47 protein-coding genes, 1 tRNA gene and 7 pseudogenes are annotated in these 57671 nt (G+C 40.4%); 33 read left to right on the top strand and 22 right to left on the bottom strand.

Annotated features, from left to right (window positions below):
• Window positions 1-65 precede the first annotated feature (65 nt).
• Window positions 66-677 carry a peroxiredoxin gene (locus ACX27_RS16500; RefSeq protein WP_062294438.1) on the bottom strand — a complete coding sequence of 204 codons (612 nt, stop codon included), beginning with the start codon at window positions 675-677 and terminating at the stop codon, window positions 66-68.
• Window positions 678-819: 142 nt separating this feature from the next.
• Between ACX27_RS16500 and ACX27_RS16495 the strand changes: the two genes are divergently transcribed.
• The 3 genes and pseudogenes from ACX27_RS16495 to rnhA all read left to right on the top strand — a co-directional run bounded on the left by ACX27_RS16495 (window position 820) and on the right by rnhA (window position 5860).
• Entirely contained in the window at window positions 820-2922 is a 2103-nt protein-coding gene (locus ACX27_RS16495; protein WP_062294436.1) for an amylo-alpha-1,6-glucosidase, read from the top strand.
• 261 nt (window positions 2923-3183) lie between these two features.
• Window positions 3184-4735 (top strand): annotated as a pseudogene (locus ACX27_RS16490) (YcjF family protein).
• Window positions 4736-4951: 216 nt separating this feature from the next.
• Window positions 4952-5860, top strand: coding sequence for a ribonuclease HI (rnhA, locus tag ACX27_RS16485; RefSeq protein ID WP_062294434.1), 909 nt, complete (start codon window positions 4952-4954; stop codon window positions 5858-5860).
• A gap of 179 nt (window positions 5861-6039) precedes the next feature.
• On the opposite strand, the gene cruG is transcribed toward rnhA, so the two are convergent.
• On the bottom strand, window positions 6040-7227 hold the full coding sequence (cruG, locus tag ACX27_RS16480; protein WP_062294433.1) for a 2'-O-glycosyltransferase CruG: 1188 nt from the start codon (window positions 7225-7227) through the stop codon (window positions 6040-6042).
• A 208-nt stretch (window positions 7228-7435) separates the two neighbouring features.
• Between cruG and pstS the strand changes: the two genes are divergently transcribed.
• From pstS to pstB, 4 genes are all read left to right on the top strand, one after another.
• Window positions 7436-8620 (top strand): phosphate ABC transporter substrate-binding protein PstS, encoded by a 1185-nt coding sequence (gene pstS, locus ACX27_RS16475; protein WP_062294430.1) that lies wholly within the window; start codon window positions 7436-7438, stop codon window positions 8618-8620.
• Window positions 8621-8800: 180 nt separating this feature from the next.
• Window positions 8801-9751, top strand: a complete 951-nt coding sequence (gene pstC, locus ACX27_RS16470; protein ID WP_062294428.1) for a phosphate ABC transporter permease subunit PstC — start codon at window positions 8801-8803, stop codon at window positions 9749-9751.
• Between the two features lie 9 nt (window positions 9752-9760).
• The gene (pstA, locus tag ACX27_RS16465) at window positions 9761-10642 is read left to right on the top strand and encodes a phosphate ABC transporter permease PstA (protein ID WP_062294427.1); all 882 of its coding nucleotides are present in this window, start codon (window positions 9761-9763) and stop codon (window positions 10640-10642) included.
• Window positions 10643-10705: 63 nt separating this feature from the next.
• Window positions 10706-11512, top strand: coding sequence for a phosphate ABC transporter ATP-binding protein PstB (gene pstB / locus ACX27_RS16460; RefSeq protein ID WP_062294424.1), 807 nt, complete (start codon window positions 10706-10708; stop codon window positions 11510-11512).
• A gap of 1105 nt (window positions 11513-12617) precedes the next feature.
• On the opposite strand, the gene nagA is transcribed toward pstB, so the two are convergent.
• Window positions 12618-13787 carry an N-acetylglucosamine-6-phosphate deacetylase gene (gene nagA, locus ACX27_RS16455; protein WP_062294422.1) on the bottom strand — a complete coding sequence of 390 codons (1170 nt, stop codon included), beginning with the start codon at window positions 13785-13787 and terminating at the stop codon, window positions 12618-12620.
• Window positions 13788-13885: 98 nt separating this feature from the next.
• On the opposite strand from nagA, the gene purE reads away from it, so the two are divergent.
• The 6 genes and pseudogenes from purE (at window position 13886) to ACX27_RS16425 (ending at window position 21465) form a co-directional block, all read left to right on the top strand.
• On the top strand, window positions 13886-14404 hold the full coding sequence (purE, locus tag ACX27_RS16450) for a 5-(carboxyamino)imidazole ribonucleotide mutase (protein WP_062294421.1): 519 nt from the start codon (window positions 13886-13888) through the stop codon (window positions 14402-14404).
• Window positions 14405-15275: 871 nt separating this feature from the next.
• A complete protein-coding gene (locus tag ACX27_RS16445) occupies window positions 15276-16877 on the top strand; it encodes an ammonium transporter (protein ID WP_062294419.1) in 1602 nt (533 codons plus the stop codon).
• A 203-nt stretch (window positions 16878-17080) separates the two neighbouring features.
• A complete protein-coding gene (locus ACX27_RS16440) occupies window positions 17081-17404 on the top strand; it encodes a YnfA family protein (protein WP_062294417.1) in 324 nt (107 codons plus the stop codon).
• Window positions 17405-17757: 353 nt separating this feature from the next.
• Window positions 17758-19117: pseudogene (locus tag ACX27_RS16435) on the top strand (ammonium transporter).
• Between the two features lie 206 nt (window positions 19118-19323).
• The gene (locus ACX27_RS16430; protein WP_062294415.1) at window positions 19324-20136 is read left to right on the top strand and encodes an SGNH/GDSL hydrolase family protein; all 813 of its coding nucleotides are present in this window, start codon (window positions 19324-19326) and stop codon (window positions 20134-20136) included.
• 134 nt (window positions 20137-20270) lie between these two features.
• A pseudogene (locus tag ACX27_RS16425) lies at window positions 20271-21465 on the top strand (4-hydroxy-3-methylbut-2-enyl diphosphate reductase).
• Window positions 21466-21544: 79 nt separating this feature from the next.
• Here the strand turns inward: ACX27_RS16425 and ACX27_RS16420 are convergent.
• The 5 genes and pseudogenes from ACX27_RS16420 to ACX27_RS16400 form a co-directional block, all read right to left on the bottom strand.
• Window positions 21545-21907 (bottom strand): hypothetical protein, encoded by a 363-nt coding sequence (locus tag ACX27_RS16420; RefSeq protein WP_062298383.1) that lies wholly within the window; start codon window positions 21905-21907, stop codon window positions 21545-21547.
• A gap of 253 nt (window positions 21908-22160) precedes the next feature.
• Window positions 22161-24347 carry a DEAD/DEAH box helicase gene (locus ACX27_RS16415; RefSeq protein WP_062294412.1) on the bottom strand — a complete coding sequence of 729 codons (2187 nt, stop codon included), beginning with the start codon at window positions 24345-24347 and terminating at the stop codon, window positions 22161-22163.
• A gap of 170 nt (window positions 24348-24517) precedes the next feature.
• Window positions 24518-25846, bottom strand: a complete 1329-nt coding sequence (locus ACX27_RS16410; RefSeq protein WP_062294410.1) for an ATP-binding protein — start codon at window positions 25844-25846, stop codon at window positions 24518-24520.
• 55 nt (window positions 25847-25901) lie between these two features.
• Window positions 25902-27176 (bottom strand): annotated as a pseudogene (locus tag ACX27_RS16405) (tellurite resistance TerB C-terminal domain-containing protein).
• A gap of 21 nt (window positions 27177-27197) precedes the next feature.
• Window positions 27198-28550: an ATP-binding protein gene (locus ACX27_RS16400; protein WP_200929811.1), complete on the bottom strand. Its 1353-nt coding sequence runs from the start codon at window positions 28548-28550 to the stop codon at window positions 27198-27200.
• 87 nt (window positions 28551-28637) lie between these two features.
• Between ACX27_RS16400 and ACX27_RS16395 the strand changes: the two genes are divergently transcribed.
• From ACX27_RS16395 to ACX27_RS16375, 5 genes and pseudogenes are all read left to right on the top strand, one after another.
• Window positions 28638-28970, top strand: a complete 333-nt coding sequence (locus tag ACX27_RS16395; RefSeq protein ID WP_062294408.1) for a TMEM14 family protein — start codon at window positions 28638-28640, stop codon at window positions 28968-28970.
• Window positions 28952-29335, top strand: a pseudogene (locus tag ACX27_RS16390) (DUF4351 domain-containing protein); the annotation flags it as partial. The gene ACX27_RS16395 and the pseudogene ACX27_RS16390, both read left to right, overlap by 19 nt.
• 1009 nt (window positions 29336-30344) lie before the next feature.
• Window positions 30345-31583 (top strand): phosphotransferase family protein, encoded by a 1239-nt coding sequence (locus ACX27_RS16385; protein ID WP_062294406.1) that lies wholly within the window; start codon window positions 30345-30347, stop codon window positions 31581-31583.
• 67 nt (window positions 31584-31650) lie between these two features.
• On the top strand, window positions 31651-32736 hold the full coding sequence (locus ACX27_RS16380; RefSeq protein ID WP_062294404.1) for a T3SS effector HopA1 family protein: 1086 nt from the start codon (window positions 31651-31653) through the stop codon (window positions 32734-32736).
• Window positions 32737-32820: 84 nt separating this feature from the next.
• Window positions 32821-33268 (top strand): annotated as a pseudogene (locus ACX27_RS16375) (acyl-CoA thioesterase).
• 90 nt (window positions 33269-33358) lie between these two features.
• Here the strand turns inward: ACX27_RS16375 and ACX27_RS16370 are convergent.
• The 3 genes from ACX27_RS16370 to ACX27_RS16360 form a co-directional block, all read right to left on the bottom strand.
• Complete coding sequence (locus ACX27_RS16370; RefSeq protein ID WP_062294402.1) at window positions 33359-35395, bottom strand: carotenoid oxygenase family protein; 2037 nt, start codon at window positions 35393-35395, stop codon at window positions 33359-33361.
• Window positions 35396-35419: 24 nt separating this feature from the next.
• Window positions 35420-36778, bottom strand: coding sequence for an AAA-like domain-containing protein (locus ACX27_RS16365; RefSeq protein ID WP_062294400.1), 1359 nt, complete (start codon window positions 36776-36778; stop codon window positions 35420-35422).
• Between the two features lie 820 nt (window positions 36779-37598).
• Window positions 37599-38219: a tetratricopeptide repeat protein gene (locus ACX27_RS16360; RefSeq protein WP_062294398.1), complete on the bottom strand. Its 621-nt coding sequence runs from the start codon at window positions 38217-38219 to the stop codon at window positions 37599-37601.
• A gap of 140 nt (window positions 38220-38359) precedes the next feature.
• Here ACX27_RS16360 and ACX27_RS16355 point away from each other — a divergent pair, with 140 nt between their 5' ends.
• The 4 genes from ACX27_RS16355 to ACX27_RS16340 all read left to right on the top strand — a co-directional run bounded on the left by ACX27_RS16355 (window position 38360) and on the right by ACX27_RS16340 (window position 40677).
• Entirely contained in the window at window positions 38360-38845 is a 486-nt protein-coding gene (locus ACX27_RS16355) for an MEKHLA domain-containing protein (protein ID WP_062294396.1), read from the top strand.
• A gap of 202 nt (window positions 38846-39047) precedes the next feature.
• A complete protein-coding gene (locus tag ACX27_RS16350; protein ID WP_062298379.1) occupies window positions 39048-39767 on the top strand; it encodes a rhomboid family intramembrane serine protease in 720 nt (239 codons plus the stop codon).
• A 173-nt stretch (window positions 39768-39940) separates the two neighbouring features.
• A complete protein-coding gene (locus ACX27_RS16345) occupies window positions 39941-40198 on the top strand; it encodes a DUF4351 domain-containing protein (RefSeq protein WP_083468911.1) in 258 nt (85 codons plus the stop codon).
• A gap of 215 nt (window positions 40199-40413) precedes the next feature.
• Entirely contained in the window at window positions 40414-40677 is a 264-nt protein-coding gene (locus tag ACX27_RS16340; protein WP_062294391.1) for a hypothetical protein, read from the top strand.
• Window positions 40678-40716: 39 nt separating this feature from the next.
• On the opposite strand, the gene ACX27_RS16335 is transcribed toward ACX27_RS16340, so the two are convergent.
• Window positions 40717-40908, bottom strand: coding sequence for a helix-turn-helix domain-containing protein (locus ACX27_RS16335; RefSeq protein ID WP_062294389.1), 192 nt, complete (start codon window positions 40906-40908; stop codon window positions 40717-40719).
• Between the two features lie 615 nt (window positions 40909-41523).
• On the opposite strand from ACX27_RS16335, the gene ACX27_RS16330 reads away from it, so the two are divergent.
• Both ACX27_RS16330 and ACX27_RS16325 read left to right on the top strand, forming a co-directional pair.
• Entirely contained in the window at window positions 41524-42675 is a 1152-nt protein-coding gene (locus tag ACX27_RS16330) for a histidine decarboxylase (RefSeq protein WP_062294387.1), read from the top strand.
• Window positions 42676-42762: 87 nt separating this feature from the next.
• Window positions 42763-43527, top strand: a complete 765-nt coding sequence (locus ACX27_RS16325; protein WP_062294386.1) for an SDR family NAD(P)-dependent oxidoreductase — start codon at window positions 42763-42765, stop codon at window positions 43525-43527.
• 122 nt (window positions 43528-43649) lie between these two features.
• On the opposite strand, the gene ACX27_RS16320 is transcribed toward ACX27_RS16325, so the two are convergent.
• The gene (locus ACX27_RS16320; protein WP_062298377.1) at window positions 43650-45377 is read right to left on the bottom strand and encodes a hypothetical protein; all 1728 of its coding nucleotides are present in this window, start codon (window positions 45375-45377) and stop codon (window positions 43650-43652) included.
• Between the two features lie 663 nt (window positions 45378-46040).
• Here ACX27_RS16320 and ACX27_RS16315 point away from each other — a divergent pair.
• Window positions 46041-46484 (top strand): hypothetical protein, encoded by a 444-nt coding sequence (locus ACX27_RS16315; RefSeq protein ID WP_062294384.1) that lies wholly within the window; start codon window positions 46041-46043, stop codon window positions 46482-46484.
• 164 nt (window positions 46485-46648) lie between these two features.
• Here ACX27_RS16315 and ACX27_RS16310 read toward each other — a convergent pair whose 3' ends face one another.
• The 3 genes from ACX27_RS16310 to ACX27_RS16300 all read right to left on the bottom strand — a co-directional run bounded on the left by ACX27_RS16310 (window position 46649) and on the right by ACX27_RS16300 (window position 47848).
• The gene (locus tag ACX27_RS16310) at window positions 46649-46978 is read right to left on the bottom strand and encodes a low molecular weight protein tyrosine phosphatase family protein (protein WP_062294382.1); all 330 of its coding nucleotides are present in this window, start codon (window positions 46976-46978) and stop codon (window positions 46649-46651) included.
• A 197-nt stretch (window positions 46979-47175) separates the two neighbouring features.
• On the bottom strand, window positions 47176-47529 hold the full coding sequence (locus ACX27_RS35770; protein ID WP_418006839.1) for a DUF1877 family protein: 354 nt from the start codon (window positions 47527-47529) through the stop codon (window positions 47176-47178).
• Window positions 47507-47848 carry a hypothetical protein gene (locus ACX27_RS16300; protein ID WP_062294377.1) on the bottom strand — a complete coding sequence of 114 codons (342 nt, stop codon included), beginning with the start codon at window positions 47846-47848 and terminating at the stop codon, window positions 47507-47509. Before ACX27_RS16300 ends, ACX27_RS35770 begins: the two co-directional genes overlap by 23 nt.
• 508 nt (window positions 47849-48356) lie before the next feature.
• Between ACX27_RS16300 and lgt the strand changes: the two genes are divergently transcribed.
• Together lgt and cobM are read left to right on the top strand one after the other, a co-directional pair.
• Window positions 48357-49238 (top strand): prolipoprotein diacylglyceryl transferase, encoded by an 882-nt coding sequence (gene lgt, locus ACX27_RS16295; RefSeq protein ID WP_062294375.1) that lies wholly within the window; start codon window positions 48357-48359, stop codon window positions 49236-49238.
• Between the two features lie 358 nt (window positions 49239-49596).
• Window positions 49597-50374 (top strand): annotated as a pseudogene (gene cobM, locus ACX27_RS16290) (precorrin-4 C(11)-methyltransferase).
• Window positions 50375-50385: 11 nt separating this feature from the next.
• Here cobM and ACX27_RS16285 read toward each other — a convergent pair.
• Window positions 50386-50580 carry a hypothetical protein gene (locus ACX27_RS16285; RefSeq protein WP_062294373.1) on the bottom strand — a complete coding sequence of 65 codons (195 nt, stop codon included), beginning with the start codon at window positions 50578-50580 and terminating at the stop codon, window positions 50386-50388.
• 128 nt (window positions 50581-50708) lie between these two features.
• On the opposite strand from ACX27_RS16285, the gene ACX27_RS16280 reads away from it, so the two are divergent.
• Complete coding sequence (locus tag ACX27_RS16280; RefSeq protein ID WP_062294371.1) at window positions 50709-51089, top strand: hypothetical protein; 381 nt, start codon at window positions 50709-50711, stop codon at window positions 51087-51089.
• Between the two features lie 128 nt (window positions 51090-51217).
• On the opposite strand, the gene ACX27_RS16275 is transcribed toward ACX27_RS16280, so the two are convergent.
• Window positions 51218-51304, bottom strand: a tRNA-Ser gene (locus tag ACX27_RS16275).
• A 96-nt stretch (window positions 51305-51400) separates the two neighbouring features.
• Between ACX27_RS16275 and ACX27_RS16270 the strand changes: the two genes are divergently transcribed.
• From ACX27_RS16270 to ACX27_RS16260, 3 genes are all read left to right on the top strand, one after another.
• Entirely contained in the window at window positions 51401-51769 is a 369-nt protein-coding gene (locus ACX27_RS16270) for a 2Fe-2S iron-sulfur cluster-binding protein (RefSeq protein WP_062294369.1), read from the top strand.
• 142 nt (window positions 51770-51911) lie between these two features.
• Window positions 51912-52475 (top strand): thermonuclease family protein, encoded by a 564-nt coding sequence (locus tag ACX27_RS16265; RefSeq protein WP_062294367.1) that lies wholly within the window; start codon window positions 51912-51914, stop codon window positions 52473-52475.
• A 91-nt stretch (window positions 52476-52566) separates the two neighbouring features.
• Window positions 52567-53379 carry an inositol monophosphatase family protein gene (locus ACX27_RS16260; protein ID WP_062294365.1) on the top strand — a complete coding sequence of 271 codons (813 nt, stop codon included), beginning with the start codon at window positions 52567-52569 and terminating at the stop codon, window positions 53377-53379.
• A 178-nt stretch (window positions 53380-53557) separates the two neighbouring features.
• Here ACX27_RS16260 and ACX27_RS16255 read toward each other — a convergent pair whose 3' ends face one another.
• From ACX27_RS16255 to trxA, 4 genes are all read right to left on the bottom strand, one after another.
• Entirely contained in the window at window positions 53558-54256 is a 699-nt protein-coding gene (locus ACX27_RS16255; RefSeq protein WP_062294364.1) for a glutathione binding-like protein, read from the bottom strand.
• 142 nt (window positions 54257-54398) lie between these two features.
• Window positions 54399-55064 (bottom strand): nitroreductase family protein, encoded by a 666-nt coding sequence (locus ACX27_RS16250; protein WP_062294362.1) that lies wholly within the window; start codon window positions 55062-55064, stop codon window positions 54399-54401.
• A 229-nt stretch (window positions 55065-55293) separates the two neighbouring features.
• Window positions 55294-56085, bottom strand: a complete 792-nt coding sequence (locus ACX27_RS16245; RefSeq protein ID WP_062294360.1) for an SDR family NAD(P)-dependent oxidoreductase — start codon at window positions 56083-56085, stop codon at window positions 55294-55296.
• 123 nt (window positions 56086-56208) lie between these two features.
• Entirely contained in the window at window positions 56209-56541 is a 333-nt protein-coding gene (gene trxA, locus ACX27_RS16240) for a thioredoxin (protein ID WP_062294357.1), read from the bottom strand.
• 80 nt (window positions 56542-56621) lie between these two features.
• On the opposite strand from trxA, the gene ACX27_RS16235 reads away from it, so the two are divergent.
• On the top strand, window positions 56622-56960 hold the full coding sequence (locus ACX27_RS16235) for an ArsR/SmtB family transcription factor (RefSeq protein WP_062294356.1): 339 nt from the start codon (window positions 56622-56624) through the stop codon (window positions 56958-56960).
• A 68-nt stretch (window positions 56961-57028) separates the two neighbouring features.
• Window positions 57029-57649 (top strand): recombination mediator RecR, encoded by a 621-nt coding sequence (gene recR, locus ACX27_RS16230; protein ID WP_062294354.1) that lies wholly within the window; start codon window positions 57029-57031, stop codon window positions 57647-57649.
• Window positions 57650-57671: the final 22 nt, after the last annotated feature.

The raw sequence follows: 57671 nt of genomic DNA, 5'->3' as shown, positions 1-57671 counted from the left end.
TGTGGTAGAAATGAATTTTGCCTTCAATGCCAACAAAAATTATTGGAATTGAAAGCGAGAAAATTCTAGACGGAAGCGAAGTAAACTTTAGACTTCACAGGGTCAGGTGTCATTGTCTGATCACCAGGTTGCCAACCAGCAGGACAAACTTCATCGGGATGTGATTGTACGTGCTGAATAGCTTGTAATGTCCGTAGGGTTTCATCAACGCTACGACCAAAAGCAAGGTTGTTAATGGTAGCGTGTTGAATGATACCATCTTTGTCAATCAAGAACAGACCACGCAATGCAACTCCTGCTGCTGGGTCAAGGACGTTGTAAGCTGCGCTAATTTCTTTCTTGATGTCGGAAACTAGGGGATAATTGAGGTCGCCTACGCCACCAGATTTGCGATCAGTTTGAATCCAAGCGAGGTGGGAGAACTCACTATCAACGGAAACACCGAGAACTTCAGTGTTAAGTTTCTTGAATTCTTCGTAGCGATCGCTAAATGCTGTGATTTCAGTAGGACAAACAAAGGTAAAGTCTAGGGGGTAGAAAAATAAGACTACATACTTACCGCGATAGTCGGAAAGTTTGATTGTCTTGAATTCCTGATCAAATACAGCAGTTGCTGTAAAGTCGGGAGCTTGTTGACCAACGCGGAGGCTTCCTTCTGTTCCGTAAGTGAGGGACATTAACCTTATTCTCCTTCAACTTATATTTCGTTTTAGTAGCGTTAGGATTCGGGTCAGCTAAAACTCACCCATCCACGCTGATTCACAGTTTAATTACGATCTGTTACGACTATATCATAGTCATAACGATTTTGAGTAGCAAATGACCAATTTAGATACAAGAGAATGGTTACTCACCAATGGCTTAGGCAGTTTCGCTAGTGGGACAGTTTCTGATGTCCGCACACGCACCTATCACGGTTGGTTATTTGCTGCTACAAATCCGCCATCTGGCCGTGACTTGCTGTTGTCGCACTTGGAAGCGAGTTTAGAAGTATCAAAAGGAATTGTGGCACTCGGAACAAATATCTGGGGCAGTGGTGAGATTAAGCCCACAGGTTACGAATTTCTCCGCTCTTTTGATATTAACCCCGTACCCAAATGGATTTGGGGTGACGAACACTGGCAGTTAAGTAGACAACTGCTAATGCCATACTATTGTGGTGAAGGATGTAAGGAAGTTAACTCCCACTCCCATAGAATCTTGATTCACTATCGTTATGACGGCATAGAGACAGCGATTTTAAAACTGAGGTTGTTGATTTGCGATCGCGACTTTCATCGTCAACAAACTGCAGCCGGGTTACAATTTTCCCAATTGCTAGGACAACAACAAGTTTGCCTACAAGCGATCGCATCTGGACACTTTGGTAAACCTTGGTATTTACGTTGGACACAGGGTAAATATCAAGCAGACGCATTTTGGTATTGGAATTACGTCTTACCAGAAGAAACACGCCGGGGATTAGGAAATTATGAAGACCTGTATAGTCCTGGCTATTTAATCGTCACTCTCCAACCAGGAGATAGCATCACTTTAGAAGCAAGGTTGGGTTTTCCTGATCCACAACAAAGCCCACTACTACCAGAAAGCTTTGCAGAAGCAGTCGAAGCAGAACAAGAAAGACTCAGCCAGATTTTTGGCTACATTCAAACCAAAAATCGAGATTGGAAATCAACAACAGGCTTATTAACCAGTCAAGCACTATCAGCCCAGGAAAACCATCTACCCCCTGCTTCCTGTCCACTGCTGAACACCCAATCGCTGATTTGGCAACAACTACTCAAAGCCAGTGATCAGTTTATTGTGTATCGGGCTGCCGTGGCTGGCCCAACCATTATTGCTGGTTATCACTGGTTTAACGACAGGGGGCGTGATGCGTTAATTGCCTTACCCGGTCTGGCATTAGTGCCGCAACGCTACGAATTAGCCAAAGGAGTATTACACACCTTTGGGCTTTACTGTCGCCACGGTTTAATTCCCAATGCCTTTCCTGATGTTGATGGTGAGCCATCTTACAACAGTATTGATGCGGCGCTGTGGTGGATTGAAACATTAGGGCTGTATTTAGAAGCTACCCAAGACTGGGAATTTTTAGCAGACCAATTCCCGATAGTGCAGCAAATTCACAAAGCCTTTGTGGGTGGTACACGTTATAACATCCAAGTTGATGCCACTGATGGATTAGTGGGTTGGTATGCTCGCGGTGTAGCTTTAACTTGGATGGATGCACTAGTTAACGGTCAACCGATAACGCCTCGTTATGGTAAGCCAGTAGAAATTAATGCCTTGTGGTATTCGGCTTTGTGTTGGATGAGCCAATGGGCGCAACGCTTAAGCCAAATGCGTACAGAGGATGCACCACGTTTAGCCAAGCAAGCGCAACGTTATACACAGCAAGCACAACAGGTAAAAGTTTCCCTCCAAAAATTCTGGAATCCGATGTTGGGTTACTTGTACGACACCATTGAACCAGACGATCGCCGTAACTCTCAAATTCGCCCCAATGCGGTGATTGCATTATCTTTACACCATTGTGGATTTTCCCAACAACAAGGCCGTCAGATACTTGACTTAGCAACTTATCGCTTGCTAACTCCCTATGGACTGCGTAGCCTGGATGCGATTGATCCCGAATATGTGGGTAAGTACACAGGTATGACTCATGAGCGCGATCGCGCTTACCATCAAGGTACAGTTTGGAGTTGGTTAATTGGGCCGTTTATTCGTGCTTGGCAGCGTTTTTATCCCAAACAACCAATACCCTTTAATTGGCAACCCCTCATCGACCATTTTCTTGCTGATGCTTGCCTTGGTTCCATTTCCGAAATTTTTGATGGCGACCCACCACACACCCCCAGAGGTGCGATCGCCCAAGCTTGGTCAGTAGCCGAGGTGATGCGTCATATCCAGGGATTTCCGTAGGTAGAGGGTAAGGGGCAGGGTGCAGGGGGGCGAGGGTGCGAGGGGGCAAGGGGGACAAGAGGGACAAGGGGACAAGGGGGACAAGGTGGACAAGGGAGGCAAGGAAGCAATCTTTCTCTTTCTACTTTGTCTACCCTCTCTACCTTGTCTACCCCCACTCCCAACTCCCAACTCCCAACTCCCCACTCCCAACTCCCCACTCCCCACGTCATCAGTTCTACTATTAAAAAAGTGCCTCTTGAATACTAACTACCGCTACCCATGCCTTTATCGCGCATAGTAACGCTAATTGTTGGTCTAATTGTCATTTTGGCAATGAGCCTATGGCTGATAGATTCCCTATCGCGCCTTTATTGGCAATTGTCTTATTCACCATTACTCGGAAATTTGTTGCTGTTGCTGCTGGTTGTCTTGATTGGTGGATTAGTGGCGGCGTTTGTGTATTACGTTTTGGTGCTTCAGGCTGGAGAAAAAAAGTTCTCGCCAAAAACGTAGGCGGGTGACACCAGCCCAAATCCCGGCGGCAAAATCTGATGCGGCTTCCTCCACACTCCAAGCTGTGCGCCAACAAGTGTCGCAAATACAAGATGAAGTCGCCCGACAAGCTTTATTAAGCCGATCGCGGGAAATTGAAGCTAATTTAGCACGGGGTGAAATTCAAGTTGTGGTGTTCGGTACGGGGAGTGCAGGTAAAACTTCCCTGGTGAATGCGATTATGGGGCGAATGGTAGGTGAAGTCAATGCACCAATGGGGACTACCACAGTCGGCGAAACTTATTGTCTGCGGTTAAAGGGATTAGAACGCAAAATTTTAATTACCGACACACCAGGAATTTTAGAAGCAGGAGTCGCCGGTACAGAGAGGGAACAGTTAGCGAGAGAATTGGCAACAGCCGCAGATTTATTGTTGTTTGTGGTAGATAATGACCTGCGTCGCTCAGAATATGAACCATTGCGGGGTTTAGCAGAAATTGGCAAGCGATCGCTGTTAATTCTGAATAAAACCGACCTTTACACAGATGAAAATCAAGAAGTGATTTTGGCACGGTTACGCGAACGAGTCCGGGGCTTTATTTCCGCTCACGATGTGGTGGCGATCGCGGCTAACCCCCAATCGGCAGAATTAGAAACAGGAGAACTTTATCAACCAGAACCAGATATTGTCCCACTGCTACGGCGGATGGCTGCTGTACTGCGAGCTGAGGGCGAGGATTTAGTGGCGGATAACATTTTGCTGCAATCTTTACGCCTGGGCGAAGAAGCACGTAAACTCATTGATGCCCAGCGTCGTCGTCAGGCCGATAAAATTGTTGAGCGATTTCAATGGATTGGAGCTGGTGTCGTTTCCGTCACACCCTTACCAGTTGTAGATTTATTGGCGACAGCCGCCGTCAACGCCCAAATGGTTGTAGAAATTGGCAGAGTCTACGGCTGTGAGTTGAACATGGAACGCGGGCGGGAGTTAGCTTTATCTTTAGCAAAAACTATTGCCAGTTTAGGGATAGTTAAAGGCGCGATTCAATTAGTCTCGACAGCTTTGCAACTGAATGTTGCCACATTTATTATTGGCCGAGCCATTCAAGGCGTAACAGCCGCATATTTAACGCGGATTGCCGGCAAAAGTTTTATTGAGTATTTTCGCCATGATCAAGATTGGGGCGACGGCGGAATGACCGAGGTAGTGCAGCGACAGTTTCAAATTAACCGCCGCGATGAGTTTATTAAAGCTTTTATTCAAGAAGCGATCGCCAGAGTTGTCAAACCTTTACAAGACAAAGTAGAAGCCCTTGATCAAGATGAAGAAAGTCAGTAGTGCTGAGTGCTGAGTGGGGGTAGACAAGGTAGAGGGGGTAAAAAAGGTAGAAAGATTGCTTCCTTGTCTCCCTTGTCCACCTTGTCCCCCTTATCTCCCCCAGCCCCTTCAAACAAATACTTGCTTTTTCCGTCAGTAACATATATATTGCTACCCATCTTTTGCCGCTAAATTTTTGTCACCTCTACGTAACCATGCGGTTTCAATATCTTTATCATGTCTAGCCAAAGCATAATTCAAAGTATATATACTGATGGCGCTTGTACTGGGAATCCTGGCCCTGGAGGTTGGGGTGTTGTAGTTTATTTCAACGATGGCTCAGTTCATGAAATGGGTGATGCAGCCTCCCATACAACAAATAATAAAATGGAGATGCAAGCTGCGATCGCCGCCTTAAAATATTTCCATACCTCAAAGCAATCCCAACCCATCACCCTTTATACCGATAGCGAATATCTCATCAACTGTGTTACCAAATGGGTGAAAAACTGGAAAAGAAAAGGTTGGAAAAAAGCCGATGGTAATCCCGTACAAAATCAAGACCTGTTGGAAATTTTAGATGAATTAAATACCCGTCAAATTACTTGGCAGCATGTTCGTGGTCATGCTGGTAACGTCGGTAACGAACGCTGTGATGCGATCGCCCGGAGTTTTGCTGCTGGTAAAGTCCCTGCACTCAAAGAATTATCTTCTACCAATGCTTACAAAACTTTACCTATTTCTCATGAACTAAATGTAGCGGAAGTTTCTCAAGATAAGGCAAACTCGACAATAATTAACAAAGAAAAATCGGAACCCATTACATCTGCATCAGAAATAACAGCTATGGAACCATCCACCGCACAGAATGCGGCCGCAATTGACACAACAACGCCTGGAATCAGGGTCGAACAACTCCGCAACTTAGTTGAAACTCTCCGCATCGCTGATGAAATTGCTGAAAAAGGCTATCTAATTACTAGTTCTGAATTAGCAGACTTAATGGATGTCCACGCCAGCGCCGTCACTAGTCGAGGAGATCAATGGCGCTGGCGGAACTGGATTGTATCAAGAGTCCGCCGAGAAGGTAATCAAATTCTTTGGGAACTTGAACGTGGCGATCGCGTGGGAGGTGAGGAGGAATAAGGCAAGGGTGCAGGGGTGCAGGGGGCTAGGGGGACAAGGGAGATAAGGATGATAAGGGGGACAAGGGAGTAATGTTTCTAGCTTGTCTACCCCCACTCAGCACTCAGCACTCTACTCAACCTTGTCTACCCCCTCAACCTTGTCTACTTTGTCTAATCCAACTCAGCACTCAGCACTCCCTAATCACCATACTTTCTCCCTCGCCATTCTTTAGGCGTGCGGGATGCAGATAAGAAGATGCGTAAGACGGCAATGGGATCAGCTAAAGGAGATAGCCAGAATAGCCAGCCACCTTTAGCGGTTGTACGATCATAAGAAGGTGCGATCGCCAGTAACATAGCAAAGCGTATCAACAACAGAAATCCATTCAACCCCAGCAATAAAATCTGCGGCAGCGAGACAGCCGTGGGCATAACAATCAAGTAAGTCAGTATAATTAGCAAGGGCAGACCCTGGACTGCTGAAAGTAGCCATAAATCTCCCCAAATTTGCCCAGAATTTGATGCGTCTTTCAAATCAAGGCTGCGTCCCCATTCCTTCCAAGTTTCCAGCGCCCCCTCATACATCCGCACCTTCAGCACCTTTGCACCATCTAAAAAGCCTACTTTATATCCTTGTGCTGCAATATACCGTGCTAAAGTAACATCATCACAAAAAGAACTACTAGCACTGCTATAACCACCCACAGCCGCTAACACCGAACGACGGCATAAAAAGCATTGTCCATTAGCCATTACCCTTTCTGGTTGTTCAGTTCTAATTCCTGCTGGGTCGAAGCGATACAGCAATGTCATCAATAAAGCTGGTTGTAATAAACACTCGCCAGGATACTGAAGGATGAATTGGGGTGATAAAGACACCAAATCATAGCCTTGGGTGACTGCGATTTTGACTAACCCCGCCACTAAACCTGGATGTGGTTGAGTATCCGCATCCATCCCCAAAAACCACTCACTATCCTCAGAACTATGCAAAAAGCCGTTATGTAAAGCCCAAGGACGACCCACCCAATTAGCAGGTAAGGGATCATCTGTCATTACGCGAAAGCGGGGATCTCTCTGCTGTGCGGCTTTGACTAAATCAGGAGTTCCATCTTGGGAATTACTGTCTACAACAATAATCTCTCGCACTTCATAACTTTGCTGACTCAAACCAGATAATAAAGGGCTGATGCGGCCAGCTTCGTTTAATGTAGGAATAACAACGCTGACATTACCAAAAATTTCTGGTGTGGGCTGTTGGGGTTGAATTGGCGGTAATCTTCCCGGCCCCTTCAAGAGACGCGACAGCAAAATTGCCGTTGCTGGTAGTTGAATAAGTAGCAATATAAGCGGTATAACGCTTTCTACTATCAAAGCGTTGTCCATAAATCTGTATTAGCTCTACTCAGGCTCATCTGTAATTTAAAACAAGGTAAAGTATAAATTTTATCAATTCACAAAGTGAGAGAATTGTAAAATTTAGTTAAAATAATACACTTTTTTTCTTGCTCTTAACCTTCCGTTTACCTATACATCTCTCTTTTAGGATTATCGTAGAGGCGCTAACCTGGAAAGTTACTGAAAATTAACACCGATGCGCTCACGACTCAATGCAATAAAAAATAACCGATTAGCCTCTTCAACAGCAGTGTTATTACTGACATTAAGTCTAGCTGCTTGTGGCGGACAGCAAGGCTCTGACAGTTCTGCTACCAAGGATGCACCCACTGGCACTGCTCAAGATGCTACAGCTTCCAGCCCAGCTAAATTGGATCTTGGTGGTAACGTTGCATTAACAGGTGCAGGAGCTTCTTTCCCAGCTCCACTGTATACAAGTTGGTTCACTGAGTTAAACAAAAAATACCCCAACTTACAAGTTAACTATCAGTCTGTAGGTAGCGGTGCTGGGGTTGAGCAATTTATCAAAGGTACTGTTGACTTTGGTGCCAGTGATGTGGCAATGAAAGATGACGAAATTAAGAAAGTGCCTCAAGATAAAGGCGTAATTTTGTTACCAATGACAGCTGGGAGCATTGTTCTCGCTTACAACTTGCCAGATGTGGCTGAACTCAAATTACCACGGGCAGTTTACACCGATATCTTATTAGGCAAAATCAAAAACTGGAACGACCCCAAGATTAAAGCAGCTAACCCAGACGCTAAATTGCCTGAGCAAGCAATTACAGTTGTACATCGCTCTGATGGTAGTGGTACTACAGGCGTATTTACTCAACACCTCAGCACCATCAGTCCGGAATGGAAAAGTAAAGTTGGTGATGGCAAAACCGTTAACTGGCCAGTCGGCGTTGGCGGTAAAGGTAATGAAGGTGTAACTGCCCAAATTCAACAAACTCAAGGCTCTATTGGTTACGTTGAGTATGGTTATGCAAAACAAAATCAACTCAAATATGCTGCTTTAGAAAACAAAGGTGGCAAATTTGTTGTACCTACAGACGAATCAGCAGCAAAAACTTTAGAATCAGTCACTCTACCTGAAAACTTGCGTGCATTTATCACTGACCCAGAAGGTGCAGATTCTTATCCTATCGTTACCTACTCTTGGATTTTGGCTTACAAGAAATATGCTGATCCTGCTAAAGCGAAAGCAGTCGAAGCGATGATTGAGTATGGTTTAACCGAAGGTCAGAAATTAGCTCCAGAATTAGGTTATGTGCCTCTGCCACAAAACGTTGTACAAAAAGTAGCAACCGCAGCTGACCAAATTAGCCCAGACTACAAAATTGCCGTTACTGGTAGCAGTAATAGTGCTAGTAAATAGTGTTCAAAAATCACTAATACTAGTGAGGCATTGATCGTTAAAAATTGCTTGGATTAATACCAGAATCAAAAGTCTTTTTTATTAAGAATGACTTGTTGATGCCTCAAGTTTTCAAAGTCATTTTACTCAGCTGGTTTGCTCTCACATTTTTCTCTGATTTCATCTATCAAGTCAGTATTCATGGCTACAAACTCTCAAAATTTGCCATCAGCAGTTAAAGAGCGTTCTGAACTCGGTAGGTCTTTAGACCGAGGTTTTATTTTACTGACTAGGGTTTTTGCCCTAGCAGTTGCCGCAACTTTATTATGGATTGCTATACAGGTTGCCATTGGTGCTTGGCCAGCTATTCAAAAATTTGGTATTGGCTTTTTAGCACAAAGTACTTGGAACCCAGTGAATGATGAGTATGGGGTATTACCTCAAGTTTATGGAACTATAGTTAGTTCTTTGATTGGGTTACTAATTGCAGTACCCATTGGCGTTGGGACTGCGGTTTTGTTGAGTGAAAATTTTCTGCCCTCCCAAGCTAAAGTTGTGCTGGTGTTCTTGGTAGAACTGCTGGCAGCAATTCCTAGCGTTGTTTATGGAGTATGGGGAATTTTCGTCTTAATCCCGATTTTAAACAATGTGGGTAAATGGTTGAATGCTTACTTTGGTTGGATACCACTGTTTAGTACTTCTCCTACAGGGCCAGGGATGTTTCCAGCAGGGATCATCTTGGCAATTATGACTTTGCCAATTATCACGGCGATTTCTAGAGATGCTTTGATTTCTGTACCACCCAGTTTACGCCAAGCATCAATCGGTTTAGGTGCAACACGCTGGGAAACAATTTTTCAAGTTTTGATCCCTGCGGCTTTTTCGGGAATTGTCAGTGCTGTGATGTTAGCACTCGGTCGGGCAATGGGAGAGACGATGGCGGTGACGATGTTGATTGGTAACTCCAACAAAATTAGTGCATCGCTATTTGCACCAGCCAATACAATTTCTTCTTTGTTAGCCAATCAGTTTGCAGAAGCTAGTGGTTTGCAGGTTGCAGCTTTAATGTATGCTGCTTTAGTTTTATTTGTCTTAACTTTGATTGTCAATATTTTGGCAGAGTTTATCGTTATTCGAGTCAAGCGAGTGTAGATTTTTTTTATGACTTCTCATTATCAAGAAAGAAGTTTAACTCGTAGTTCTATGTCTCCTCGGACACTGTTTAATACAGTGATGACTGGGGTGGCAATTCTCTGCGGATTTTTGGCACTCGTGCCTTTAGTAGCAGTTCTTTCTTACGTTTTAATTCGAGGATTTAGTAGTCTCAACTTTAGCATATTTACAGAATTGCCACCTGCGCCCCTTCGTCCAGGTGGTGGTTTTGGGAATGCGATTGTGGGAACTTTGCTGATGGTGGGAATTGCAGCTTTAATCAGTATTCCTTTTGGTGTGATAGCTGCTATCTATCTAACTGAGTTTAGTTCTGGTAAAATAGCTAGGTGGGTACGTTTTGCTACGAACGTCTTGAGTGGAGTACCTTCGATTATTGCTGGGGTATTCGCTTATGGAATTGTAGTGTTAACACTAGTAAGGCTGAATTTAGGCTCATATTCGGCAATTGGCGGAGGATTTGCATTGGCAATTTTGATGTTGCCAATCATTGTGAAAACAACTGATGAAGCTTTACAGTTAGTATCGCAGGATTTACGACAAGCATCTGTAGGTTTAGGTGCAACTAACTTTCAAACTGTTACACAGGTTGTACTGCCTGCTGCATTACCAGCTATTGTAACTGGATCAACGTTAGCGATCGCCAGAGCTGCTGGTGAAACTGCTCCTTTGATATTCACAGCTTTATTTTCTACTTTCTGGCCAAATAGCTTGTTTCAACCTACAGCTTCTTTAGCTGTTTTGGTTTTTAACTTTGCCATTTCTCCGTTTAAAAATTGGCAGTCCTTAGCTTGGGCAGCATCTTTAATATTGGTGTTAATGGTTTTAATCACCAGTATTATTGCTCGCTGGGCAACTCGCCAAAAAGCCTAGCCACTTATACATCAAATATACAGCAATTTGCATTGCCATCCCAAAACTTACACTAGACCTTTTATGGCTACTAACATTAGCACAGCAAATAGCACAGATACCGTATTACGCACAGAAAATCTGAACGTTTATTACGGCAAGTACTTAGCATTACAGAACATTTGGCTAGATATCCCCAGAAATAAGGTAACAGCCTTTATTGGCCCTTCTGGCTGTGGTAAAAGTACATTGCTCAGATGCTATAACCGTCTCAACGACTTAATTGATTCATTTAGAGCCGAAGGTAAGGTTTTTTATTACGGTAAAAACTTATACGCACCTGATATTGACCCGGTAGAAGTGCGTCGCCGCATCGGGATGGTGTTTCAAAGACCAAATCCATTCCCCAAATCAATTTATGACAATATTACTTTTGGTGCCAAAATTAATGGTTACAAAGGTAATATGGATGAGCTAGTCGAACGGAGTTTGCGACAAGCAGCTTTGTGGGATGAAGTTAAAGATAAACTCCGTCAAAGTGGCTTATCTTTGTCTGGTGGACAACAACAAAGATTGTGTATCGCCAGAGCGATCGCAGTTCAACCAGAAATCATCTTAATGGATGAACCTTGCTCGGCGCTTGATCCTATCTCTACATTGCGGGTTGAAGAGCTAATTCATGAACTGAAAGAGCAATATACAATTGTGATCGTTACCCACAATATGCAGCAAGCAGCGCGGGTTTCTGATAAAACAGCCTTTTTCAATGTGCGTCCTACAGAATCAGGCGGTCGTATCGGTTATCTCGTAGAGTATGACGCAACAGAAGTAATTTTCAATAATCCTCAGCAAGAAGATACCCGCGATTACGTCAGCGGTAGATTTGGTTAATTATTGTCACTCAATTTAATATTTTCCAAATTGATAATTAGGTATGCAGTGCATATCTAATTTTATTTTTTTTATGGCGGGTTCTACCATTTCACGAAAAATCTGATACAGATGTAAACCATAAAATTCTTGCTACATCTAAGTTTTTTAATTGCGTTAGCGAAGCGGTAGCGAGCCTGCGATAGCGAAGCGTTAGCGAGGAACGAGCGTCGCGTCATTGTGAATAGTGAATTGGTATTACAGGGATAGGATGAAAAGCCGTTTGCGGTATCAGTTTTATCATCTGTTGATATTATAAACTGTGTTTAGTAGGCTATTACATACTTTTAATAAAGTATCTCAAATGTGGCGATCGCGTTTTTGATTCCCAGTAGGGTTGCCATAAATTTTGATTCTGATTCAACAGGAAAGTTGATATATGCTGCTTTGGGGTGATTAACACTCAAAGTTTTTAGATAATGCGGAAAAACCTGCCAAAATGGCAACATAACCCCAATTAACTGCGCTAAATTTATGAAAGATAAACGACTTCAAGGGTTTTGTTATCAGGGTCTACCTAGCAAATGAACCACCAATTTTACTGTTGATTATTATATATACTTAATAGCAAATTATAGATAATTAATTTGCAAAATCTACATTGATCAATCAGGCTTCACATTTGCTGCAACCAGGATTCAAAATGTATAGACATTGCCATTTTCGCACAACTTAGCCCCCTAAATAAAAAGGCAATATTTGTACATCATCCTGGACGCTACAGCAGCAAATGTTGAGTGGGAGAATGAGGCGATTGGTATGCCTCCTCCCACTCTTTTTTTTATGGGAGTATGTAGGGGCGGGTTCAGTCAATCAATCTGTGGATATAGCAGTCCTAGTTGATATGTGAACAACAAAGACAAAAAGACAAGGTAGACAGGGTAGACAAGGGAGAGAGATGTTGATAAATCATTTAGGATTGCTATAGACGAAATTCTTCATTAACCTGCCCATACAGGAGTGGGGATATGCTAACAAGAACTTCAAACCATCTCCCTTGCACCCTGCACCCTGCCCCCTTGCGGCCTCAATGTGCTTTCTTAAATGTTCAACAACTTGCCTCTGCCTATAGTCGCTGCCAAGTTAGTTCTTTGGTAGTTTCATCCCAATGCCAGCGTAATAAATTAGCAGGTTGCCCTGGAGAAATTACAGGTAGATTCATGGCTTTTCTGGGGGCATTAGTAGCTAAAGCGATCGCTCTTTCTAGATCACAGATTCCCCATTTCAATAAATTCTGTACTCCCACGAATAACGGCAAAGTCGTGCCTGTCAATGTTCCATCTAGTAACCGGGCTGTACCGTTTTTCACTTCAATGTGGCGGCTGTCCCAAGGATATATCCCATCAGGTAGCCCCAGAGGTGCTAGGGCATCACTGACTAAGAATAGTTCTTGAGTCGCCCGCAAGAGAATTTTTAGCATTGTCGGCGCGACATGTTGCCCATCGGCAATCAAACCACACATAACATTGGGATTGGTAATTGCTGCCCCTAATAATCCCGGTTCGCGGTGATGTAAAGGTGGCATAGCGTTAAAGGCATGAGTTACCATCGTTGCACCCAAATCAAAGGCTTGTTGGGCTTGGTCGGCAGTTGCCTGAGAATGTCCTAAACTGACGGTGATATCCAAAGAACGCAAATATGCTATGACTTCACCACCGGGATCTAATTCTGGTGCTAAGGTAATAATTTTGACAATAGAGGCATAATTGCCTAATACCCGTTTGACTTCCTCAATTGTCAGGGGTAAGAGATATTCGGCTGGATGTGCGCCACGCTTACCATAATTCAAAAATGGCCCTTCTAAATGTACACCGAGAATTTTCGCCCCCGTTGTGGAACGAGCAGCAAAATCAGCAATAATGGCCAGCGATCGCTGAATATTTTCGATGGAAGTGGTGACTAAGGTTGGTAAATAAGCATCCACACCAGCATCCCACAAATATTGCGAAATTTTCGGCAACATTGCCGCGTTATCTGGTGTTAATTCGGTAAACGCCAAGCCTAGCGCCCCATTAATCTGTAAATCAACACCGCCTAATGAAATCCAATCACCAGCTACATCCCATGTTTGTAAATCCGGTGGTGGAATTCGTTTGAATACCGTACCCATTGGCAAGATTTGTTCAATCACACCTTCGTGATTCACTAAGAGCATCTGTAAATCTTGATAACCAGGTACACGCGCATTGATAATATCTACATTTGAAGCGATGGGTTTGTGTGTTGCTTGGGTCATCACCTTGGACTGAAAGTAGCTAAGTCTAAGTCTGACACGATTGTAAATCTCGCAATCAGCCTTTAATCGAAAATCCCAAATCAAAAATCAAAAATTCTATGTCTCCCCTTGTCGGTATTATCATGGGCAGCGACTCTGATTTGCCCACTATGAAAGATGCGATCGCAGTTTGCACAGAGTTTGGTCTAGAAACGGAAGTGGCTATAGTTTCTGCCCACCGTACCCCAGAACGTATGGTGCAGTATGCCCAAACCGCCCATGAAAGGGGTCTTAAGGTGATTATCGCCGGTGCTGGTGGCGCAGCGCATCTCCCTGGTATGGTAGCTTCTCTTACAGCTTTGCCAGTAATTGGCGTACCTGTGGCTACCCGCAATTTGCAAGGCGTTGATTCTTTATATTCTATTGTCCAAATGCCAGCCGGTATCCCCGTGGCCACAGTTGCCATTGGGAATGCGAAGAATGCTGGGCTGTTAGCTGTGCAGATTTTAGCTACTCACCAACCAGAATTATTTGCCAAAGTACAGCAATACCGCCAATCTCTCTGTGAATTGGTGATGAACAAGCAAGCAAAATTAGCACAGCTAGGTTATGAACAATATCTCAAAGAAGAACTTTAACCGCAGGTCAAAAGAGGCAGGGGAGTAGGAAGCAAGGGGGATAGTCTGAGACGGATCTTGTACTCTATCCCAAATGAACGCCCTAGCAGTTTACTAACCCAATATTTCTGTGTAGACCTAGCTCTTGTGCAGGGTGCAGGAGGAATTGGGAAATATTCTCCCCCTTACTCCCCGCTCCCTGCTCCTTGTCCTCTTCGGTGATGATTGTCACTCCACTGAGTAAGTAACAATCAATTAATTTTTTTTATAAAAATTTAATATTATTCGAGGATTTTCTTTATCGAAGAGGATAAATCCAATCCCTGTAAAGGATGTGGTTTTTACTTTCATTTCTTTTAGCGTAGTAAAAAACACAAGCTTGGAGAAACAGTATCTAAATATACAGAATTGCAATTTTGATAAATAGAAAATCAATCAAATTTATTTGTGAGTTCAGCAATGTTTAGAACAAGTAGGGTTTGCAGAATTTCTGTTATGTGATTTTTGAGAACTTCACATTAGTATGGTCACCATTATCTGAATGTATTATGCAAATGATGTGTTAATGTAGGCATATTTTCTGGCAACCATTGTGTTGACAACTGCCAGCAATTAAGCACGTCAAACATGATAATTCAAGATTAAAGATTAGGTGAAGAACACTTGACGGTTGCGGATAATACATAATAATTTCTTAAGGATAACAGCAAAAAATATTTACAACGAGTTTAGGAAAACTTCTAAACTCATGCTTGGGTTGTTTGGCTTTCTGGCGTGGAAACAAGTGGTTTAAAGATTCGGATCAAAAACCACTACTTTTGACTGAGAGTATTAGTTTTTTGCTCTAGATGTTTTTCCTTTCAGGACAGTTTGGAGGGTGAGGTTCAAACTCATGCAAAGACAAAAATCAAAAATAAAAATCAGGCGATCATCGGCCAGAAATTACTCTAAAAATACAGGATTTAACTCAAAAGTCAAGCAGTTAAATTTAGCAATTAAGCGGCTGTCTCCCAGTTGGCGAGCTTGTTTACCTTTAGCTTGTTTAATTGTTTTGGGATGGAGTTATGTAGCGGTTGCCCAAACTCCAGCGCCTGCGGGGCCAACAACAGCAGATTTAAAAATTGCACTTGATACATTATGGGTGGCGATCGCTGCCTTTTTAGTATTCTTCATGAACGCCGGTTTCTGTATGTTAGAAACCGGCTTTTGCCGTCAGAAAAACGCCGTTAACGTTCTTGCCAAAAACTTAATTGTATTTGCCTTATCGACCGTAGCATTTTGGGCGATCGGTTTTGGTTTAATGTTTGGCGATGGCAATGACTTCATCGGACTCAGTGGTTTATTTTTAGCAGGTGCAGATAACAGCCCTGCCACTGGCGATGCTTATCAAGGAGTATTTAGCGCCCTGAATTGGACAGGCGTTCCTTTAGCGGCTAAGTTCTTATTCCAGCTAGTGTTTGCTGGAACAGCAGCCACAATTGTGTCTGGTGCTGTTGCAGAACGGATTAAGTTTGTAGACTTCTTAGTTTTCAGCTTATTACTCGTCGGTATTGCCTACCCCATTACTGGACACTGGATTTGGGGCGCTGGCTGGCTGGCAGATATGGGTTTTTGGGATTTTGCTGGTTCTACTGTCGTTCACTCAGTTGGTGGTTGGGCTGCATTGATGGGAGCAGCATTTTTAGGGCCACGCATTGGAAAATATCAAGATAAGCAAGCAGTGGCTCTCCCTGGCCACAATATGAGTATTGCTACTTTGGGTTGCTTGATTTTGTGGTTGGGCTGGTTTGGATTCAACCCTGGTTCTGTAATGGCGGCTGACCCCAATGCAATCACTCACATTGCTTTAACAACCAACATGGCGGGCGCAGTTGGTGGAATTGCTGCTACTGTTGTGGCTTGGGTGTACTTGGGTAAGCCAGACTTGTCGATGATTATTAACGGAATCTTGGCTGGTTTGGTGGGTATTACCGCTTCTTGTGCTTACGTCAGCATTCCTAGTTCCATCGTTATTGGCTTGATTGCTGGTATTTTAGTAGTTTTCTCTGTGCCATTTTTTGACAAACTCGGCATTGATGACCCTGTAGGTGCTACCTCAGTTCACCTTGTTTGCGGTATTTGGGGAACTCTTTGCGTTGGTTTATTTGCTGTCGGCCCTGGTGGTTATCCTTGGATGGTTGACCTAGCAGGTAAACCAGTCGGCCCACATGGTTTATTCGCTGGCGGTGGTTTCGGCACATTAATACCCCAGATAATTGGTATTCTTGCTGTTGGGGGAATGACTGTTCTTCTTAGCACCATCTTCTGGTTAGTGCTGAAAGCAACTTTAGGTATTAGAGTCACCAGAGAAGAAGAATTAGAAGGCTTAGATATCGGTGAACACGGTATGGAAGCTTACAGTGGATTTTTGAAAGAAGCTAGTCCTAGTGGTTTTTCGGAAGGGCCAAGTTCTGGAGAAATTTCATCAGGTGGTGATTTACCAAGTACCTTGTAAGTCTCTACATTTCTCATCTTATTGCTGACTAATATCCACTCCTAAAATTTTTAGTGGGTGGTTTTTTACTTATTATCAGGTGATAGGTTACAGGTTACAGGTGATAGATAATATAGCAATCCTAAAATCTCTCTTCCTTGTCTGCCTTATCTTTATTGTTCATATAAATTACGGGTTACAGCTTAATATTTGAGTTTTGGATAATGATTAAATCTCTAATATATTTTGTTTGGACTGGTTTATTTGAACTAGGAGGCTGTTATCTCATCTGGTTGTGGTTAAGACAAGGCCAGTCATTTTGGTTAGGAATTTTGGGTGGAATTACTTTAGTTGTATATGGCGTAATTTCTACTTTTCAACCTGCAAATTTTGGGCGAGTTTATGCGGCTTATGGTGGCGTGTTTATTGTTATGGCAATGCTTTGGGGTTGGCGAGTAGATAAAGTTACACCCGATAATTATGACTTGATTGGGACTTTTGTTGCATTACTTAGTGTCCTAATTATCATGTTCGCACCTCGGAATTAAGTGCAATTCCTCTTGTGAATTGTTTACTGATTCTGTGCTGAAGATGCTAATTCAAATTGTTAAGTTTTTTTACATCCAAACAGAAATATAGTGACTTGAACAAAAATGTCAGATTTTCTTGGATACACATTAATTAATGTCTGATCAACTATCACAAGGATTATATTTTTGTTAATCTTTTAAAAATAAATTCTGTTGAGTATCTTTCACGACAAAAAACAGTTGCAAAAAAGCATGAAATGTATTTAAGTATACACAAAATCTTGATTTATGAGAGAAGGGGACAGAAATAAGTGTTGAAGAAAGTTTTCACGATCGCGGCTCTTACTATATTCCTGTTAGGATTGCCGCTCATGGGTAGTGCTTATGCCCAAACATCAGCAGCCACACCACCTGCGGCTGATACAGGAGATACAGCTTTTATGCTGGTATCATCAGCACTAGTTTTGTTGATGACACCAGGATTAGCGTTTTTTTTACGGTGGATTTGTGCGATCGCGCAATATCCTCAACACCTTGATGATGAGCTTTGTGTTGATGGCCATTGTGGGTGTTACCTGGGTTTTGTGGGGCTATAGCTTGGCTTTTGCTCCAGGAAACGCGATTATCGGGGGTTTGCAATGGCTGGGGTTAAACGGTGTCGGGTTAGAAACAACGAATTATCTCCAAGGTTCTGAACCACAAGACGTAGTTTCTTATGCTGGGACAATTCCCCATCAGGCATACATGATTTATCAAGCCATGTTTGCCATTATCACCCCAGCCTTGATTTCTGGGGCGATCGCGGAACGGATGAGTTTCCGCGCCTACAGTTTGTTTGTCTTGCTGTGGTCAACCTTTGTTTACAGTCCTCTTGCTCACATGGTTTGGGCTAAAGGTGGATTCCTCGGCTTATACGGTGGTTTAGGCGCTCTTGACTTTGCTGGTGGTACAGTCGTTCACATTAGTTCTGGTGTATCAGCATTAGTAGCTGCAATTGTTCTTGGCCCCCGCAAAACTCACCCCGACCGCCTCAGCCCACCTCACAACGTGCCTTTTATCTTGTTAGGTGCTGGCTTGCTGTGGTTTGGTTGGTTTGGCTTCAATGCTGGTAGTGCTTTATCTGTTGCTAGTGGAACTTCTGGTGATGTAGTAACAAACCTAGCGACCACTGCTTTTGTTGCTACTAATACCTCTGCTGCTGCTGCTGCTTTGATGTGGCTAATTTTAGAAGCAGTACTACGAGGTAAACCCACAGCCGTAGGTGCAGCCACAGGTGCAGTTGCAGGTCTGGTTGGTATTACTCCAGCCGCCGGATTTGTCACTCCTTTGGCATCGATTTTAATTGGTTTTATTACCTCTTTTGTTTGCTTTTATGCGGTGAGTTTCAAACATAAATTCCAAGTGGACGATGCCTTAGATACATATCCTGTACATGGTGTAGGTGGTACAGTTGGAGCAATTTTGACTGCTATCTTTGCCACTACCCAAGTCAATGGCGGCGGTAAAGATGGTGTACTGAAAGGTAACTTTGCAGAACTAGGAGTAGAAATAGCAGCAATTGTAGTTGCTTATGCGATCGCCGCAGTTGGTACTTTTATTATTCTCAAAGTAATCGATGCTACCGTTGGTTTGCGCGTTAAAGAAGAAGCGGAAATTCAAGGCTTGGATATCAACGAACACGGTGAAGAAGGTTACAACTCTGAATTTGGTGGAGATAGACCTATTACTTAATTCTCCAGCAGCAATCCAACATGGATTTGTAGACTTAGCAGGGAGCAGGGTGCAAGGGGGAGAATCTTTTCCCTCCGCTCTACCTCGAAGCCAGTTACCATACTATGCCGATAGTGGTCAATGTAAAAGCAATTACTAAAGATAGTGTGACTTTTGCGAACTAGCGGGTAAAATTTGAGTCAAATTATTGGCAAATTTCGCTAGTCGTGACCACTTCTGCAAAAACCTTCCCCATTTGGGCATTGTTATCGTTGGCAACCAACGGCATACTGATGTTGGCGGTCATCCTGCTAATTTTGCAACAGCAGAGATTGACCGCTGTTTTTGGTAGTTCGCCGTCACAACAAACAAATACATCCCAAACTGTCGCACCAGAGTTAGGCCGTCATCATCAACTTAATTACCAACAGTGGTTAGATATTCTTAAACAAGAAGCTCAAGCTGCGACTGAGAAAAATCCTGAGCATTTAAGTATCTTGGTAGGAGATTCTATCAGTCTCTGGTTCCCCACAGAATTATTACCAGAAAATCGATATTGGCTGAATCAAGCAATTTCTGGCGAAAACAGCACAGGACTCTTAAAAAGATTAGATATATTTGATAGCACTAAACCAGAGGTGATTTTTGTCATGATTGGCATTAATGACCTCATTCGGGGAGAGAGTGATGAAGTGATTTTAGAGAATCTGCGGCAAATTATCAGATATCTCCGCAAAACTCATCCCACAGCCCAAATTGTTGTTCAGTCGATTTTGCCACATGGCGCAGAAGAAGCCACTTGGGAAGGGCGAGACAAACTTTTAACTATTCCCAATAGTCGCATTCGCCAATTAAATGAACAATTACAACGCATAGCCGCTAGACGCAAAGCAAAATATCTCGATTTATATTCCTTATTTGCTAATCAACAAGGTAATCTCCGTCCAGAACTTTCCACAGATGGGTTACATCTCAGTCCTGCCGGTTATTTGGTTTGGCGGACTGCATTGCAGATTTATACTCAATCGGGTGGAGAGTAGGGGAAGATAAGGTAGACAAGGAGGACAGGGGGACAAGGTAAACAAGGGGGAAAATTTTAGACTTCACACTTCACACTTCTAAATTTGGTCTCCACGCGCGAAAATCAGAAGGAGGAGACACCACAGAATTAAACATGGATACAAAAGCTTTTAAACGTTCACTCCAACATTCAGAAAATTACAATCGCAAGGGGTTTGGCCATCAAGCCGAGGTCACAACCCAGTTGCAATCTGAGTATCACAGCAGTTTGATTCAAGAAATCCGCGATCGCAATTACAGTCTGCAACGGGGTGATGTTACCATCCGGTTAGCCCAAGCTTTTGGGTTTTGCTGGGGTGTAGAACGCGCTGTTGCAATGGCTTACGAAACTCGTCAACACTTCCCCACCGAACGCATTTGGATTACTAACGAAATTATCCACAATCCTTCTGTAAATCAGCGAATGCAGGAAATGGAAGTTAAATTCATTCCTGTAGAAACAGGCAAAAAAGACTTTTCGGTTGTGGAGAATAACGATGTAGTTATCCTACCTGCATTTGGAGCCAGCATTCAAGAAATGCAGATATTACACGATAAAGGCTGCAAAATAGTTGATACAACTTGCCCTTGGGTCTCTAAAGTTTGGAATACCGTGGAAAAGCATAAAAAAAGTCGACTACACCTCAATTATTCACGGTAAATATAAACACGAAGAAACGGTTGCAACTAGTTCCTTTGCTGGTAAATATTTAATTGTTCTAAATTTAAAAGAAGCGCAATATGTTGCTGACTACATTTTAAATGGTGGTAATCGAGAAGAATTTTTGCAAAAATTTGCTAAAGCTTGTTCTGCTGGTTTTGACCCAGATCAAGATTTAGAACGGGTGGGGATTGCGAACCAAACTACTATGTTAAAAGGGGAAACCGAGCAGATTGGTAAGCTGTTTGAACGGACGATGATGCAGAAATATGGCCCCGACCAATTAAATGATCATTTTCAAAGCTTTAATACTATCTGTGATGCTACCCAAGAGCGACAAGATGCTATGTTGGAATTAGTACAACATGAATTAGATTTAATGGTGGTAATTGGCGGGTTTAACTCATCAAATACTACCCAATTGCAACAAATTGCCTTTGAAAAAGGTATTCCTTCTTACCACATTGATTCGGTAGAACGAATTAAATCAGGTAACGCCATTCAACATCGCCAGTTAAATGGAGAATTAGCGATCGCCGAAAATTGGCTACCAGCAGGTAAAATCGTCGTCGGTGTGACTTCTGGCGCATCCACCCCTGATAAAGTTGTCGAAGATGTAATTGAAAAGATTTTTAGCCTCAAAGCTTAAAATTTTTGGACTGACGCACAAAAATTGTCTGTTGAAAATGGGTGTAAGGGTTTTGAACCCCTACATCCTTCTTCAATACCTATCTTGTATTTTCGTCTACACTGTTGGCGCTGCGTTTAGCTGTATCGGGATAAACTGAACCCCATTGTTTAACAGCTTCTGCTGATTCTTTCGCAATTCTTTGAGTGCGTTTACCAGGCTCATCTTCAGTTTGACGCGCTTCTCTGTTCCATTCACCTGTGGTTTTTGGTCTATCAGCCTTATCCTGATGTACAACTCTATCAAGCTCTCTAGTTACAGCTTTGGTGTTACCACGCTCAATATTAGCGTTGGTTGTCAGGACTAAAAATCCTACTAGCACTACAGCGACAAACCGCTTTACTTGAAATTGATTTAATAGGGAATTAATGCGAGAAAATACCTGAGAAATTAAATTGATCATGACCGGAATGTACTCCATTATCTTGAGGTTTTTGGAGTTAATTGGCTGACTTTAAATATAAGTTAGTGATGAAATTGAGCTAAAATCTAACCTATTTTGAAACCAATCAACTTTATCCAAGACATATCAAGACTATCTGTAACAAAGATAAAAATTCCTCTAGCAGAAGTCAGAGCTTGATTTATGGCTAGGAGAGCATATTTAATGTTTTACAGTCTGACATCTGAATCGTTTGATTTAAAAAACATCTATCTTAAGTGCGATCGCATTTCATAACTTGCCAAAGAGCAACCTGCTGTCTGAGTTCTTCTATATCTAAATAATCATAAGCGAAGGCTTTGCGTAATAAAGAATGGGGAATAAATTCGTCATATTTTTGTATTTCTGGAGCTTCGGCTGTACTTACCAAATCTTCGGCGGAAATTCTTTGCTCACACAACGAAGCAATTTCTGGTTGCAGAGATTTCAGCTTACCTTTGCCTAATTTTAAAATTAAATAATAAGGGTTAGTTCCCCCCATACTACTAATTTCTAAAGATTCTCGACAAAAAGAATTCAGCAATCTTTCTAAAGTGCGATAAGCTACTGTTCCCATCCAAGGAAAAATACAACATTTATTTTTTTCTAATTGCAATATATTTGATTTGGCTAATCCCGCAGCATCAAATAATTTCCTCACTGTTTTTAACCGTTGTTGAGCATTTTTTTGTAAATAGCTATATTCAACATCTTCTAATAAAACCTGTCGCATCCTTTGTAAAATTTTAGTATGAATAGTCCCGCCGCCACCACGCCAATAAACAGTAGCTTTACCATCTACCTGTTTAGCTAAAACCACTTTTCTCTTAAAATCAACTTCTACAACTTCCCAAGTGCGACCAGCTAAACCAAATTGATTCCCTACAGGTGGCGGTGTCACAATACTGCCAATTTCTGTTATGCCTTGCTTTACGGTATATTCTTGATTGTCAGCAAATACAGCATAAAATTGAAATCTTCCGACTATCTTTTCCCCAATCAATCCGATAATTAATTTACCTTGCTCAGTTTGTTGAATATGACCAATATCAATTAAATAACGTAATAATAATTTAAAATCTGCTGGAGAAATTGCTGCAAAAGGCGGCATATTTAAAACTTGTTTAGCTAAATTTGCTGGAGATAATCCTCCCGCCGCTAATAAAATACTCATTGTCTGATGATAAAGCAAACTTAAAGGATATTTCGGCGGCTTTATCGGCTCAATCCAACGTTCTTCTAAATATAGTTGAATAATAGCAATACACTGTAGAAGTTGCCAGGGAATTTGCTCTGGTAGATATGCTTCCGATAATGGTTCATCTTCAGCACAAACAAAGCGCATATCCGCAGTTACACCTCTCCTCCCAACACGTCCCAATCTTTGTAAAAAACTAGCTACAGATAAAGGTGATTCTAACTGAATAACCCGCTCTAAATTACCGATATCTATGCCTAATTCTAAAGTGAGTGTTGCCGCAGTCACAGCAGGATAATGGGGTTCTTGCATAGCTTTTTCCGCAGCTTGGCGCAAACTGGCCGAGATACTCCCGTGATGGACATGATAAATATCTGGTTGTGCTTGTTCTTGAGCAATTTGCCGCAAAGAAGCAATTACAGATTCAGTTTGAGTGCGGTTATTCGCAAAAATCAGACATTTTTTGTTTTGGCTAAGATTAAAAAGATAATTATCATATATTTCTGAGGAATTAATATCATCACGAAGATAAAAATGTTCGACAGCCAGTTTAATTTGACGTTTACCAGCTTCAATTTTAGGAGTAATTACTTGTTTATCAGTTCCCGAACTCAGCCATTCTTCCGCCATCGAATAATCGCCAAGGGTAGCTGATAAACCAATGCGTCTGGGTTGTGATTGAATTGCATTGGCTAAACGCTCTAATTGACAAATAATTTGACAACCGCGTTCCGAACCCATAAAAGCATGAATTTCATCAATGATGACAAATTTTAAATCTCCAAATAAGCGAATTAAATCATGATGTTTATTAATTAATAAACTCTCCAGAGATTCTGGCGTAATTTGGAGAATACCTTGGGGATTTTTTACAAGCTGATTTTTGCGACTTTGAGCAACATCACCATGCCAGTGATAAACAGGAATATCGGCTGTTTTGAGTAAGCCATTAAGACGTTCAAATTGGTCATTAATTAAAGCTTTAATTGGGCCGATATATAATGCTCCAATTGTATTTATAGGGTGATTATGTAATACAGTTAATACTGGTAAAAATGCTGCTTCTGTTTTTCCGGCCGCCGTGGCTGCTGCTACTAACAAGTGAGCATCAGTGTCAAAAATTACTTCACAAGCAGCAATTTGCACTGGTCGTAATTCAGTCCAATTGTGATGGTAGATATATTCTTGAATGAAGGGTGCAAGTCGGTTAAAGGCATTAGTCATGTTGAGTGTTCAGGCTGAAAATAATACTATCTTTTAACACAAAACACCCACTCTGTTGAAATTAAGAAATATCTCTCTTTGCGTCTTTGCGCTTTTGCGCGAAAAAAAAAAATATTTATGCCAGCAGCCTACTGTCTAAAATATATTTTTTAGTATCCTTCTAACTTTAATTACAAACTAAATTCTGCTGCGTCATCTTCATCGATGGCTGCATTTTTACCAACGGCTGTAGGTTTGAATTGAGAACCATGAATTAATTCACTAAATGCCATTTTTGGATTTTGATGTAAGATATTCAGCACGCTAATAAAGTCGCGGATGATTTCGCCGGGGGTGAGTAAGGCTTCTGCGCCTAAGCGGCTAACGATTTCTTGTAAGAATTCTTGTAAGTTGCGATCGCTCAACGTTTTATCATAACCATAGTGGGTTACATGAATTTCTTTCAGGCGTTGTAGAAGCGTGAAAATTTCAGCTTCATTCAGGGGGTTTAACCGAATAACTGGCCCCAAAAATTCCTGAACATTCGCTTGGGTAGCAAAACGACTTTCTTTGGTACGTCGTCGCCAAGCTTGGTCAGCAAAAAGCCCACGATTTTGGTCTTCTAAAAATTTGGTCGTACCCCCAATAAAAATCCCCAGATGTTCGGCTTTACACTGCATGGTATCGTTAAACATTGCCAGCAGTCTGTTATAGTTTTTTTCGCGGGTAACAGTAGTAGATATTTGATACAAATTCACCGCTTCATCTAATAATATCAACAAACCTTTATAACCAATCTCTGCCACAAATTTAGCTAATAATTTAACGTAGTCATACCAACTTTCATCATCAATAATTACCCGCACACCCAAAGCAGACCTAGCTTCAATTTTGGTGCTGAATTCACCCCGCAACCACCGTAAAGCCGCATTTTTTAAATTATCATCATCTAATCGATAACCACGCCAATAAGCAATAATCACGTTGCCAAAATCAAAGCCGTGAACTAAATCTTCAATATACTGCACAACTTCTCTAATTTTGGCTTCCACTTGGTCATCAAAACCTTCGTCTGTGGGACGCATATTAGTTTCTTTAGCAACTTCTTGTTGGATTTTATTAATCCAGCCTTCTAAAATTGAAACTAAAGCACCGCCATCAGGACGGGTTTTGGTGGAAAGATGACTCATTAATTCTCGATAAGTCGCCAAACCTTCATTATTACTTCCCGCGAGGCGACGTTCATAAGATAAATCAGCATCAGCTACGACAAAGCCTTGTTCCATCGCTCGGTTGCGAATCATTTGCAGAAGAAAGCTTTTACCGGAACCATAGTTACCAATAATAAAGCGAAATGCTGCGACACCTTCTGCAATGTCATCTAGATTTTGTATAAGGCTTTTAAGTTCTTGTTCTCGACCAACTGCTATGTGTTCAATTCCTAGTCTTGGTACTACTCCCGCACCTAGGGAATTAATTAAAGCAGTTGAAATTTTCTTCGAGATTTTGAGCTTTGCCATGTACTTCACTAGATTTTAGATTTCACACAATAATAATTTTACGATAACAAGTAATTTAATTTGATGATGCTTGCCTGCTCATCAAGTCTTCGTACATAGCAATCATTTTGTGGACATTGTGCCGATGTTCTGGATACACTTCGGGAGTGTCTTCTCCTGGCTCGATGATTAATTCCCCAATAGTATCATTTGCTCGGTCATTAATAGAATCAATCAAGAGATTAGGCATGGTAATATTAGCTTCGGCAATTTGTTTAATTGTTGCTTTGGGGTTATCTGCTTGTAAGATTGCTTTTAATACTTCAATTTCATGACCTGGTAATTTTTCTAACAAATTAGTCCATTCTTCTGGTAAGTCTTCACTGGGATCTTCTGAAGGTGCAATTAAATCAGCAAATGGAAATAATTCTGGTTCATCTTCTGAGGAGATATTTATTGGTATAGGTTCTAAATTGAGAGTTTCTGTTTGTTGCAGTAAGTCCCAAATTTGATTTTGTAATAAATCTCGTTCTCCTTGTAAGATTAAAATTTGACTATTTAGCTGTTGAATTTCTGATTGTTTATCAATTTTTTGTTGATGCAATTCAGTTAAATTATTAGTGATGTTATTCTTTTCTGTGCTGATATCTGCCAGCAATTGATTTTGCTGATGAACAACAGTTTCTAGTTCTTGAATTTCTAGCCGGAGTTCATACATTTTTTTCTTCTAGCTGCGGCTTAAGTCTACCTAGTAAAGTTAAGTTACTCTCAATTTCTTGCTTGTCTTGGTGCAGTTCATTAAGTTGAGTTTGTAACTGGGCAATTTCAGCATGAGAAACATTACTATGTAACTCTAAGCGGCGTTTTTCGGCTGTGAGGTTACCACAAAGATTACTCAGTTCTGTACTAGTTTGCTCTAGTGTTTGAATAGTGTTTTTAAGGTTATTAGTTTCAGCTTCTAATTGCTTTTTTTTGTCCGGCAAAGTTACTCAATTCTCGATGCAGACTATCTCTTTGATTGCGAGATTCGGCAATTTGATTTTGCAGTTTTTGAGTCTCGGCGTATAACAAATTGTGCTGTTCTTCGATTTGTTTGATTTCTCGATAAATGCGATTTTTTTAAAGATTCTTGCTCTTTAATGCGTTTACGTAAGGTCGTTAACACCAGCAGTTCATGATGTCTTCGGCGCTTATCGACAAATAATGCGGCGGTATATGTAGCAAGGACAGTAATTATGCCTGTTATGAAAGCTTGACCAAAATTCCAATTGGGAACCAGACTAAGCCCAAAACTTACACTAAAGGCAACTACACCTAGAAGAAATCGATTACTGACCATTACTGCTTGCATATTGCTGGTGTGAATTCGTAATTAAGATTGAGGCTGAGGATCAGATTTATTATTAGTTGTACCAAAGAGAGATAAATCTGCTTTTAAAAAGTCAATAAATTGTCGTGCCGTGCGTCCAGAACGGCCATTATGACGGGTTGCCCACTGTAATGCTTGATATTCTAAATCTTCTGGACTGAGATTAATTTTGGCTTGTGACGCTAAATGACGAATAATTGTTAAATAAGTATTTTGATTTGCTGGCTCAAAGGTTAATGTCAAACCAAAGCGATCGCTAAATGATAACTTCTCTTGCATCGTATCCCAAGCATGGATTTCTTCATTATCCTTGGGGGTGGGTCTATCAGCGAAATACTCTCGAATTAGGTGACGGCGGTTGGAGGTAGCGTAGACAACTACATTTTGCGGTCGTGCTGTTAAGTTACCTTCTAAAACTACTTTAAGAGCTTTAAAAGCGTCGTCATCTTCCTCAAAGGAGAGGTCATCGACAAAAATGATAAATTTTTGTGGCAAACCGCGTAATTGTTCGACAATTTTTGGTAAATCATGTAAATAAGATTTGCCAACTTCTAGTAGACGTAGGTTGCGATCGCTATACTCATTCAACAAAGATTTGACTAAAGAAGATTTCCCTGAACCGCGACTACCATAAAGTAATACATGCAATGCTGTTTCACCCGCTAGTAAAAACTCTGTATTTTTCAGCAAAGCATCACGCTGCCATTCATAACCCACCAGGGTAGTTAACTTAATGGGGTCAGGATAAGGAATACCGACAAACTGCCCATCTTGCCAACGCAAGGCGCGATACTCAGCAAATAAACCTACCCCATATTTTTGATAATAAGCGGCTAATTCTTCCACAGCATCAGCCCAATTTTCCCAATCTGGCAAATGCAGGGTTTGGTTGCGGGTATGATTGTGTTCTTGGTACCAAACTACAGGCGAAACTGGCAAATGAGTTACAGCTTGTACCCACTCGCTGAGAGCAGCTGTGCTGCATTCATAAAGACTTTGTAAGATATGTAAATCATGTTGAGCGGCTGCAACTAAAGCTGGGGGTAATTCCTGAAAGTCTTGTTGCTGCGCCAGTCGGCTAAAGGGATTTTCTGAGAGGAGTATTTGGGAAATTAAATGGTCTTCCCAATTTTGACGGCTTGCGGCTAAGGCGTGGAAATAATTGCCATAGGCTTGTAGACAACTCCTGCCATCGGCATCAGTGTAACGTATTGCTTGCAACAGTTCCAGAAAGGCGATCGCGGCTCCGCTCTGGAGGACAGATTGGTAAAGTAAAAGAGATGCTGCTTGACGCTGGAGGAATTGCACCTGGGCATAGGACGAAGTACTTGCCGTTGGCATCGCGGGAATATCCATCAATCAACTAGGTGAGATAGCTAAATAGCTATGGTAAATTGTCTGCCGACCTTGGCTGTAAAGTCAAAATCTACATAGGTTTTAACAATGAATTTAGGTATAATTGCTGCTTTTGCCTACGGTATCTTCGCAATTGTTGGTGGAATTATTGGCTATGTGCAAGCTCGTAGTTTGGTTTCGCTTTTGAGTGGTGGTGTTAGTGGTTTGTTACTGATTTTCTTTGCTTACTGGCACTTGCAAGGACAACCTTGGGGTTTGACTTTAGCCGCTTGTGTGGCAGGGGTTTTGGTGGTTGTGTTTGCTTTGAGGTTTGCCAAGACACGTAAGTTTATGCCTGCGGGACTGATGATTGTTTTAGGGGCGCTGGCGCTGGTGTTGATGGTGCATCAGTTGGTGGTTCGGAAGCCAGATATTTGTTAGAGCGTTCAGCAATTGAGCAACCAGAAACCACCAGTCGCGCCATAATTGAGTTAGTCACAACAATCATGGTGTATAAGTTTGAGCAACTAAGTTGCACAGAGGTAGAAGCAATGCTAGGAATTACACTCAAGGAAACACGAGTTTACCGAGAAATTAAAGAAGAAGGAGAACAAAGAGGAAGAACCGCAGGAGAGCGATCGCTTGTTCTGCGTCAACTAGCTCGTCGTGTGGGAGAATTACCTCAAGATGTGCGCGAACAAGTAGAAACTCTCTCCCTAAAACAGTTAGAAAATTTGGGTGAGGCATTGTTAGATTTTACCAGTATGGCTGATTTACTCTCTTGGTTAGCAGCCACTTCAAAGTAAAAGTAAGTATTGTGAAAAACTTAGCTTTTTGCGAAACGTCATAAATAATGACTAATATTTGGCTGGAAAAAATTCATCATCATTTGCCAAAGTATCCGGTTTTGCTGATTCAGCAGTGATAAATAAAAATAAGATTGCATGTAATTTTGATAGTTTTGGGTACAGTCGAGAGTTTACCCATTCAGCAACCGGGGTTTATGTGTTCATGTTCAAGTAAAAATTCAGCAACCAAGAGTCAGAAGTCAGAAATAATTATTCAACACAAAATTCTGATTCCTGAATTCTGACTCGTGAATTTTTACATATGACTTTGATAACGCAATACATTCATAGATTATTTCTATCTTATTTCAGGAATAATTAACATCCTGAATCAGTTTGGCATCCTAATTTTTCAGTAATATCCATCTTGAGACAGTTATTTTTAGATAAGTCTTCAATTATTGCTGTGGATGGATAAGTTATGCAAGTCATCAGTTTTAGGTGTCTCATCATCATGAGGCAACTAAGAAATCATGTTTTTGGTGTTACTGAATATTTATGCTGATATTTAAATTGACTCAAAAGAGATGTATTTATCAGGTATCAAAGAACGCAAAACCCCCATGTATCAATATTTTGGTCTAAATTCTGTGTTATTGAAGTTAATAGTTTTAACGCTGTTAGATTCAAAATAAATTAGCGAAAAGTAATTCAAATTACTTTTCATTTTTGTTCAATCAGAAAATCTCACTGCAATAAAAAAGTCATAAATAAGTCTAGTAATTTCCGCAAGTATATATTATGATTTTAAAGATTTGATAGTAATCAATGAAAATTTTTAAAGCAAAAATAAAATTATTAATGCCATTTTGGCAGTTCCAGATATCAGAAATAAGATATTAGTGTAGAAGAAAGAATAATTGATTTTTAGAGACTTGTATTTATCTACTTAAATTCCTCAAGTAACAATAATCCTGAAAATAAGTAATTGATTATCTCAGCACTTTTACGAAATAGGAAATCAAATATGTTATTACCATTATCTTCTCAAAATATTACACAGTATCTGCACGCATCAGGGCTGTGTAGCTTAGAAGATGGCAATTTAGACTTATCTCGGTTGCCAGGAAGTAGCAAAAAGAATTTCAATTTACTAGTGACTCTGGGAAATAATCGGCAACTGCTAATTAAACAAGAACATCATCAGGAAAATGCGGCAAACCTGCATGAGTTTTTTAATGAATGGCTATTTCATCAATTGCTCAAGCAATTTCCAGTTTTAGGTAATATTGCAGCGATCGCATCATTAGTAGTACATTATGATGAGGATAATTCCCTCCTTGTCCGCAATTATTTAAGTGAATATCTGGAATTAGGTAGCTTTTATCAACATCACCAAAGCTTTCCTACAGAAATAGCCACTGCTATTGGTACAACCATTGCAGCCTTGCATCGCGCAACTTTCCAGCGCCGCGAATATCGTGATTTTATGGCTACAGCGCCACAAGGACAGTATCGCTATAACTTTTACAACCCAGCGCAGGGTATAGAATCACTAACACCAGATATTTTTGGTGCAGTCCCGAAATCAGCATTGCAATTTTATAGTGTTTATCAGCGTGATGAGAGTTTGGAGTCTGCGATCGCAGATTTAGCTTATGAGTGGAAACCTTGCTGCTTAACCCACAACGATTTGACTTTAAATAATATTTTATTACATTCCCGTTGGGATAAATTAGATAACTGCTTAGTGCGCCTCATAGACTGGGAAGCTTGCGCTTGGGGAGATCCAGCATTCGATTTAGGTACTTTAATCGCCAGTTATTTAACAATTTGGCTTTCTAGCTTAGTTGTCGATGTCACACTGGAATTAGAAGAATCCTTACAGTTAGCAATCATCCCACTAGAAGCAATTCAACCTTCATTATTAACTTTAATTCAAGCTTATCTCAATACCTTTCCCGCTATTTTAGAACACCGCCCAGACTTTATAGAGCGTGTTACCCAGTTTGCTGGACTCGGACTAATTCACCAAATTCAAGCAAAAATTAACTATCAGCAGCAATTTGATAATACTGATATGTGTACTCTACAAGTAGCACAAAATCTGCTAACTATGCCAGAAAAATCTATTCAGACTGTTTTCGGTGTTACTCAAGCAGAAATTATCCAACCGATGGCTACACAGCATCAGCTTACCCAACCGCAAAAATCGCAAAAATTAATTCCTTTATATTACGAGAAAACTCGTTTACGCGGCTGTTAAAAATTTGTCATCTCTTCATCTCCCTTGTCTTCCTCTGTCTCCCTTATCTACCTACTCCCCACTCAAAATGCTAGACACCTCTACCAACTCTCTGTTAAATTCTCTGTTTGATATTGCGAAAAATATCCAGATAGAATCTAACTTTTCCATTCATCATCCTGAGTATCAAACTTTTGCCTTGCCAGCGAAGGTAGCAGAAAGATTTCGGCAAAATTCGACGGCGTTACAGCAAAAATATCTAACTTTGCTACTGCGTAATTTCCTCTATGGAATTTATTACAACGGTTCTTTGCAAAATGCTCTAACTGTAAATGCTGATACATCTAATTGCTTACCACAGCAAAATTTAGCAAACCATCCTCATTTGGGTATTGATTGGGAATTTTACGCCCAACTGCACACGAATAACCACGGTAAAGGATATTTTGACTCTAGTTGGCAAGTGTTACGTCAGGAACCTGATGGAAGTATGGCGGTAACAAAATCCGGTTTGACATTATATATTGAACCAGATTGCCATCTCAAACCTCAGAGCAAATCTGCCAAACCGGGTGAGTCAGTGTCTATTTGGATGCCGAAAAATCACTTGCAAAATGGCTGTTATGTAGCGGTTAGTGATGTGGGACAAGAACAGCAGAGTATAGATACAGAATTGGGAACCGGGAGAATTTATTTTAATATTACGGCAGATGGGGCGATCGCACTCATGGATAGTCTGACGCAACATCTCAACCAAGTGTCTCTTCCTTTTACTTTTCAAGTGCTGTACAATCCTAGAGCCTACGGACGCTACGACTCCGGCTTACTGTACTTTGAACGGGAAGACTACCCAGCAATTCACCAAATTCTCCAGGCTGTCTATAAAGAACATCAATCTTATTTTCAGCCAGAAATACCTTTATTTACCAAGTTTTTAGCCCCAGGACTAAGTTTAGCCGAAGAACCAATTCAAAAATTCGCCATTCAAGAAAGTTTTGGTATGAACCGTTGCCAAATTGTCGCTCATGCTTTACTGGAAGTATGGCAAAAAGGTAAAGATGCCATTGAAGAAAGAATGCACTCTATTGAGAAACATTTTGCCCTCCACTCAGTTGACTTGCAACGCCCTTACTTAAACCCTAGTTCTGAAGACATATATTATCCCTTAAATTGATAACTCTCTTTATGACAGTGAGATAATTTGATATGGCAGGCTATTCACCTGCTATTTTGTTTTTTAATTTTTAATTGTACAAAAATGTCTTTTATTTATAAACGTACAGTACGCTTTGCAGACACTGACGCGGCGGGTGTAGTTTATTTCGCTAATGTGTTGAGCATTTGCCATGAAGCTTACGAAGCATCTCTCAAAGCATCAGGAATGAATCTCAAAGCTTTTTTTTACGAAACCTTCTGTGGCGTTTCCTATTGTTCACGCCAATGTCGATTTTTTCCGACCAATGTATTGTGGAGATGAATTAAATATTAGTTTAATTCCCCAAAAATTAAGTGCTGATAAATTTGAAATTGCTTATGAAATTACAATTGCAGATGTGTTAGTGGCTAAAGCTATTACTCGCCATGTTTGTATTGATGTGAATAGTAGAACTAAGCAAGAATTATCTGAAGACATTATGCAATGGTTAGAAACTAACCGCAGAGACGCAGAGGGCGCGGAGAGGAGGAAATCACGGGAGGTAATGTGATAGCAATCCTAAATTTCTCTCCCTTGTCTACCCCATCCTCCTTGTCTTCTTTGTCTCTGTTACTATAAGTGATTACGGTTCACTCGCTTGTCAAAAATGAGGGTAAACATAATCCTCAAATAATTGCTCAATCTTAGGATGTTTTTTTGCTGCTTTAGCTACTAATTCTTGGTAATCTTGGCGGACATCAAGATTATAATTTGCTTGACGTTTGCCAATTGTTGGTAGCCAAGCAGTATGTAAGGTCATCGCAAAATGAAGTGGCTGTTGAGGTTGAAGACTGGATAATTTACATACAGGGCCTTTAGATAAATGATTGGCATCAAAAATCCAATATTCATTTTCTTGGCCATGCCATACTGTACAGACAATATAACCATCTGTAGATTTTTCTGCACCACGATATGGCATAAATTGAGGCGAAAGCAAGACATATCCTGGTGGTAGTTCGTAGCTATCAACAATTGCTGGTGATTCTGTTGATGAAGCATGAAGTCTAAACAAATAGGCTGGTACGCCACTACTTGCCATTTCTAGGACTTTTTCGAGAGGAATTAAGCGATTTTTGTAATTTTTATACTGGTCGACAACGAATTTTGTCATTAAGTCTTTCCATAGCCCAAAAGAACACCAATAAATATCATCTAGATGTTTTAAAGGTTGTCCTTGAGAATCTTGGTCAGGATAAGTATAAAGGTCTGTACCCCAGGTATATTTATCATCATGAATAATTTTTTGAAACTGAATAGCTCCAGTTTCGCCATGAATTAAATAACGTCCCATTCGCCCAAGATCAACTTGACCAGGTACCATTCCACATAAATTTTCTGGTTTATATTGAGGATAAGCAGAAACATCATATTGTCTTACCCATTCCGAGACATCCATACCAGAAATATGAGCGGCGTTCAGTGTAATATTTCCTTCGGGATTGTCGTAATCTACTAAGAAATGTGCTGCTTCTAATGGCAAGATAACTTTTTTGACTGTTACAGTTTTAGTATTTGGCTGCAACTGATGCCGTGGCACAATGTAAACTGCCGAGTATGGCAAAGGAGGCTCTTCTAAAATGTTTCTGAGTATGTTTTCTAGGCGTTTATAATGTGGTAAGGGATTATTTAAGACTTGTTCTATCCCCATCGTAAAAGCTGTATCCATGATCACGACATAATCTTTCGTGACCCCAATTTGGTGTATAGTTTGTTCAATTTTTACGGGAGAATTATCAGGTAAAACTAATTGCCATTGTTTCACAGATGTTTCTCCATCCCAACACATAACAGAAACAAAATCTGTGATTTCTATTGGTAACTTTTTGAACAATTTGACGTAATAGCCATAAAGATATCCCAATATTGATAATAAAGATTGAGATACAGCATTTAAAGTACCTTTAAGCAGTTTTGGTCGCCAAAAATTACAGATGTTTTGTAGCCATTGGTCAATTACATGCAGAAAAGCAATTGAGTCTAAAAAGTTAAATAATGATCTGCCATAATTAACTGTAAACATCTCTTTGGTAAAAGGGTCAAAACCAGGATGGGCAGTACTCAAAAATGGTTGAAAAGGAGCATTATATCCTTTTACCTCTGATTGCCACTCTTGATTAGAGCCTACTGGGGTAACAACATCAAGGCTTTCAGTATCAATTTCATAAGGACGGCCTGCGTCGTAGGTAACTAGTAACCTTGCTGGTGCATCTTCGGAAAACTGCATCGGGAGAAAAGCTGTGTTTAGCTGGTTACGAATACCCAAGGGTAAGGAAAATCTCGTCAGGCCATGATTACGAAAACGATATTTTTTGTACTGAGCGACAGAATCAGTTGCTTTGTCAGCGTAATAATCAGGTGGTTTGGCTATACGTGTAGTTAATTTAACTTGATTTTCGGTATCAAAATCTAACCGATAAATCATCCCGTCACCGCATAATAAAGAATCTCCATCAGGATAAGGTAAGCCGCCAGAATTAACGGTTCCTATGGAAGTAACCATAAAAACATGCCCCTGCACATCTGTTGGAAGAGTTCCTTCGAGGACTTGCAAGGGCAGTTGGTTATATTCATATTGATTAGCATTTCTTATTGATGGCGGAACTTGTGGAGAGTATTGGAAATTACTGGTAGACATAGATAATTATTACACCTGATGATTTTAGGAAATAATTGATTCTGGCTGGTGATGCAGGCGATCGCAGAAATATTCGGCATACAACCTACAGCTGGGTGTGGCTTGATTTCCGTAGAGATTAACCAACCCCATACTTTGCAATTTGAACGCTTGCTGTAGATTTAATTCCACTGGTTGAGAGGATTTAATCACCTGTGCAAATGCCCTTACTAGTTCTGGATTTTGTTGGAGATTCCACCACTGTTGTTGCAGATGTTCACGATAAATACCATCCGAACTCAGGGCAGTTGATAATAATTCTTCTACACTGATACGGTGTTGCCATAAATAATAACAAGCCAATCTCACAAGGTAGGGTTGACCACCAACTAAAGCGAAAAGTTTTTCTAATGATTGCTCACAAAAGTTCAAACCATAGCGATCGCCTAAAGCCTTTACTTGTGTTTGGTTGAGGCTTTGCAACTCAACTGGTAAACCCACATTAAAAGGTGACTTATTCACGCTCAAGGGAATATATACTTCTGTAGCGTGGGCTACAATTAGTCGTAATTTTTTCCAAATTTCTCGATTTTTAGCTTCTTCATGCCAAGCACGTAACAACCCAAAAAAATCATCAGCTAAATCTGGATATTGAAATAAGCGATCTATATCATCTAAACCCAGAACAATTGGGCTAATTGTTTTTGCTAAAAGATACTGTTCAAAATAAATTTTCGCGCTAATTTTGCTCCCAAACAGCTCATCCCAATATTCTGTTAGTTGGTTTTGTAACTCCAAACCCAGACTGACACTTGCACAAAACCAACGTAAGAATTTATCTAAATCTTGAAATATTGCTTTATCAGCGAGTTGAAAACTTAAAAATACAGTATGATAACTCTCATTAGTTGCAGACTTAAGTATTCTGGACATCAATGAGGTTTTCCCCATCCGTCTTGGGGCTTTAATTCGGATTAATGCTCCTGGTTGCAAAATAGCTTTATAACAATTAGCTTCAATTGGAGGGCGTTCTACGTAAAATCGAGAATCAAGTGGTACTTGTCCTTCTGGTATTTCTGGTTCTGCTTCAGCTAACGACAAATTAGTGCTGAAGGCTTGACTTTGCTGTGGCAAATCAGGAAAGCAATAATCACTTTGTTCTAAAACTAGATTGAATGCTTGAAAACAGTGCTTTAAGGTTTGCTTGTCTACTCCCACTTCACAAGCAAATATTTTCATAATTGTATCGACTGACAAACCTGTGCGATCGCTCAATACTTCCAGAGTATACCGATGACCATTATTTTCCCGGATCTCTGCTTCAGACTTAGCTGTTTGAAGTTTCTTTAATCCTTGAGGTGTTAAAATTACACCTCGTCTGCGTCGAGCTTTAGTTGCGTACATGTTTATTATCAAGCCTGATCAAGCAAAATCAAAAAGAACTAAAAGTTCTGTTCTGTATTTTCGCAAATTCAGCATGTATTTGTTATGTTTGATTGTTTATTTGTTTCCGTGTTTATAGGAAACGGGGATGTAAAATATATTCTTTTAATCCTGCTTTAGCTTGTTTATCGCAGAGAAATTCGAGTAAGCAAGGTTATAGCAAGTTGCAACGCAAATTCTGAAGTTACAAATATGTCTCCCTCAAATATTCTGTCAAAATTGTGAGTGGGGGTTGTTTCTGCGGCTATGTGCATTAAGATTTCGGATTTCACATGACTGTTTTGATTAACGATCAGATCAGATGCTGAGTAGATGTACTGCTGTGTTTAACTACTTTTTTATTTGAGGATATCAACCCATACTTTTCGGTTAAAATCCCCCCGCCTAAAGCGACCCCTTAATAAGAGGGTAAAATGAGGTTATGAGCTAATAGGGATTGGGGGAATCCTGAAAAGATTAAAATGTTAACCGAAACGTATTGGGATATCAACAGAGTAATCACTTAATACAGCTTAAACGTAGATAATTGAGCATTGTGACTCAACATCTTTACAATGTTTTCACAAATATCTCAGATATCCGTATGTCTCCCAATGACATTTCTTATCCATCAGTTGATACTGGGTAAATAAGATACCAAATTATAGGGTTCCAGGTTAGTCATCTGGGCAGCTATCAGGGGGTAGATGCTTCGTCACAAGCGAATGTTATCTATCCCTTTATGTATTTGATAACAGGTGATATGTTACAGGTTTTATCTCAGCAGACTCAGAAAATTAAATTACAACCAACCACGTAGTTTTTGATGTACCTGCGCCAAGTACCACATATAATCATCAATTTGATATTGATTAGCAGCTTTGACTATATATTCTTGAGCTAAATTCCAATTATTTTCCGATTCATAATACAATCCTAAATAAAGATGGCTATAAAATTTACCCTTAATTCCTTCTAATTCACCAATCTTTAAAACTTCATCAGGCGTACAATCGCCAGCGAATAAATTATAAATAAATCGCAGAACTCTTCTGGGGTCATTTTTAACTTGTAATAGAGAATTACGCGCTGCTTCCTGACCTTGCCAACGAGCTATACACAAATAGCGCCACACAGTTTCTTCAACATCATTAGCATTCACCGTTAAATCAATTTCAAACTGTTGAGCGCCTTCAGCGAATCTTTCTGCATAATAGTAAGATAAGCCTCGTTGCCAGAGATATGGTTTAAGCCGGGGTTCGATGTTTTCGGACGTGTCAAAATCTTGGATCGATTCAGCAATTTTAGCTAATTGAAATTTCACCATACCGCGCCGAATATAGGCTTTGGGATTATTTGGTTGACGGCGAATTAAATCATCCCAATGTTGGAGTTGATTTTCTAAAGAGTTGCTGAAAAACATGGATTAGTTAAAATAACGTGCTTTAATTTGCATCATTTCAGCCGAAGTAATACATCGTCAATCCTTATGGCGCTGAAATTTGAGTCAATAAGTAGCAAATTTTGACATACTAAATTCTGAAGATTTTATTTTCGCTTTTTATGGGCAATGCGATCGCCTTTCCTTGGGAACAAGAAGTCATCATTCACCACAGCCAACGCATCCTCAAGAGTTTTCAGTATTGGACAGGGAATTCTTTGCTGGATGAGAGTGATTCACCCAAGGAAATTGCACAGGCGCTATTTGAAGCACCTTTTGTCTTGGTTTCTCATGGTACAGAAGCAGATCCAATATTTAATTACGGTAATCGTCAGGCTTTAGCACAATGGGAATTGACTTGGGAAGAATTTATCCAAACGCCTTCTCGCAAAACTGCTGAAGAGATAGCACAAGCAGAACGCGATCGCCTATTATCAGAAGCAACTGCTAAAGGCTTTTGCCATTTTTCTGGTATCCGCATTACCAGCACAGGTAAACGTTTTTATATCCAAGATGGCATCCTGTGGAATCTAGTGGATGAGCAACATCATTATTGTGGTCAAGCAGCAGTGTACTCTGAGTGTACATTTATTGCAGATGATAAGTGAAAACATCAAAGGTTTGGAGGAGGATAAAGGGCGTAGATATTCAAAACTCTTACACCCCTTCACCCTCACACCCTTACACCCATTCTTAACAAATAACCCTTGTGTGTCAGTCCTAATTAATATCCCAGCCAAGAGGTAGAAGAAATAACTAGCAATATTCGGTAATTTGGAGCTGGTTTCTCAAAAATTAGGAAAAACGCCCGTGGTTCCCCTTAAAGATAATAATCCTACACAAATTACCCCTTATGTAACTTATGGCTTAATTGCTGCTAATGTTCTGGCATTTATCTATGAAAGTAGTCTTCCACCCCAAGCATTAGATAGCTTTTTCCACTTAGCGGCTGTAGTTCCCCGTGAACTGAGTTTAAGCTTTGCTGGGGTGTCTTTGCATCAACCAGTACCAGAGTGGGCCACTTTAATCACCTCACAATTTTTGCATGGTGGCTTACTGCACTTGGCTGGGAATATGTTGTTTCTGTGGATATTTGGTAACAACGTTGAAGATAAATTAGGCCATGCCAAATATTTATTGTTTTATTTAGCTTGTGGTGTGTTAGCGTCTTTGACTCAGTGGTATTTCTCTCAAGATTCTAACATTCCATCTTTGGGGGCTAGTGGTGCGATCGCAGGAGTTATGGGCGCATATATTCTCCGGTTCCCTAAAGCCGAAATTCTTGGTGTTGTACCTTTAGGTATTTTCTTCCCAACTTTCCGAGTTCCCGCCTATTTCTTTTTAGGATTTTGGTTTCTCCAACAATCTTTCTACGGATTTGCTAGTTTAGAAGCACCTACTAATATTGGGATGGAAAGCGGCGGTATTGCTTACTGGGCGCACGCTGGCGGGTTTATCTTTGGGGCTGTTCTCGGCCCAGTTTTGGGTTTGTTTAGCGACAAATCCCCCGAAGAATCATGGTACAGCTAAAACAAGTTTTGGTCTTTGATTTTAGCACTCCCGGCTCTAGGCAATAGTGAATTAATAGTAATTTGCAATTTAAAGCGATCGCCTCTCTACAAGCTTTTACTGACATTTGCTTAGGCGATCGCTATGGTAAATTGTGGAGGCGATCGTTATAAGTGCAAATCAGCGAGGAAATTATGCAAGAGTCTGTAATTTACCAAGATATTTTGCAAAAGGGATTACAACAAGGAGAAGCAAGAGGAAAAAGACAAGAGGCGCTGGGATTAATCTTGCGTCTGTTAACACGCCGCTTTGGTGCAGTTGAACTACAGACAGAACAACAAATTCAAACTTTATCCATTAATCAGCTGGAAGATTTAGCTGAGGCGTTGTTAGATTTTACTAGTCAAAATGATTTGGTGAATTATTTAGCTAATCTCTCTGTGTCTAGTTAAAAAAATTATGCGATCGCTCGCTACAAATAGTTAACTAAAAAATTAGATCCCCGACTTTTTATAAAAGTCGGGGATTTTTTTGATTGCAAATATTTTTAAATTAGTAGTTGACTAGTATAAAATTATACTTTAACATAAAAGCATGAGAAAGGCGATCGCCTCCGGCAAGAGTCTGCGATCGCCTTTCTTGAAACCCACAACAGGATTCAACTACCATGATTACACAAGTACAAAATTTTACTCAACAGTATTTACCCAGCGAAAGTTTTGAGATTCCCACACTCAAGCAATCTGCTGTATTTCCTACCAGAGAACCAGTTAAACATTTATTGATTGGTTCCCCCAAAGCGGTGACTAGCTCAATTTACCGTTTGCAAGCAGTTGGTTATGCAAGTGTTGGTGACTGGAGTCCATTACTACCCACAGCCAACTCTGGGGAAGTGATGAGTATATTAATTCGTCAAATTTTAATTGCATAACCTAAAACCACAACCCCGGCTGTTGAGTCGGGGTTCCAACTAATTGCGATGTAAGCGAATTTGTGTCCCGTTCATTTCAATCATTCCTGCTTGAGAAAGTTTATAAAAGGCGCGGGAGAGAGTTTCGGGAATTGTACCTAAAAGTGCAGCCAATTGGGCTTTAGGTAAATCGAGTTCTACGACATCAGTTTTACCATTGCGATCGCTTAACTTGATTAAATAATTCAGCAACCGTTATGGGACTTCCTGAAACGATAGCTAAAGTAGTGGAATAAACGAAATTCTATCCGCGTCCATCTGCGGTTAATTTCATTCAAGCTTTAATGCCAAATTCTAGTCGCGTCAGTCCACAACAATTTTAAAGTTCACTTCATAAATCATCTCTTAGACTCTGAGCCTTTTCCATATATTTAACTAGGTGCGATCGCTAATTGCCTATAATTTGGCGAAAACTGCCCGTAATTTTTCGATATTCCGTAAATAAAGTATATTTAGCAACTTAGTATTTCCTTTTAAGTATTAACTAAAAATTGTCTGTAATTATGCTGAATCTTCAACAAGCCTATTTGAATAATTCGGTAAAACTTCTTATAGAAATCCCGTTAAATCTTGATATTATGCCTGAGCGAAACTTCTATTTTCATCGCAGGACATAATGCAAATATATATATTAGGTCAAACTTGATTAATCCAAATATTTTCCCTAAATCTTCTCCGTATAATCACTGCTTTATAGAATCTTTAATTGCAATAATATAGTTATTAAGAAAATCTGAAAATATTGAATCAACACTTGGTATTCAGTGTAAAACTTGCGTGAACTAAAAATAGAAGCAATCAAGAAATATGTTAGATACTGTGAGCAAAGAGTTAGCACTTTTTTGGCAGCAAATAGAACAGCGATCGCAATTTCATGCAGGTTATCCATATAATTTAAGTTGTGATTTTACTTATCTAACAAAATTCTTTAATTTTTTATTAAATAATGCTGGCGACCCTTATGTAGAACCAGATTTTGGTCTGCATTCTCGCAAATTTGAACAAGAAGTTCTATCATTTTTTACTCAACTATATAAAATTCCTGAAAATGAGTCTTGGGGCTATGTAACTGCTGGTGGAACAGAGGGTAATTTATATGGAATGCTATTAGCCAGGGAAATTTATCCCGATGGTATTCTCTATTCATCTCAAGATTCTCATTACTCTATCGCCAAAGCTGCTAGACTGTTTGGGATGCAGCATCAAGTAATTAATTCCCAAATTAATGGGGAGATAAATTATCAACATTTATCCCAAGCAATTCAGCAAAACTCCCAGCGCCCAGTAATTATTAACTTGAATATTGGCACTACCGTTAAAGGCGCAATTGATGACCTAGACAAAGTTTTAGAAATTCTCAAGCAATATCAAGTTAAAGATTACTACATTCATTGTGATGCGGCACTTTCGGGGATGATTTTACCCTTTTTAGAGAATGCACCCCAAATTAACTTTCAAAGACCAATAGATAGTATTGCTATTTCTGGTAAATTTATTGGTTCACCCCTACCTTGTGGTGTAGTCTTAACCAAGAAAAAGTGGGTAGAAAAAGTAGAAACTATGATTGAATATATCGGTTCTAAAGATACTACTATTCTTGGTTCTCGCAATGGTCATACTCCTCTAATTATTTGGTATGCGCTGAAAACCAGAGGTTATGAAGGATTCGCCAAAGAAGCAAAAATATGTATTCAAAATGCCCAATATTTATTCCAGCAACTTCAATTGCGAGAATATCCTTGTATGCTGAATAAATTCTCGAATACTGTTGTGTTTCAAAAGCCAAGCCAAATGTTAATTAAAAAATGGCAATTGGCAACTATGGATAATTTGGCACATCTGATAGTCATGCAAAATATAGACCGCCACAAAATTGATACTTTCGTGAATGAGCTTGTCTTCCAAGAAGGATTATTCCCAGAATCTGAATATTTACACCTACAACCAGTGCTTTCTTAATTAGGGGTTGTTGAAAAACTGATCGTTAAGAATGGGTGTGAGGGTTTTGGACACCTACACCCTTATACCAACAAGGATTAATAATTTATGGAATTAGCAAATAAAGTTGCTTTAGTGACTGGGGGTAGTTCTGGTATTGGTCGAGCCACGGCTAAACTGTTTGCTGCTGAGGGTGCTAAAGTAGCGATCGCTGATATTGATACCACTGGTGGTTTATCTCTGCTGGAAGAAATCAAAAATAATGGTGGAGAAGCCATTTTTCATACTTGCGATGTGAGCGATGAAAATCAGGTACAGAATTGGATTGCAAGTGTTGTGAATCAATGGCAAAGCATAGATATCTTAGTTGCGAATGCCGGAATTTTAGCAATTGGTTCTCTAGAAAAGGCTTGCAACTTTGATTGGGATAAAGTCTTCGGAACTAATGTTAAAGGCTATGCTTTTTGTGCTAAATATGCCATTCCTCATATACGTCAGCGTGGTGGTGGTGCTATTGTCAACGTTGCATCTATAGCGGCTTTGATTGCCTTTCCCAATTTTGCATTGTATAACACTACCAAAGGCGCAGTTGTACAATTAACCCGCAGTTTGGCGCGTGACTTAGCAACGGAAAATATTCGAGTTAATTGTGTTTGTCCAGGTGTAATTAATACATTACAGATACAACAATTTGCTGATTGGCAAGGTGTGACAAAAGAAGAAGCAATTAATCAACTCGCGGCGACAATTCCAGTACAGCGTTTAGGAGAACCCCAAGAAGTAGCTCAAGCTATTTTATTCCTTGCTTCTGACAAAGCCTCATATATTACAGCAACATCCCTGGTGATAGATGGGGGTTATACGGTGCAGTAGTAATATCGTATCTGCTAAAGGACTTATCATAAAGACCGCAGGGGAGCCAGCGCGTTGGGCGGGTTTCCCGACTTGAAGCGACTGGCGTGGCAGGGAGCAGGGGGAAGAAGAGTTTTGTCCTATCACCTGCTTTGATTTTGAAACTCATATCCTCCGGCTTTAATTGTCAATTTACCTGATTTCCATCCTTGATAAATTGGACTTTTAACACCATCAGCACTTTGATAAACAGCAAAATGTTGTCGCCAATTATGCTGCTTGCCATTACGCCAAACTTTCGGTAAATTTACACCTTGATATTGCAGTTTTACCTTGCCAACAACACCTTGATATTCCACTTCTCCTTTATCTATCTGCTGAAGATTTAAGCAAGATTGAGCGATGACAGACTTTTGAAATTTCTCCCAGCTACCGTGGGTTTCTGGTTCGCCAACTTCGAGGGCAAAGCCTGTGAATTTTTTGCCATTACCTGTTGCTGTCAAAATTTGGTCATCAGGATATCGCTTTTGAATTTTTTGAGTTGCTGTTGCATTAATTCCTTCCACAGCTAAATTAATTGGTGTTAATGCCAGCCATGTTTTTTCGTATTTAATAAAAGTTATGCCCTTGCTAGTTTCTACCAAGGCAGATTTAGGTAAAAAGAATTGAAATGGTGCTTTGGGTTGATGATTGAGCCAGATTACCAAATTACGATATTGAGCAATGTTTTCATTGCCAATGGAAGCAGTAGAAATTTTTGTGGGGTCTGTTCCTGTGGAAGCGATAAAATAATCTACCCCCCGCCCAGAATTAAACGCCATCATTTTAAAGCCGTTCCAGTCGCCGCCAGAACCTTGGGCTAATGTCCCTAATTGAAATGTCTGACCAAAATAAAGAGTTTCATAAAACTGTGGTGCAGCATCATTTCCCGGTTTCCAGTTTTCGTAAGTAGGTTTGGAATTAAGTAGTTCCACTGGTTTGGGAAATTGCTTTTTTGCTAAGGCCACAATTGCTGGTGGGGGACGGTAAGTGCTGGTAATCAGGTGTACTTCGTCTGGGGATGGGTTGGGATCTGAGATGGGAGAATCACCAAAATATAGTCCTAATTCATGAGTTGCTAAGGCACACCAAACGCAGTTACCGCCGCCATAGTCGCGCTTTGAAGGGCCACCAAAACCACCCCGCCAATATTTCAGTGCGCCGGATGCAAAAAACCAATCAAGTGCAGACTTAGCCAGAGATTTGGCTTCGGGATCTTGAGCGAAATCATAGAGGTTGATATAGCCAGTAATGGTATGTCCCAGGTAGTTTTCTGAGTCCCATTCGCCTTGACCAATTTGGTAGAGAGTGCGGATATCGCGCCGAAGACGTTCTTTATAAATTTTGCGTGTGGCTTCGTTACCTGTTTCTTGGGCAAATAAATAAACTGCTACATTCCGCATTCCTTTTAAATTATCGGTGTTGCGGCAGTCTACCCAAGTATTGCAGTTATCAGATGATTTCAACCAAAATTTGCGCGGCGTGCTGAACTTGCGTGTCAATGGGTCTTGTTCGGTCAAAATTGCCATTGCTTTTTTCATACGCTGACGATAACTTGGGTCAAGATATTTCCCAAAGTAGAAGTATTTACGGACTTGACCTTTGAGAGTAAAGCTAGAGTAAAAATCAATACCCAGGGTATGTTGATGAAGCTGCGGATCAGCGTCTTCAGATTGTAAAAAAGCGATCGCCTTTTCTCGATTACCTGCTAAAAAGTCCATCATCGCCTTTGGATAAGACCTTTTTTCATTCTCAAAGGCAGTCGAACCGTATTTCTGACCAGCAAATTTAGCAATCGTTTGTTGAGAACGTTCTTTAAACTCAGCTTCCATCTGCGGTGTCCATTGCGACTCAGATTTAGGCTGGGTAGCGCCCAGACATAGCAAGCAGATGATAAAGGCTAAACCTGGGTGTAACTTGTTCGGTGAAAGACTGATCATAAAGACTGCAAAAGGGCAGGGTGCAGGGCTGGGGTATAGGAGGAAAAAGAGTTTTATCTTTCTGCACAGATGTACCGAATCATAACTGATTAACCGAATAAGTAGGTGGACACAATTATTTAGAGCTTGCCGAAAAAACGAAAAACCAGATAAATCAACGCCATTTAATTTGTCGCTGTGCAATTCTCATAACAAGGTACTTCTTGATACAACAAATCATTTCAATTAATTAAGATTTGCAAAACTCATTCAAAACTATCTAAAAATTTAGTCATTAGTGTTGACAAAATAACTAGTTACAAGGTTTGTATAGTCAAGCGATCGCCTGTGATTTTGCTCAATCTAGAGGTATAACTTTAAGTTTTGTTAAATTAATAACCTTTAATACGCATCTTCCGAAACATGCAGTATAAATTAGCAGGGCGAGATGTAAGTTAGATACAAAAGTTAAATCATTATTTAAAACTTATAGCTTTCAGAAGTATGTTTGCTGTGTCTAATTTGCTTTATCTGCCGCTTGTCTGAAATTAAGATATATGTAGGAGACCCAAAAAAATGCAAAGTATTGTTAAAAGAACTATTATACTTTCTACTACAGCAGCGATCGCAGTTACATTTACAGGTTGCGGCGAAAGCAAAGTTGCTCAATGCAATAAAATTATCAAAGTTGCCAATCAAGCAGTAACCTTAAGTCAAGAATTTAGCAAAAATCCGCAACGAGAAAAAGGTTCTAAAGCATTAACAGAAGTTGCAGGTAAAATTGATAATTTTGCTAATGAAATGAAAGCATTAGAAATTAAAGATGAAAAATTACAAGGCTTTCAGGGGCGATTTATCAAGCTATATCAGGATACCAGCAAAGGTTTACGTGATACTGCTACTGCTGTAGATAAAAAAAATCTCAAAGCCGCAAATGCTTCACTAGCATCTTTAAAAAAGAGTGGTAGTGAAGAAGGTGCAATAGTGAATGAGATTAATAGCTACTGCTCTGGTAAGTAATATTTATTTCGTTCCATCAATAAATTTAGGAACCAGTTGTGTGGGCAATTTCTACGACTTGAACAAACTTGGGTGGGCTGGTGATTATTATTCTTCTTTCTTTTGCCTTTTAACTTTTTACTTTTGACTTACTTGTTCAGTCATTTGCCCTTGCACATCTTGATTTAATAAGTTCCTAAAAGGGGAAGTACCTTTTTCTTTAAAATCTCAATTAAGGCTGGTTCCATATATTCAAATTCATCTGGTATATCTAAACAGATGATTTTTTTATTTTTAAGAAAAGGTTGGAAGTTTTTGGTCAACTTGCGTTTATGAGACTGTTCCATCACAAAAATAATATCAGCCCATTCAATTGCTTCTGTGGAAACTGAAACTTCTGCGTAATGATCTAATCCTGCTGAGTCAGTTTCTAGTCCTTCATATTCTGCAAATACTACCTCAGCCGTAGGACTCCGCAATCTATTTTGGCTACAGATAAATAATAGCTTTTTCATCAATTAATACTATCATATAGCAATCTTATTTGATTTCTCAAGTACTGGTTGAGGCAGGGAATAGGGCGTAGATTTGTTTGTAATTCATTTATAACTGCTAGATTTGGCTGATTTAAGAAAAAATATTAGTTCAGTAAATCTGAAGTAGTAGTCTGTCTAGACTAAAATGTTGCAATATTGAGAAATAGATTTAACTCCTAAGCAAAATCAAGAAACATTGCGTTTCCTTGATCCGTAGCATCTTGATAATATTTTACCAGGGGATAATATGTGTAATCAAATAAATGATTGTAACTAACTTCTTGTAAACCTCTAAATTTCAATCTTTGTCTAATTTTATCTATAGAAAAATCTGATAAAGCATTGGCTATTTTTTTAACTTCATCAACATTAAAATAATACAATGGATAGTCACAATCATCATATTCAATTCCATTAATGGGGCTTACAGCCCTAATTACTGGAAGATTATCTGCTTGGTTTTTACTGACAACTAATTTAGATAAATCAAATTCTTGATCATAAAAGTCATATCCTGTAAGTAAAAAAATTGATAGATTGCCAAGTTTTATCTAAATCTAAATATGTATTTTTACCTTCATTAATAATTAAAGGAATATCATCCTTGATTTTTCTAAATTCTTCCGGTTTGTCTTTTACTAATTTATCTAATCTATCTTGTATATAATTAGTTGCCTCATTAAACCATTCAACATCATCAATATCATTTGGATCTATTCTAAATTCTTTCCAAAATGGTGAATCTTTTAAGTATTTTGCATCCAAGAATATACCTGCTAATTCAGGATGTTGTTTTGTCTTTTCCAATATATAGGAAGATACTTGTTTGAGTTCTAATGTAGTTCCCATTAGTGTGTATGACTGGGATTTTATATGTTTTAATTTTCTAATTCATAAAAAATTGTTTATTAGTAAATCTAAATTGATTTAACTTAGATATAACAAAATAGCATTTCCTTTCTCAGCAGCATCTTGATCATAGTCTGTAATTCCCTGCTTGATAGCTATTACGTCTTATAATAATTCATTTTCTAGCCAGACAATAGATTTATATATAATATCAGGATTCAAGCAAACCGCTTGATGAAATCTTTTTTGAAAACCAGCTTCTGTAATCTTGGGTAAAGCTTCTGCGACTTGTTTGACTTCATCATTCGTTAAGATTAATTGTTTTTCTGGCTAACGATCACTAGACTTTTAAGACAATCGCTACGGAACTGAATGAAGCAGAATATTTGATGAATATGAGCCTCTACAAACAAAACCTGCTCTAATGGTTGATAGACAGAAATACCCTCCCAGTGATAGGGTTGTCAGCTGCTCAAGCTAAACACTGTAATTCTCTAGGTAGTTTTGCATGGTACTGGATATATCTTCTTTGCCGTTGGCATTTCAATTTACTTCTCCAGGCCCGATTTTGGTGAAAATTGGGCCATTAACTATCCGTTGGTATGGCTTGTTAATTGCTACGGCGGTGTTAATTGGTGTCAGCCTTTCTCAGTACTTGGCAAAGCGCCGTAATTTGAATCCAGAGTTGCTGAGTGATTTATCAATTTGGCTGGTACTAGGGGCAATTCCCGCCGCACGACTATATTATGTTTTGTTTGAATGGGCGGAATATGCCAAGCATCCCGAAAAAATCATCGCTATTTGGGAAGGTGGTATTGCTATTCACGGTGCAATTATCGGTGGGACGATAGCAGCTTTAATTTTTGCCAAACTCAAGCGGGTTTCTTTTTGGCAACTAGCAGACTTGGTTGCACCTTCCCTAGTTTTAGGACAAGCAATTGGAAGATGGGGTAATTTCTTTAATTCTGAAGCTTTTGGCCGTCCTACTAATCTACCTTGGAAACTTTACATTCCATGCAGATTTGATCCAGCAAAAAACCTCTGCCTTGGTCGTCCTTTAGAATATCAAAGTTTTGAATACTTCCATCCCACTTTTTTGTATGAATCACTGTGGGATTTAATGGTTTTTGCCTTGCTGTTAAATTTATTTTTCCGCAGTGTCTCTGGCAAGCTAAAGCTAAAAGTAGGCACTTTAATTATGGTTTACTTAACAGCCTACAGTACTGGTCGCTTTTGGATTGAAGGCTTACGCACAGATAGTTTAATGCTAGGGCCGCTGAGAATTGCCCAAATAGTGAGTTTAACAGGCATTATCGCAGGTTTAGCAGGTTTAGCTTGGCTATATTTTCGGAAGCGCCCGTTACCGGATGTAGTTGCTTCGAGTGATTAGGAGAAGGCTGAAGGGGAAAAGAGAGATAGGGGAGACAAGGTAGACAGGGGAGACAAGGGGGATGAGGGGATGAATTTCAATTTAAAACTCTTTATCCTCTCTGCGACTCTGCGTGAGAAAATTCATCCCGTGTTTATAGCAAAGTGCTGAGTAGGAACTCAGTATTTTCAAATAACTTAATGACCAAAAATAAAAAATGCCCCAGATTTGACTCTAGGGCTTAACCAGGGTGCATCTACCATTCCATTCTTCTATAGTCAGAGGGTTAATCCGGAAGGATACTGAGAAAATGCCAAGAAATTTTTGAAAAAAGATTTTTATTACGGGTAAATACGGAAAAATAATTTAAGTTTTTTGTATGGAAACTCAACTAAATTTAATAAAACCAGCAGTTTATATTGTGGGGGCGAGGGCCGGGAGACCCTGATTTATTAACGGTTAAAGCGCAAAAACTCCTTTCTAGGGCAGATGTAATTTTATTTGCTGATGCTTTAGTCCCGGAACAAATATTAAATTTGTGCCGCCCAGATGCGGAAATTATTCCGACTGCGGATAAGACTTTAGAAGAAATTGTATCGCTGATGGTGGAACTGGTGCGATCGCAGCAAAAATCTCTTGTCCGCCTCCACTCTGGCGACCCCAGTCTTTACAGTGCTATTCACGAACAAATGCAAATGCTGGCTGAGGCGGATATCCCCTTTGAAGTCGTCCCAGGAATTAGCGCCTTTCAAGCCGCCGCCGCTAAACTCAAGGTAGAGTTAACAGTCCCCGGTTTAGTTCAAACTATCATCCTGACACGCATCAGTGGACGTACCGAAGTCCCCACCACAGAAGAGTTAGCCAGCCTCGCTGCCCATCAAGCTAGTTTATGCCTATATTTAAGTGCGCGTCACGTCGAAAATGCCCAAGCCAAATTACTCGAACATTACCCCAGCGATACACCTGTGGCTATTTGCTTTCGGCTAGGTTGGCCTGATGAAAAAATTCGCGTGGTTCCCCTTAACCAAATGGCGGAATGCACCAAAACAGAAAATCTGATTCGTACCACACTCTATGTAATTAGTCCGGCACTGAAAGCAACAGACGGGCGATCGCACTTGTACAATCCTGAATATCATCATTTATTTCGTGCGTGATAAAAACTGTTTTAGGTATCTGATTTTTTTTGTTTGTCTAGTTTCTCTTGTATCGCTTCACGGCAGAACTCAGGAGGGTCATCTTGTTGCTGTACCGCTTCCTTCATTGCTTTTGTCATACGTATATTCATTTTTTCTGTCAATGGTTCTTCTCTGTCTGTAGTAAATTTCTTTAAATTATCTGGATTACCTTTAGGGTTGGGCATTGTGGAGAAATATAAACAAGGCTTGATTGACGTGGAAGCGAGTGAAAAAATGATTTATCGGTGATGTTCATGTCTGGAAAACTGGTACATCACCGATACCAATTCAACGAAATGGCAATATCTATTTTATGTTCACAAGGTCAGAATTAGGACTGTTGACGGTTCCACAATTAAAGGTTTTGTGTCAAAGGTACGGGTTAAAACCAACTGGGAATCCAGGTTATAAAGACCCTTACTTAACTGCCCTGTTAGCATTCCCAGCTTTAGCGTTAAACCAACTAAAAGAAGGGCGAGGGTTAAAGCGTCCGAGTTTTGCTAGTTTCGAGAATATCGGCATTGCTTTAGATGAGATGAGTGAGTTGACAGTTGAACAGAAAGCACTCATCAAAATCACAATGGAGGGTAGAAAGATGGAGTACCCACAGAGATATGACCAGGAAAAATTACTCAACCTGTGGAAAATCAGGAATCATCTGTCAGAGGTGATTGACTTGCTAGGGCTGCAATAAACAAGCAGCTTAATTCTTTCTCAGGCACTCCTGAAAATGGAGTGCTTTTCTGAGCCAGTAAGCCATACAAGGTGGTTCAAAGTAAGTCTTTCAGGTGATAAGCTATAAAACCTGAAACTCCTACAAAACGGAGAGGGAGGGATTCGAACCCTCGTTGAAGTTGCCCCCAAACAGCATTTCCAGTGCTGCGCCTTCAACCACTCGGCCACCTCTCCAGGTGTCACAATTTTTCATTGTAATATAAACTTATAGAAAATGCAAATATCTAGCAAGACATTTTAGAGTAGAGAAAAGCCAAATTCAAAATCAAGATGTCCCGTACATACAAAATTAAAATCCGCGATCGCGCCACTGGTAAAGAATACACTCTTCAAGTCCCAGATGACCGCTACATCCTACACTCTGTCGAACAACAAGGCGTGGAATTGCCTTTTTCTTGCCGTAATGGGGCTTGTACAGCTTGCGCTGTCAGGGTTTTGTCGGGAGAAATTCACCAACCAGAAGCGGTTGGCTTGTCGTTAGAGTTACGCCGACAAGGTTACGCCTTGCTGTGTGTGAGTTACGCCCGTTCCGACTTGGAGGTTGAAACACAAGACGAGGATGAAGTCTATGAACTCCAATTTGGGCGTTACTTTGCTAAAGGTAGAGTGAAAGCGGGTTTACCGTTGGACGAAGATTAATATTGGGACAAGGTGGACAAGGGGATAAGGAAAGACAAGGTGGACAAGGGGGACAAGGTAGCAATTTTTCTACCCTCTCTCCCTAGTCTCTCCCCTATCTCCCCAACTCCCTCGGCTTACCAAAGGGTGCAAAGGAGTCAAAATGCGAATCTCTACTATGATTTCAGAGCGTTTTGGATTTTGGAGGCGAAAAATAGCGATATTAGCTTGCTTATTACTATTGGTAAGTTGTCAAGCCAAAAATCAGACCGCAGACAATCAAATATTGGTGAAAGTCGCGCGTGTAGTGAGTGGGCAGAGTTTAGAAGTGCTGGGTATGGGTGAACAACCTAATTTTGCTTCGCCAGTGCGCTTAATTGGCCTTGATGCACCAGATTTGCGACAAAATCCTTGGGGTGATGAAGCGAGACAAAGCTTAGAAAAGTTAATCGGTGGTGTAGAACAATCCATCAAGCTAGAGTTTGATATTGAAAATAAAGATAAACTGGGGCGGACATTGGCTTATGTCTGGAAAGACAACCAGTTATTAAATGAACAAATAGTCAAACAAGGATATGGGCTATTTGTGGGGCGATCGCCTAATCACAAATACGACCAACGTCTAGAACGCGCCCAACAATGGGCAAGAATTATGGGAAAAGGAATTTGGAACCCAAAAAATCCTATGCGCCAAACTCCGGCTGAGTTTCGCTTTTTGAACAGATGAAATAACAGATATTTTGGGAAAAGAAAATTGTTGAGTCGTGAGTGCTGAGTGTGGGACTATTGACTCTTGACTATTGACAATTAACTCACCCATGACTCAACTACAAATTTTTCTCGATATTGCTACTGAGGCGGCTTTAGCAGCAGGTGCAGTTTTACAAGGTTATTTAGGGAAATTAGAAGATGCTGTAACTGAAAAAGGTCGCCCCGGTGATTTGGTAACTGCGGCGGATAAAGCCTCAGAAGCAGTGGTGTTAGAAGTTCTCCACCGTCATTTGCCGCAGCATTCTATTTTGGCAGAAGAATCAGGTAAGATAGGCAATCAAGATAATGAATTTTTATGGGCGATCGATCCCTTAGATGGCACGACAAACTATGCCCACCAATATCCATTTTTTGCCGTTTCTATTGGGTTATTAATTAATGGTAAGCCGCAGGTAGGCGTAATTTATGACCCACTACATAATGAATTATTTCAGGCGGCAGCTGGTTTAGGTGCAACTCGTAACCGTCGCCCCATCAAAGTTTCTCAAACCAATGAATTACGTAAAAGCTTATTAGTAACTGGCTTTGCTTACGATCGCCGCGAAACTTCAGATAATAATTATGCCGAATTTTGTCACTTGACTCATCTTACCCAAGGAGTTAGACGTAGCGGTTCAGCATCCATTGATTTGGCTTATGTCGCCTGTGGTCGTGTCGATGGCTATTGGGAACGCGGACTGTCACCTTGGGATATAGTCGCTGGCATCATTTTATTACAAGAAGCAGGCGGTAAAGTCACAGCTTATGATGGTAGTCCTTTACAAATTAACTCAGGACGCATTCTCGCCACTAACGGTTACATTCATGAAATTCTCAGCCATGAATTAACACAAGTTCCACTCCTATCTTCTTGGAAATAGTTAGCGAAAATATATCAATATATTTGACTGCGAGAGGGGCTTTTTAATGCCAAGCAGAATTGGAATATTCCATGTGTAGGGAAAATTATCCCCAATATCAGCTAAGGCCAGTAAAGGGTTAAGAGTGCGGATTTTCCCTTACACCCGACACCCCTAAACCCATACACCACTCAATAATTTAATGTGTCACTGTCTTTGCTGATTGGTTAAACAATAAATTACGGGATTTTTCCACATCTAAAGCTTGATTTTTGAAAGCTTCGGCTTTTTCGTAGGCGCGAATTGTGGCGGGACGAGCTTTAATAGTTTCAAACCAGCGTTGGATATTGGGAAAATCTTCTAGTTTTTGACTTTGCCGTTCATAAGGCACAATCCAAGGATAAGCAGCGATATCTGCAATAGAATAATCGCCAGCAATGAATTCTTTATCTGCTAGTTGCTTATTCAGCACAGCATATAAGCGTCCCGTTTCGTTGACATAGCGGTTAATTGCATATTCAATTTTTTCAGGAGCATAGCTGCTAAAGTGGTGATTTTGTCCAGCCATTGGCCCCAAACCTGCCATTTGCCAGAACAACCATTGCAGCACTTCTACCCGCTTTCTGAGATCAGCAGGAATTAATTTCCCGGTTTTTTCTGCTAAATACAGCAAAATTGCCCCAGATTCAAAAACTGAAACTGGCGCACCACCATCGGCTGGTTCATGGTCAACGATCGCCGGGATACGATTGTTAGGAGAAATCTTGAGAAAATCTGGTTGAAACTGCTCCCCAGCACCAATATTAATAGGCACAATTTTATAAGGGATTTCCGCTTCTTCTAGAAATATCGTGATTTTATGACCGTTGGGCGTTGTCCAATAGTAAAGCTCAATCATAAATTTGATTCCCCATTTAAGTGCTGAGTAGAAACCCTTTTTAGGTTTGGGTGTAGGGGTGTAGGGGTTTAGGGGTGTATTGATTTGTCTACATGATTATTGAGTCTTGATTCTTTCCCACACACCCTTGCACCCTTAATTTTTACCCTTGATATGGATTACCGACTCTATCTACAAACACGTTGTAAGAAAATGGTAAGCGGCCTGGATTTAACCGAGGTTCTGCGGCATAACCTACAGGAACGATAACAGCGATCGCTAAATTTGGATCATCTGCTGCACCAATTACTTCTTTCACTTTGTCTTCAATCCAGCCATTCATAAAGCAAGTTGATAACCCCAAGCTTTCAGCCGCTAATACTAAATGGGTAGAAGCAATAATCGCATCTTTGATGGCATATTCCCGGCGCTTTTCTCCTAAACCAGCTTGGAATTGCGGAATAGAATTTCTAAAATAGTTGACTGTGCCTTCATTCCAAGCACCTGTTTGTAATCCTTGTTCTAATATCGGAGTCAAATCTTGTTCGCCAGCACTAGAATCAGCCGCAAACACAAAAGTTACAGGTGCTTCAATAACTTGCTTTTGATTCCAAGATGCAGCAGCTAAAGCTTGCTTTTGCGTTTCATCTTGCACCAAAATAATTCGCCAGTCTTGAATGTTAAAGCTGCTAGGTGCGGCTACTGTTAACTCTACCAGTTGCTTTAATAGTTCTGGTGCAATGGGGTCTGTTTTAAAAGTTTTGATAGAACGACGCTGAAGAATAGCGGTAGGTACATCAAGAGCTTTTGTTTGAGTGGTCGGATTCATGAGATTTTCCCCTGAAAGATAGGTTACAGGCATTATATATTTGGCTACCTGTTGACTGGCAGATTTAACTATTGGTAAATATTTGCCTATTGGGCGTAAATATCTATCGACAGAAGAAAGCAGCAGTAAATTGATGTCAGTCTAAATACTTAGTACATTGGTGAATAATCAAACTGAGATAACAACAGACTTGTCACCTATTACCTGTCCCCTGCTATATTACTCAGCACTAAATTGACCGAATTACGCCACCATCAACCCGCACAGCCGCACCATTTGTAGCCGACGCAAGTGGACTGGAAAGGTAAGCTACAAGTGTGGCGACTTCTTCGTTAGTTGCAAAGCGTTGGATAAGAGAACTAGGACGTACTTTTTGAAAAAATTCCGCCTCAACTTCGCTGGCGCTGAGTCCCTTTTCTTTTCCCATTTGGCTGATAAATTCCTCAACGCCTTCTGAACGTGTAGGCCCTGGTAGCACAGAATTTACTGTCACGGCTGAACCAACAGTCATTTCTGCTAAACCCCTAGCAAGAGAAACTTGAGCCGTTTTCGTCACACCATAGTGAATCATTTCTACAGGTATTTGAAAACCAGACTCGCTGGAGATAAAAATTATTCGTCCCCAGTTTTGTGCCAACATCTTTTGCAGATATTTGCGACTTAAACGCACTCCGCTAAGTACATTCACTTCCAATATATGCAGCCAATCTTCATCAGTAATCTCAAAAAATCCTTTCGGTTCGTAAATTCCCAGATTATTAATCAGGATATCAACTTGCGGAACTTGGGCAAAAACTTCCTCAACTCCAGCTTTTGTCGCTAAATCGGCAACAATACCCGTAACTTTTGCATTAGGAGTGGTTTGCTTAATCTTGTCAATCGCCTGAGTGACTCGTTGTTCACTGCGACCATTGACAATTACTGCTGCACCTTCTTGTGCTAAAGTTTGAGCGATCGCAAAACCAATACCTGTGGTCGAACCACTAACCAACGCCGACTTATTATCTAATTTCAAATCCATATTTTTTCCCCTCTATAGGCAAAGTGTTAAGTGCTGAGGGTGGAGTACTAAGTCAGAATTCTACCCTACACCCAACCCCTACACTCACACTCTTACACCCCTACATCACCACACTCCTGCCTTTTATTCCTGTGGAATATGCTGTGCTAAAGTCTTAGTTAATGTAGATTTCGGCACTGCCCCAACCACCGTATCTACTTGCCGCCCATCCTTAAAAATCATGAGTGTGGGTATGGTGCGAATTCCATAATGACTGGCAACAGTAGGATTTTGATCGGTGTTCACCTTTACTACTTTTACCTGTCCTTCGTATTCGCTGGCAACTTCATCGACTACTGGCGCAACCATCCGACAAGGGCCACACCAAGGAGCCCAAAAATCTACTAAAACTGGAACTTCACTTTCTAAAACTTCTGGCTTGAACGTGGCTTCTGTAACATTTGTAACGGATGACATAGTTGCCTTCCTGTTTTAATTCGTTTATTCGATTTTATCGAATAATTAAAATATACGCTAGTTTAAGAGATAATACAAGTATGAGATTTTTATATCATCCAGACAGAAAAGATATATCGTTACCGGCGGTGTTGTATGCCTTGGGTGACCCAGTGCGGCTAGAGATTGTGAGGCTGTTAGCGAGTAAAGGGGAGCAATGCTGTGCGGATTTTGATTTTGCGATCGCTAAGTCTACTATGTCCAACCACTTCAAGATTCTGAGAGAGTCAGGAGTCGTTTTGACTCATAAAGAAGGAACCCAGCACATTAATCAATTGCGGCGCGAAGATTTAGAATTATTATTTCCTGGTTTATTAGAAGCAGTATTGCGATCGGCTCAACCATTGTTGTTTCAAAAATCAATGGCCAAGAGTCAATAGTCATTTGTCGTTTGTCCTTGGTCATTCAAGTCCCTACTCCCTTTCACCCTATGTCATCATAGTTAAGGTTGAGCAATTCTGGAGATAAGACCACGGTTTACGCACGTCCCTTAGCACGGTTAATTGAGCAGTTGCAACGCCTACCAGGAGTTGGCCCCAAATCAGCCCAGCGACTGGCTCTGCACATTTTAAAGCGCCCAGAAGCAGAAGTAGAAGCTCTGGCGCAAGCCTTGGTTGATGCCAAAAAGCAAGTAGGCTTATGTTCAGTCTGCTTTCACTTATCTGCGGAACCAGTTTGTGAAATCTGCCGCAACCCTAACCGGGACAATCAAACTATCTGCGTTGTCGCTGATTCCCGCGATGTGATTGCCCTGGAAAAAACCCGCGAATACAAAGGTAAATATCATGTTTTGGGCGGAGTAATTTCGCCGATGGATGGAATTGGCCCAGAACAGTTGAATCTCCAACCCTTAGTGCGGCGGGTGAGTCAGCAAAAACCCCAAGAAGTGATTTTAGCAATTAGTCCCAGCGTAGAAGGGGAAACCACCACACTATATATAGGTCAACTACTAAAACCTTTTACAAAAGTGACACGCATTGCCTTTGGCTTACCTGTAGGCGGAGATTTAGAATACGCCGACGAAGTAACCTTAGCCAGAGCCTTAGAAGGACGGCGGGAGTTAGATTGAGGTTTGGAACTTGTAGAAAATA

Origin of the sequence: Nostoc piscinale CENA21, assembly GCF_001298445.1 — a bacterium.
In the GTDB taxonomy this organism is placed as follows: Bacteria; Cyanobacteriota; Cyanobacteriia; order Cyanobacteriales; family Nostocaceae; genus Nostoc_B; species Nostoc_B piscinale_A.
This window is presented reverse-complemented; position numbering and strand designations above follow the sequence as displayed.

Excerpts from the sequence above, each read along its gene's own strand:
- ACX27_RS16500 (WP_062294438.1), bottom strand. The coding sequence starts at position 677 with ATGTCCCTCACTTACGGAACAGAAGGAAGCCTCCGCGTTGGTCAACAA.
- ACX27_RS16495 (WP_062294436.1), top strand. The coding sequence starts at position 820 with ATGACCAATTTAGATACAAGAGAATGGTTACTCACCAATGGCTTAGGC.
- rnhA (WP_062294434.1), top strand. The coding sequence starts at position 4,952 with ATGTCTAGCCAAAGCATAATTCAAAGTATATATACTGATGGCGCTTGT.
- cruG (WP_062294433.1), bottom strand. The coding sequence starts at position 7,227 with ATGGACAACGCTTTGATAGTAGAAAGCGTTATACCGCTTATATTGCTA.
- pstS (WP_062294430.1), top strand. The coding sequence starts at position 7,436 with ATGCGCTCACGACTCAATGCAATAAAAAATAACCGATTAGCCTCTTCA.
- pstC (WP_062294428.1), top strand. The coding sequence starts at position 8,801 with ATGGCTACAAACTCTCAAAATTTGCCATCAGCAGTTAAAGAGCGTTCT.
- pstA (WP_062294427.1), top strand. The coding sequence starts at position 9,761 with ATGACTTCTCATTATCAAGAAAGAAGTTTAACTCGTAGTTCTATGTCT.
- pstB (WP_062294424.1), top strand. The coding sequence starts at position 10,706 with ATGGCTACTAACATTAGCACAGCAAATAGCACAGATACCGTATTACGC.
- nagA (WP_062294422.1), bottom strand. The coding sequence starts at position 13,787 with ATGACCCAAGCAACACACAAACCCATCGCTTCAAATGTAGATATTATC.
- purE (WP_062294421.1), top strand. The coding sequence starts at position 13,886 with ATGTCTCCCCTTGTCGGTATTATCATGGGCAGCGACTCTGATTTGCCC.
- ACX27_RS16445 (WP_062294419.1), top strand. The coding sequence starts at position 15,276 with ATGCAAAGACAAAAATCAAAAATAAAAATCAGGCGATCATCGGCCAGA.
- ACX27_RS16440 (WP_062294417.1), top strand. The coding sequence starts at position 17,081 with ATGATTAAATCTCTAATATATTTTGTTTGGACTGGTTTATTTGAACTA.
- ACX27_RS16420 (WP_062298383.1), bottom strand. The coding sequence starts at position 21,907 with ATGATCAATTTAATTTCTCAGGTATTTTCTCGCATTAATTCCCTATTA.
- ACX27_RS16415 (WP_062294412.1), bottom strand. The coding sequence starts at position 24,347 with ATGACTAATGCCTTTAACCGACTTGCACCCTTCATTCAAGAATATATC.
- ACX27_RS16410 (WP_062294410.1), bottom strand. The coding sequence starts at position 25,846 with ATGGCAAAGCTCAAAATCTCGAAGAAAATTTCAACTGCTTTAATTAAT.
- ACX27_RS16400 (WP_200929811.1), bottom strand. The coding sequence starts at position 28,550 with ATGGATATTCCCGCGATGCCAACGGCAAGTACTTCGTCCTATGCCCAG.
- ACX27_RS16395 (WP_062294408.1), top strand. The coding sequence starts at position 28,638 with ATGAATTTAGGTATAATTGCTGCTTTTGCCTACGGTATCTTCGCAATT.
- ACX27_RS16385 (WP_062294406.1), top strand. The coding sequence starts at position 30,345 with ATGTTATTACCATTATCTTCTCAAAATATTACACAGTATCTGCACGCA.
- ACX27_RS16380 (WP_062294404.1), top strand. The coding sequence starts at position 31,651 with ATGCTAGACACCTCTACCAACTCTCTGTTAAATTCTCTGTTTGATATT.
- ACX27_RS16370 (WP_062294402.1), bottom strand. The coding sequence starts at position 35,395 with ATGTCTACCAGTAATTTCCAATACTCTCCACAAGTTCCGCCATCAATA.
- ACX27_RS16365 (WP_062294400.1), bottom strand. The coding sequence starts at position 36,778 with ATGTACGCAACTAAAGCTCGACGCAGACGAGGTGTAATTTTAACACCT.
- ACX27_RS16360 (WP_062294398.1), bottom strand. The coding sequence starts at position 38,219 with ATGTTTTTCAGCAACTCTTTAGAAAATCAACTCCAACATTGGGATGAT.
- ACX27_RS16355 (WP_062294396.1), top strand. The coding sequence starts at position 38,360 with ATGGGCAATGCGATCGCCTTTCCTTGGGAACAAGAAGTCATCATTCAC.
- ACX27_RS16345 (WP_083468911.1), top strand. The coding sequence starts at position 39,941 with ATGCAAGAGTCTGTAATTTACCAAGATATTTTGCAAAAGGGATTACAA.
- ACX27_RS16340 (WP_062294391.1), top strand. The coding sequence starts at position 40,414 with ATGATTACACAAGTACAAAATTTTACTCAACAGTATTTACCCAGCGAA.
- ACX27_RS16330 (WP_062294387.1), top strand. The coding sequence starts at position 41,524 with ATGTTAGATACTGTGAGCAAAGAGTTAGCACTTTTTTGGCAGCAAATA.
- ACX27_RS16325 (WP_062294386.1), top strand. The coding sequence starts at position 42,763 with ATGGAATTAGCAAATAAAGTTGCTTTAGTGACTGGGGGTAGTTCTGGT.
- ACX27_RS16320 (WP_062298377.1), bottom strand. The coding sequence starts at position 45,377 with ATGGAAGCTGAGTTTAAAGAACGTTCTCAACAAACGATTGCTAAATTT.
- ACX27_RS16315 (WP_062294384.1), top strand. The coding sequence starts at position 46,041 with ATGCAAAGTATTGTTAAAAGAACTATTATACTTTCTACTACAGCAGCG.
- ACX27_RS16310 (WP_062294382.1), bottom strand. The coding sequence starts at position 46,978 with ATGAAAAAGCTATTATTTATCTGTAGCCAAAATAGATTGCGGAGTCCT.
- ACX27_RS16300 (WP_062294377.1), bottom strand. The coding sequence starts at position 47,848 with ATGGGAACTACATTAGAACTCAAACAAGTATCTTCCTATATATTGGAA.
- lgt (WP_062294375.1), top strand. The coding sequence starts at position 48,357 with ATGGTACTGGATATATCTTCTTTGCCGTTGGCATTTCAATTTACTTCT.
- ACX27_RS16285 (WP_062294373.1), bottom strand. The coding sequence starts at position 50,580 with ATGCCCAACCCTAAAGGTAATCCAGATAATTTAAAGAAATTTACTACA.
- ACX27_RS16280 (WP_062294371.1), top strand. The coding sequence starts at position 50,709 with ATGTTCACAAGGTCAGAATTAGGACTGTTGACGGTTCCACAATTAAAG.
- ACX27_RS16270 (WP_062294369.1), top strand. The coding sequence starts at position 51,401 with ATGTCCCGTACATACAAAATTAAAATCCGCGATCGCGCCACTGGTAAA.
- ACX27_RS16265 (WP_062294367.1), top strand. The coding sequence starts at position 51,912 with ATGCGAATCTCTACTATGATTTCAGAGCGTTTTGGATTTTGGAGGCGA.
- ACX27_RS16260 (WP_062294365.1), top strand. The coding sequence starts at position 52,567 with ATGACTCAACTACAAATTTTTCTCGATATTGCTACTGAGGCGGCTTTA.
- ACX27_RS16255 (WP_062294364.1), bottom strand. The coding sequence starts at position 54,256 with ATGATTGAGCTTTACTATTGGACAACGCCCAACGGTCATAAAATCACG.
- ACX27_RS16250 (WP_062294362.1), bottom strand. The coding sequence starts at position 55,064 with ATGAATCCGACCACTCAAACAAAAGCTCTTGATGTACCTACCGCTATT.
- ACX27_RS16245 (WP_062294360.1), bottom strand. The coding sequence starts at position 56,085 with ATGGATTTGAAATTAGATAATAAGTCGGCGTTGGTTAGTGGTTCGACC.
- trxA (WP_062294357.1), bottom strand. The coding sequence starts at position 56,541 with ATGTCATCCGTTACAAATGTTACAGAAGCCACGTTCAAGCCAGAAGTT.
- ACX27_RS16235 (WP_062294356.1), top strand. The coding sequence starts at position 56,622 with ATGAGATTTTTATATCATCCAGACAGAAAAGATATATCGTTACCGGCG.